Here is a 57,671-nt window from a genome sequence, read left to right as displayed (position 1 = left end):
CTGCTTCACCGTCATCTCGGCCATGACCTATGGCGTACGGTCTCTCTACCTGCGCGAACTCGACAACGAGGACCACGGCTTCATTACCTTCACCTGCCGGTTGCGGCCGGCGGCGCTGCCCTCGGAACTGTTGCGGGACATCGTGTCCGCAATCGACGAGATCTGTGTCGCCGAACGCGCCCGGCGTTATGACCCGACCGAATAGAATGTGTTCCGCCGCACTGCCAGCTATCGGTTAGCAGCCGGGCGGGGCGGCGGTATCGGCACTGTCGGCGGGGTGTCGGTGCATGGTTCATGCTCAATCCTCAGATGAAGGTTGCCTGTCCCATGATCGAATTCCGTGCTGCCCGCCGTCCCCGCACCACCGGATCCCTTGCGGGGGAACGCCCCCTCGAGGGCAAACGAATCGTCGTCACCGACGCCTGCTCCGAGATCGGCCGCGAGACCGCGCGACTACTGGGTTTTCACGGTGCCGAGGTAATCCTGGTGGCGCGCAACGGCTCTCAGCTGGTCGAGGAGTGCGCCACCATCATCGAGGCCGGGGGCCGCGCCCACTGGTTCCGCTGCGACATCTCCGCCCTCGGCGATGTGGATCAGCTGGTCGAGTGGCTGCTCACCGAGTTCGACACCGTCGACGTCCTGGTCAACAACACCGGCCGCCCCACCCGCCGCCCGGTGCTGCAATCCCTGGACCGCTTCCGCGACTACCAGCGCATGATGGCCGCCTACTACTTCGGCCCCCTGCGCCTGACCCTCGGCCTGCTGCCGGCCATGCTGGCCGGCGGCTCCGGGCACGTGGTGAATGTCGGCCCCTGGAGCGCCGACACCGGCGCCGCCCCCAATTTCGCCTCCTATGCCAGCGCCCAGGCCGCCTGGACCACCTTCGGTCAATGCGCCGACGCCGAACTCTCCCCCCGCGGCATCCACGTCACCACGGTCCGGTACCCCGCCTTCACACTCGACTCCGGCTCCCCCGCCTACCGCCCCGAGAACCCCTCCCTGGACCCCGCCGAGGCCGCCCGCTGGATCGAATCCGCCATCCGCACCCGCCCGCCGCAAATCCAGCCTCGTTTCCCCCGAGCCCTCCTGGGCCTGACCTCCATGTCCCCGCGGACCACCCGTCTCAAGCACGCCCTGGGTATCTGAGCTCGACCGAAGCTCTCCCGGACCCGCACTCCCTGAGCCCGAAACCCGTTCTCCCCCGGTCACATTCCCAACCCACACGCGAACAGCAAAGCGCCCCACCCGGATTCCGGGTGGGGCGCTTCGTGATCTACGTCAGTGCTTTTCCGGGCCGAGGTGGTACTCGAACACCAGGCCGCCGGCGGCGACCAGGATGCAGATCACACCGAGGCCGATCAGCCAGAACTGGAAGAACGCGAAGCCGAGGGCGGCGATGGAGCCCGCACCGGCCAGCAGGATGGGCCAGAACGACCCGGGCGAGAAGAAGCCCAGGTCGCCGGCGCCGTCGACGATCTCCGCCTCTTCGTAGTCCTCGGGACGCAGGTCCAGACGACGGGCGACGAAACGGAAGTAGGTGGCCACGATCAGGGCCAGGCCCGCCGACAGCACGATGGCGGTGGTACCGGCCCACTCGACGCCGGTGCGCGAGCGGCCGGTGAAGTAGCCGTACACGACGGCCACGATCACGAAGAACACCGTGATCAGTTCGAAGATGCGAGCTTCGACCTTCATGTCAGTTCATCCTCACTTGGCGTCGGCGAGTTCGTTACCGCGCGCCTTGCGGTCGGTGTTGAACGGCTTGGTGGAGGTCGCCACCGGCGACTGACCGATGCTGGCCAGCGCCTCGGCGTTGGTCTTGTGGTCCTTGGTCCGCGCGTCCATGTACTTCTGGAAGTCCGCCGGGGACACGACGCGGATCTCGAAGTTCATCATCGAGTGGAAGGTGCCGCACATCTCGGCGCACCGGCCGACGAACGCGCCTTCCTTCTCGATCTTGGTGATCTGGAAGACGTTGTCCGAGTTGTTCTGCTTCGGGTTCGGCATCACGTCGCGCTTGAACAGGAACTCCGGCACCCAGAACGAGTGGATGACGTCCGCGGCGGCCAGCTGGAACTCGATGTTCTTGCCGGACGGCAGGACCAGCACCGGAACCTCGTTGGAGGTGCCGACGGTCTCGACCTTGTCGTAGTGCAGGTACGAGATGTCGTTCGCGGGCAGGCCGTTGTTCGGGCCCGGCTGCGGGTGGCCATCCTTGGTCGCTTCCTTGTAGCGCTCCTTGATGTCCTGGTTCATGTCCTGGCGCTCGGTGTCGACGCCGTCGTAGACCGGGCTGCCGTCCTTGAGGTCGACCTTCTGGTAACCGAACTTCCAGTTCCACTGGAAGGCGGTCACGTCGACCACGACGTCCGGGTTGCCGACCTTCTCGTGGACGTAGTTCTGCACCACCACGGTGAAGTAGAACAGCACGGCGATGATCACGAACGGGATCGCCGTGTAGCTCAGCTCCAGCGGCACGTTGTAACCGGTCTGCCGCGGGAACTCCGGGGAGTTCGGCTTTTTGCGGTGGAACGCGATGGTCCAGAAGGTCAGGCCCCACACCAGCACGCCCATCGCGAGGGCGGCGAGCACGGACCAGGTCCACAGCTCGCGCATGCGGGTGGCCTGCGGCGTGATGCCCGAAGGCCAGCCGAATCGAAGCCAAACGTTGTCGATCGAGCAGCCGGAGACGAGCATCGCGGTCATCCCCAAGGACACCGCCAGCCCGGCCCGCCGAAGGATGCGGCCCCGCCGACCCTGGGCGGGTCGTGCCCCTATCGCCTCGCTCGCCTTGTGCGCCACGCTCAACGCCTTCCTGGTCGTCATTCCGACACCGCGTCGCCCGGACTCCCTTCCGCCGGGCGACACATTTTCAGCACAGTTCTGGACCTCGGGGAGGATACGCGCGAACGCGCAACCGACCCTGAGAGTTTCCCAAGTACTACGCAGCGTAGACCAAAGAACCGCCCCCGTTGTGACTGGGTCCCTTTCGACACGCTCCGTCCAACTCATCTCCGCTTCGCTCCGGCTGTACGCAGCCTTGTCACCTCGGTCTTCCCTCCTCCGCTCGTCCGCTTCGCTCCGGCTTCCGCTACCAGCGCGGGGAGGCGGAGCGCAGTCCAGACCGAGGCGGGCTGCGAACTTTTCGGTGTTGGATACGGGCTGAGCATGATCCGCCCCGGTACGGCATACTCGGGCAGTAGGTTTCGCGTGCAGCGTGCCCGTGCGGGTACGCCCCAATCCCTAGACCCCGGAAAGAGGTTCTCGGCGCAGTGTGTGGTCTGCTCGGATTTCTGACAGCTACAACGGCTACTACTCCGGATGGGCGGACGGTCGAAACCACCGCGGCACAGGTGTACGAGGCCCTGCACTGCCAGCGCCATCGTGGCCCCGACGAGCGCGGCACCTGGAACGACGACCGCATGATCTTCGGCTTCAACCGCCTGTCGATCATCGATATCGAGCACTCGCACCAGCCGCTGCGCTGGGGTCCGCCGGAGAACCCCGAGCGGTACGCCATGACCTTCAACGGCGAGATCTACAACTATCTCGAGCTGCGCGCCGAGCTGAAGGAGGCGCACGAGGCGGAGTTCGGCGATGAGCCGATGTTCCGCACCGAGGGCGACGGTGAGGCCATCATGGCGGCCTTCCACTACTGGGGCGCCAAGGCCCCGAGCCGGCTGCGCGGCATGTTCGCCTTCGCCATCTGGGATACCCAGCTGAACAAGCTGTTCCTGGCGCGCGACCCGTTCGGCATCAAGCCGCTGTTCATCGCCACCGGCGCCGGCGGCACCGCCTTCTCCAGCGAGAAGAAGAGCCTGCTGGGCCTGCTTCCGGCGCTGGAGCTTTCCGACGACCTGGACCCGCGTGCGCTCGAGCACTACACGGTGCTGCAGTACGTGCCCGAGTCCGAGACCCTGCACAAGGACGTCCGCCGCCTCGAATCCGGTTGCTACGCCTGGGTCGAGCCGGGCGAGACCCCGCGGGTGACCCGCTACTTCAACCCGCAGTTCCGGGTGCAGAAGTTCGCGGCGGGCTCGGAGGCCAAGCGGTACCGGGAGATCGCGGAGGCGCTCGAGGACTCCGTCGCCAAGCACATGCGCGCGGACGTCACCGTCGGCGCGTTCCTGTCCGGCGGCATCGACTCCACCGCCATTGCGGCGCTGGCCATTCGGCACAATCCGAACCTGCTGACCTTCACCTCGGCGTTCGAGCGGCAGGGCTACTCCGAGGCCGACGTGGCGGCCGAGACCGCCGAGGCCATCGGCGCCAAGCACTACATCCGCATGGTCTCCCCCGAGGAGTACGCGGCCGCCATTCCCGAGATCGTCTGGTACCTGGACGAACCCGTGGCCGACCCGGCGCTGGTGCCGCTGTACTTCGTGGCCAAGGAGGCCCGCAAGCACGTCAAGGTGGTGCTGTCGGGCGAGGGCTCCGACGAGCTGTTCGGCGGCTACACCATCTACCGGGAACCGTTGTCGCTCAAGCCCTTCGAATTCCTGCCCAAGCCGCTGCGCAAGCTGGCGGGCAAGCTGTCGGACCGGATTCCGGAGGGCACCCGCGGCAAGAGCCTGCTGCACCGCGGCTCGCTCACCCTGGAGGAGCGCTACTACGGCAACGCCCGCAGCTTCAACGACGCCCAATTGCGTTCGGTGCTGCGGGAATTCCGCCCCGAGTGGACCCACCAGGACGTGACCGCCCCCATCTACGCCATGCAGGGCTACCACTGGGATCCGGTGGCGCGCATGCAGCACCTGGACCTGTTCACCTGGCTGCGCGGCGACATCCTGGTCAAGGCCGACAAGATGACCATGGCCAACTCCCTGGAACTGCGCGTCCCCTTCCTGGACCCCGAGGTCTTCAAGGTCGCCGAGAAGATCCCGGTCGACCAGAAGATCACCAAGGAAACCACCAAATACGCCCTGCGCCAAGCGCTCACGGACATCGTGCCCCCGCACGTCCTCAACCGCGCCAAGCTCGGCTTCCCGGTCCCCCTGCGCCACTGGCTGCGCGGCCCTGAGCTCTACGACTGGGCCCGCGCCCAGATCACCGAGTCCGGCACCGACCACCTGCTCAACAAGCAGGCCATCCTGGCCATGCTGGAGGCGCACCGCACCGGCCCGGTCGACCACAGCCGCCGCCTCTGGACCCTGATCGTCTTCATGATCTGGCACGGCATCTTCGTCGAAAACCGCATCAAGCCCGAGATCCAGGAACCGACCTACCCGGTCAACCTGTAGTCCGGCTTCACGTAATGGCCGCACACCCATCCGGGTATGCGGCCATTATGTTTCCGGCGCAACGCCTGCCAGGCGGATTCTTCCGCTGTTCACTGCCAGGCACGCAGTAGATCCTCCGGCCCCCAGTGGGCCGCAACCGGCAGGTCGCCGTCTACCCCGGAGCGCGAGACCGCCACCAAAGGAGTGTCGAACTGCGCGCCGGGCACAGCGAGCACACAGCGTGCCAGGGCATCGTAGTCGTGGCGATCGAAGGGTCGATCCTCCAGCCATTTGATCGATCCGATGAAATGCACTGCACCCGCGATGGGTTCGCGATCGGCACCGATCAAATCGAGCTCGGGATTGTTCTGCCGATTCCACCAGCCGCCCACTGCTTCGGTTTCCGGCCATCGGGCATTGGGCAGCAAGCGCAGCAGTGATTCCCGGATCACCGGTTCTACCGCGCGGCCACGCCATGTCGTCCACGAACGCTCGACCCGGTCCAACGCCAGATCGCCCCGGCCACGCTCGATGAGCGGAATTCCCCGCTCCAGAAAAGCCAGCCAGAAACGCAGATAGGAGTCAGCGATTCGATAGCGCTTGTTCTTCGTGTCCGGCTTCGTGGACAGCGGCAGATCCGCGGCCACTATTCGCTTGGCCTGCAAGGTATTCAGCAACGGCGTCAACGTCCCGGCCGGCAGCACACCCGAACTGCCCGCCGCGGAAGCGATGGAACTGAAGGTGCGTTCACCGCTGCCGATCGCCTCCAGCACGGCACGCGAACGCGACGCCTCGGGAAACTCACCCAGCAGCGACAACTCGCCAGCCACCAGCAGCGGCGACAATGGATTCCTCGCTACCTCACGCAGGAAATCCGTGCGACTCATGCCCGACTGCCAGGACTGAACGATTTCCGGGAATCCGCCGGTGATCAACAACGCATCCAGCGCCTCGGCCGCCGGGAGTTCAGTCATGGCCTGCACATCCGCCAGATGCAGTGGCGCAACAGTCATTTTCGCTGCCCGCCCGAAGAATGGGCGGCCGTGCGTCTGCAGCGCTTCCATCACCGCGATGTCGCTGCCAACCAGTACCAGCAGCACCGGCTTGGCCGAGAGGTGCCGATCCCATACCGTCTGCAGCGCTCCCTCGAACTCGGAGTCCTGCTCCACCAACCAGGGCACTTCGTCGAGCACGACAATGCTCGCAGCGTCATCCGGCAATGCGATGGACAGGGTCCGCAACGCCTGGTTCCAATCGCCTGCCGATATCCCCGCGACCAATTCCGCCCCCGGGAGGGGCGACTGCGCCACGGTAGCCGCGAAGTCGCCTCGTTCGGCAGCTGGGTTTCGCCCCCGCGTTGCCTGGAAGACGAGATATGGCAGACCGGAACGGTCGCAGAACTCCTGCACCAGGCGTGACTTCCCAACCCGACGTCGCCCGGTCACGACCACAGCACGTCCTCGAGTCGCCCCGGTCCGACCGGTCACAAGTTCCAGCTGCCGCCTCAGCAGATCGAGGTCCGCCGCCCGCCCTCTGAACTCCACCCAAGCCTCCAACTCATAGGAGACTTCATCTTACATAGATTCAATCTAAGTTAGATTTAATCTATGTAACTTGCATCACTTGAATGTCGGCTGGTCGATGCCGGACGACTCGTGGGCCGATAGGCCAGGAAGCTGTACCCGTTCCGACGCTCGCCCGATGGGTGGGCGGCTTCGTCGAACACGGTTCGTCGGCACTGGAGAATTCCGGTAGACAGCGCCCGGCGGCCTGTCCAGCGCGGTGTCGCCGCACGGGTCACGCCTGGTAGGTGGGGTTACCCGCGAGGTAGGTGGTGTGAACGGCGATGTCGTGCCAGGTGTCCGGGTCGGTCGTGCGCGGGTCGCGGTCCAGGACAACGAGATCGGAGCACTTGCCCGGGGTGATGGATCCGGCGATGTTCTCGGCGAAGAGCTGCCAGGCGGGGTTGATGGTCTGGGCAGCGAGGGCGTCGTCGACGGTGATCCGTTCCTCCGGGGCGAGGACTCGGCCGGTGCGGGATTTGCGGGTCACGGCGGCTGCCATGTTGCGGAGGGGTTCTTCACGGTGCGCAGCACGTCTTCGGCGGTGGGGCAGGTGGTGACCGGGCGGATGTCGACGACCACGTCGGTGAACATCATCTGATCCTGGGTCGGATGGGCGTGGGCCTCAACGAATCCCGGCAGCAGCGCCCGCCCGCCCAGATCGACGATCTCGGTGCCGCCGCCGCGCCGGTCCAGCACCTCGTCCCCGCCGACGGCGACGATCCGGCCGTCGGTCACGGCGATATAGGTGGGATTCGGTGGTTCGCGTCGACGGTGACGATCGGTCCGCCGGTGACGATCAGATCGGCCGAGCTCATTTTGTGCGCTCCTTCGCTGCCGCAGCAGTACGGTAACCACTGGTTAGCCATTATACTTGCAGTGCTACTGCAATAGGGTGTTCGTATCACCGGAAGTCCTCCTCGCCACCACACCTTCTCGGAAAGGACTCGGTATCAATGGATCTCCCGTCCACTGGCGACGCCCCGCGCGTCAACCGCCGTACGGCCCTCGGACTCGGCGCCGCCGCGCTGGCGACTCTCGGCCTGACCGCCTGCGGCACGTCGGGCAGCAGCTCGACCGCGACCAGCATCACCCCGGCCGCCAACGACCCCAGGGCCGTCGCCGCCGATGCCTACATCTTCGGGTTTCCGCTGGTGCTCATGGACGTCACCCGCGAAACCGGCGGCCCGGCCAATCAATTCGTGCACCAGAACCCGCCCACACCGGAGGAGAAGCAGGTGGTCCGGCTCAACCTGGACACCCTCTACTCGCAGGCCTGGCTGGACCTGAGCGCCGAGCCGATGGTGGTGCAGGTGCCCGCCATCGAATCCGGCCGATATTGGCTCATGCAGCTCCTGGACGCGTGGACCAACACGGTGCACGATCCGGCCAGCACGAACCCCCGGCTCGACGACGGGGTTCCCAGCCCGCCGTACACCTACCTGGTCACCGGGCCGGGCTGGAAGGGCACGGTGCCCGACGGCATGACCCAGCTGGCCATGCCCACCGACACCAGCTGGTTGCTCGGCCGCATCGAGTACAAGGGCGACAACGACATCAAGCACGTGCGGGCTCTGCAGCAGAAGCTGAAGCTGGCCCCGCTCAGCGTCTGGAGCGACGACCCGAGCGCGGTGCACGGCGGCCCCGGCGCCCAGCTCGCGGGCGCCGGCGTCCCGGCCCAGATGATGATGAAGATGGACGGCCCCACCTTCTTCACCCGCATGTGCGCGGTGATGGCCCGCAACCCGCCCGCGCCCGATGACGCCGACGCCATGAAGCGGTTCGCCGCCATCGGCATCACCGCCGACGCCACCGCGAGCACCGCGCCCCCGGACGTCCTCACCGCGGCCGTCGCCGATGCCCGCAAACAGCTCACCGCCTACCGGGACCCCAAGGCCCAGCATCAGAATGACTGGACCTTCGATCTCAATATCGGCACGTACGGCACGAACTACATGCTGCGCGCGCAGGTCGCTGCGGTCGGCCTGGGCGCGAATCTGCCCCGGGACGCGGTGTACCCGAGCATCGACACGAAGGCCGAGAGCGGCAACCGATTCCGGGTGACCTTCGCCAAGGATCAGCTGCCGCCGGTCGGCGCGTTCTGGTCGCTCACGGCCTATGACGAGCAGAGCTACCTGATCCAGAATCCGGCGGGCATCTACTCGGTGGGCCACCTGGTGCCGCTCAAACCCGCCGCCGACGGCACGGTCGAGATCGCCGTGCAGAGCGCCGATCCCGGCGCGGACGTGCCCGACGGGCACTGGCTGCCCATTCCGGAGACCGGCCCGTTCTCCCTCACCCTGCGGCTATACGCGCCGAAAGACGAGGTGCTGAACGGGCAGTGGCAGGTCCCGAAGCTGGAGAAGCTGAGCTGACCGAGGTCCCGCCGGGTCGCACGCGTCCTCACCGGCGCAGCACCCGGCGGGCCAGCCAGTTGCCGAGGAACTGAATCCCCTGCACCCCGGCAATAATGATCAGAGTCGCCACCAGCGTGACCTGCCAGTCGAATCGCTGATAGCCGTACACCAGCGCGAAGTCGCCCAGCCCGCCCCCGCCGACCGTCCCGGCCATCGCGGACATATCGACAATGGCGATGACGACGAAGGTGTACCCGAGCACCAAGGGCCCCAACGCTTCCGGAATCAGCAGGGTGAGAATGATCCGCAGCGGCCCCGCCCCCATCGACCGCGCCGCCTCGATCACCCCCGGATCCACGGTCACCAGATTCTGCTCGACAATCCGCGCGATCCCGAACGAAGCCGCCACGATCATCACGAACGCCGCCGCATCCGTCCCGATCGTCGTCCCGATCACCTTCAGCGTCACCGGCCCCAGCGCAGCCAGCAAGATGATGAACGGAATCGGCCGCACCACATTCACCAGCACGTTCAACACCAGATTGATCGGCGCATTCGCCAGCAACCCGCCCTTCCGCGTCGTATAGAGCGCGGTCCCCAACGCCAGCCCAATGGTGCCGCCGGCAAGAAAGGTGAGCAGCACCAGGTAAATCGTGGTCCCAACAGCCTCACTGAGCACAGGCCGCAGCCGATCCCAATCCGTATGCACGGCAGCCAGACTGCTCACACCGCCGCTCATGCGCTCCTCCGATCACTCTCGGCCTCCACCGCCACCCTGCGAACGGATTCCCCCAACTCGAGGCGTTCGGCCACTTGGCGCACGACGTCCTCGGGGCCGTCCAGGGCGAGGGTCAGGCTGCCGAAGGTTTTGTCCTGCAAGGTGCTCACGCCGCCGAAGACGATCTCGAAGCTGACGCCCTGGGCCGCGGCGGCGGACAGGGACGGACCGATCCCGTGCTCGTCGTCGACGGCAACGGTCACCAGGCGGCCGGCGCGCCGTTCTCCCAGCCGCTGTAGTTCGTCGGCGGTGGGACGGTTGTGCAGGACCGTCTCGACGAACGATCGGGTGGGTGGGGCGGCGGGTGCCGAAAACACCTCGAACGTGCTGGCCAACTCCACGATTCGGCCCTCGGCCAGCACTGCCACGCGGTCTGCCACCGCGCGGATGACGTCCATCTCGTGGGTGATGACCACGATGGTGACGCCGAGCTCGCGGTTGATCTTCTTCAGCAGTCGCAGCACCTCGCCGGTGGTCTCGGGGTCCAGCGCCGAGGTCGCCTCGTCGGCGAGCAGCAGTGACGGCGAGGTGGCCAGTGCCCGGGCGATGCCGACGCGCTGTTTCTGGCCGCCGGACAACTGGTCCGGGTAGCTGCGCGCTTTGTCCGAAAGCCCCACGAACTCCAGCAGTTCCGACACGCGCGCCTTCCGCCGCGCGCGTGGCCAGCCCGCCACTTTCAACGGGTATTCGATATTGCCGGCGGCGGTGCGCGAGCGGAACAGGTTGAACTGCTGGAACACCATGCCGATATCGCGGCGCAACTGCCGCACCCGCGATTCCGGGACGCCGGTGACGGGGTCTCCGGAGACGAGCACGGTGCCGCCGGTGGGCTGCTCGAGGGCATTGATCAGCCGGACCAGCGTGGACTTGCCCGCGCCGGAATAGCCGATCACACCGAAGATCTCACCCCGCTCGATGCGCAGGTCGATGCCGTCGAGCGCCGTGTGGCGCTGCTTGCCGGTCCGGAAAACCTTGGTGACCGACCGGAATTCGACGGCCGCGACGGAGCTGGTCGCGGCCGAAGTCTCGCCGGTCACGGCACCGCCGTCGCTCACTTGGTGTCGCGGATGGTCTGCTGCACCCGCGCCAGGATCTGCTCCAGCTCGGGCCCGCTCTTCGTCACTTCGAGCGCGGTGCCCTTGGAATCCTCCTGCACCGACTTCTGCACCTCGGGGCTGTGGAAGATGTCCACCAGCTTCAGGTAGGTGGCATTGCCCTTGTCCGCGGCCCGGGTCACGAAGGCGTTGATGTACGGCTCGGCGCCGGGATTGCCCGGATCATCCTTGTACAGCGCGGATTTCGGATCGATGCCCGACTTGAGCAGGTAGGTGTTGTTGACGACGGACCCGTCCACCGACTCCAGCGACAGCGCCGTCTGCGCCGCGTCGACCGCGGTCACCTTCACCTTCGACGCGCCCTTGTCCACATCGGCGGGCGTCGGCTGGCGAACGGACCCGTTGATCTTCAGCAATCCGGCCGCCTGCAGGACGAACAGCGCCCGCGCCTGATTGGTCGGATCGTTCGGAATGGCGATCTCTCCGCCCTGCGGGATCTCGGCCACCGACTTGTGCTTCTTCGAGTACAGCCCCAGCGGGACGATCTGCGTGGCCCCGATCGGCGTCAGATCCTGATTGTTGGCCACGTTGTACTGCCCCAGGAACTGCAGGTGCTGGAACAGATTCACATCGATCTGCTTCTGTGCCAGCGCCGTATTCGGCTGCGAGTAGTCCGAGTAGTGGACGATATTCAGGTTGATGCCCTGTTCCTTGGCCTTGTCCTTGAAGACGTCCCAGTGCGGATCGGACTCGGTGGTGCCGATGCGCACCGTGGTGCCGCCGGAGTCGCCGCTGCTGCCGCAGGCCGTGAGGGTGAGGCTCGCGACGGCTGCTACCAGGACCGGGATCGCCAGTACCCGATGGAATTTCACTCGTGCTCCCGCATGCTTGTACTGCTTCGTGACTGGTGGAAATCGAACCCGGCCATGCAACCGTGCAGGCAATCGCCGGGCAATGATTGCGATCCCGGGGAGCCAAACGCTTCCGGCCGCGCCGACCGCTCGCCTACGGTGCCTGAAATGCGAAAATTCCGCCGTTTCCTGGTGATTCCGGTCCTGTTCACGCTGGCCCTGACCGCCGCCTGTGGCACGGAACACCACGGCGACGTGGTCCGCATCGGCGTGAACGATCTCTCACAACCGCACTGGGACGTGTTCAAGAAGAAGGCCTCCGACGCGGGCATCACGGTCGAGTTCACCAATTTCACCGACTACAACCAGCCGAATCCGGCACTGTCCCAGAGCCGCATCGACCTCAACAAGTTCCAGCACATCCGGTATCTGGCCAACTACAACGCCCGCAACAACGACACGCTCGTACCGATCGGGGCCACGGAGATCTATCCGCTGGGCTTGTATTCGAAGAAGCACAGGTCGGTGTCGGAGATCCCTCAGGGCGGGGAGATCACCCTGAGCAACAATCCCGCCAATCAGGTGCGGCCGCTGCTCAACCTGGCCGCGGCCGGGCTGATCGTGCTGAAGAACGGCGGCTCGTGGGATTCGAAGCTCGAGGACGTCGACAAGTCCGCCTCCAAGATCCGGCTCACCACCATCGACCCGACGCTGACCGCCGCGTCACTGGACAGCGTGGATGCCGCCTACGTCGACGACACCTGGGCGCGGCAGGCGGGACTGACCAATGATCAGATCATCTACACCGATGACCCGAACCGCCCGGACCTGAAGCAGTACATCAATATCTTCGCCGCACGGGCCGCCGACAAGGACAACCCGAAGTACCTGCAGCTGACGCAGATCTACCACGACCCGGAGGTGGAGGCGGCGATCAAGGCCGAGGCGGGATTCCAGGGAATTTTCAAGACCAACACCGCGGCCGATCTCCAGGCCACCGCCACCGATCTGGAAGCCAAGTTCCGGCAATGACTTTCGGCTCGTCGACGCCGTCCCGCTAGTCGACCGCTCCACGGTGGGCTCGGGCGAGGCGGGCACGGGCCCCGGCGATGATGGTGATGATCATGACGGTCATGACCTGGAGAGCGGTCAGGGGCAGCCGCTGCTCGGGTGGGATGGGGGCGGCGTATTCGACGGGCGGCGGTGGGGGCGGCAGCGGCGGAACCGGCACCGGGGCAGGGGGAATCGCCGCAGGCGCCGGTACGGGTATCGGTGCGGCTGCAGGCACAATGGCCGGCGCGGGCGGGATCTGCAGCGGGATACCGGGTCCCGGCGCCATGGGCACCGGCAGCATGAGCATGCAGGTCAGCAGCGCGCTTCCGGTGGCCGCGCTGCCCACCGCCACGCTGCCCGCTCCGGCCGAGCCCGGCCCGACCAGCCCGCTGGATCCGGGCACGAAGCCGGGGCCGATCAACCCCGAGCCCATGCTGCTGCCGGTCAGAATGCCCAAACCCAGTGCCGCACTGCCCAGCACGGCACTGCCCGCACAGGCGGTGAGCACGCTGCCCGAGTTCAGGCCGAGCAGGCCGCCGAGGGTGTTCGGGGCGGCGGCCGGACTCTCCGTGGCCGGTCCGGGTATTGCGAGATCCGCTGTGCGCGGCGCGGTTCCGTCCGCTGGTTCACCGCTGCCGGACGCGCCGGTACCAAGCGGAACTCCTGCCACCGGACTCTGCGCCACTCCCGCCGAGCTGCCGGTGGTGGCCCCGCCCTTGCCCGCGCCGCCCTGGCTACCGGTGTAGCTGCTGCCGGTGCCCAGCCCGAGCGCGCTCCCCGTGGACGCGTCGATCGGTGCGGCCCCGGTGTCCGGAGCCGCGCTGCCGCTGATGATCTCACCGATCGGCGGGAGCTCCAGTAGTCCGGGATCGGCGGCCGCGACCTTCGGATGAATGGCGAGCAGCGCCGCGGTCAGTGGTACCGCCGTCGCCGCCGCGAATCCTCGTGCTGTTCTTCGAGTTCCGTTCACGTTGCCTCCGAACGCCAAGTGCGGGTTGCTCGGTCGAGCAGATCAGCGCGGATTGCCGCCGCTCGCCACCGGCGTGCCCGAGGCGATGTGCTGGAAGCGGGCCAGGGCCAGCTCGTAGGCGTCCTTGGAGACGTGGTTGCCGCCCGAGAACGGCTGATCCAGCTGGTAGATGGCCACGATGACCGCGCCGATCACCACACCGAAGAGTCCGGTCATGAGGATGCTGCGCTTGGTGACCACCACCCCGGAGAAGACCGTGCCGAACAGCAGCATGACGGTCGCGAACCACAGTGCCACATAAAGGAATCCAGGCAGTCGGTATGCCGCATCCAGGCCGCGGTCGTAGCGAGCCTCGGCGATCGCGTCCACCGCGGTGAGCGCCTTGTCCTGGGTCGACTTGGCATCGGCGTCGGCGGCGGGCGCGGAGGCCACCGCCTGGCGCAGATCGTCCAGCGTCGCCTGCGCGGCCGGGCTCAGCCGCCGCTGCTCGTCCATGACCTTCCACTCGTCGCCGATTACCTGCTTGGTGTAGTCGGTCACCAGCGACTGGATCTGCTTACGATCCTGCGCCGGCATGTCATTGGCGGTCTCGTACACGCTGACCAGCGCCTTGCCCTCGCTCACCGTGTGCTCATGGGAGGTGTCGTACTGCTCCCACAGAATCACCACCACGAACGCCACAATGGCCGCGAAGAACATATTGACCATGTCCAGCATCATGTGCCCCGCCCCCGCATCGTCGCTGTGCCGCCACGACTTCGGCCGCACCCGATCTCCGGCCACGAAGACCCCCACCGCCACCACCGCGAACAAAACCAGCACACCCAGCGGCATCAGGATTCCGAGCATTGCACGACTCCATTCCCACCCATGGCAGTTGCGATCATGAGGTATTCGCGGCCACCGGGCGGTCGGATCGCGAAGGGCAACGAACTGTCACACGGATGCGGGGATTGCGGCGAATCCACTGCGCGCCTCGACATTTCCCGCGTTCGGGCGTGTCGCGCTACTCATCGACTGGGCCCGGCGGGTGCTGCCCGCCGACACCTTCGTCCCGCACCCCGCAAGCCTGGCGCCGGCGTCCGAATTCCGGCCGAGGGCACAGACCTTCAGCCTGAGCAGTTGGCCGGCGGTGAGGTATGCCGCAGCCGCACCTGGGTTCGGTGTCGAAGTGGTTGAGGGGCGGGCTTGGTAATTCAGCACGGTCGCATGGTGTGCGGCGAGCAGTGCTTGCAGTAGGAGATACGAAATCGTATAGTACGAAATCGTGGAATCTAGGTTGACGTCCTCCGAATGGTCGGCTGTGCTGGCGCTGCAGCGGGCGACCCATGCCACCTTGCAGGTGCTCGCGGCCCAGCTGGTTGACCTGGATTTGACCGCGTCCGAGATCAACGCGTTGGCGAACCTTGCCGACGGCCGCGGGCGTACCGTGTCCGAACTGGGCGCCGCCGTAGGTACGCGACCCACGACGCTCACCAGCGTGCTGGATCGTCTCGAGCGGCGTGGCCACATCATTCGGGGGAGCCGCCCTGGAGACCGCCGGGCGGTACTGATCGAACTCACCCCGTCCGGACGGACGACCGCCGCCACCATCAGGCAAGCCATCGCCGACCTGGAGCGCCGCGCCCTCGCCGGCCTGCCCGCGGAAGTTGTCGCAGGCCTGCGCGACGGTCTGCAAGCCCTCACGGAGGTGTCCTCATGACCTCACCACAATCCGGGACCCACACCGACTTCGAGGAGTTGATGGCTGAAGTGATGGCGAGCGCCGAACGGTTCGGTCACCGCGAGCACGTTCACCTGACCTGGCTCGCCGTCCGCCGCTGCGGCGTGCACGCGGCAATCGACTTGGTCGGCAACGGTATTCAGCGAACCGCACGCTACGCGGGTGCACCGCAGAAATACCACGTGACCGTCAGCCGCGCCTGGGTGGAACTGGTCGGGCACCACGCGACCGAGTCCGGCGAGGACGATTTCACCGCGTTCGCCGATCATCATCGCGCCCTGCTCGACAAGCGCCTGCTGACCCGCTTCTACCGACCGGGGACGCTGGCCCTCCCACAGGCGAAGAACGACTGGGTCGAGCCGGACCTCATTCCCTTCCCCTGGCGCGAATAGCACCACTCGCCCTTGGGCATTCGCTCCAGCAGGTGTCCGCCGCCCTACAGGGGGTCGTGGTTACCGGCGCTGACGGCTACAGCGCCACTGCGATTGTCACGAAGTCTCCGGTAGGACTCCGGTTTTTCTTGGTCGCTGAACCACCACCTACCTGAGACCTCACCCATCTGCCAACGTGGACAACAGCTTCCCTCAACTCACTTCGACACAGGACCTATCGGGCGAACGACAGCACTGCGGCAGCGACCGTGACGCTCACTTCCAGTGCAGCACCGAGCACGTCACCGTTGAGGCCGCCGAACCGCCGCACACAGTGCCGCACCAGCAGCATCGCCCCCGCCAGCGCCAGCACCACGGCCAGTGGCCCCTGCCACGGATTCCCGGTGGCGAACACCGCTGCGAGACACGCGATCCCACCCCAGACCCAACCCAGAACGGGATGCTGCGTCCCCGCCACCAACGCCCCGAATCCTGCACCCGGAGCCGCCTCGATCCCCCGCCGGCAGGCCAGCACCACCGCGACCCGCCCGACAGCGACCGCGACCACCACTGCCAGCCACCGCCCGCCCCCGGCCAGCGCCCCCAGCGAAACCGCCTGAATCCCAATGACGAACACCAGCGCGGCGACCCCGAACGGCCCCGCCCCACCGCTCTTCATAATCTCGCGGGCCCGCTCCGGCGACCCGTAACTCCCGAGCCCATCCATGGTGTCGGCCAGCCCGTCGATATGCATCCCCCGCGTGATCAACGCCAGCCCGGCCACCGCCACAAACCCGGCCAGCAGCCACGCAGCCCCCAATTCACCCAGCCCCCACAACAATCCGGCAGCGCCACCCCCGAGCAGCACTCCAACCAACGGCGCCCAGGCGATCGCCCGCCCTGCCACGGCTCGATCCACCTCGTCCGGCCCCCGCACCGGCAACACGGTCAACCACGACACCGCCAGCCGAACCCCGTTCATGCGATCACCCGGAACCGTTCCCACGCTGCCCATTGCGCAGCTCCGACCACTCCGGTGCCCGGCACATCGGCGGAGCTGCCGTGGGCGCGCTGGTCGCGGGCGGCGGCATTCGGCCGGGACGTTACGACCGCATGGCGTCGTACCGGGTTGTGCGGCACCGCGTCTCGCGAGGCGGGACTCGGTGCCGCGAGCGGTGGGGAGCTAGGCACCGGCGGCTTCGGCGCCCGTGTCGGCGGTGCTGACTCCTGCGGAGTCGAAGGTCGCCATTTCGCCGAGGGTGGCGACGGCGGCGCGGAGCAGCGGGAGGGCCGCGACCGCGCCGGAGCCTTCGCCCAGGCGCATGCTCATGTCGACCAGGGGCTCGAGGTCCAGGCGCTGGAGGGCGATGGTGTGGGAGGGCTCGCTGGAGCGGTGGCCCGCCACCCACCAGGCGCGCGCGCCCGGGGCCAGTTGGTCGGCGACCACCGCGGCGGCGGTGACAACGACGCCGTCCAGGATGACCGGGGTGCGGCGGGCCGCGGCACGGGCGAGGAAGCCGGCCATGGCGGCGAAGTCCGCGCCGGATGCGGTGCGCAGCAGGGCAACCGGGTCCTTGACCACCGGGCGGGCCCGCCACATGGCGTCGCGGACAGCGGCGGTCTTTCGGATCCATCCGGCATCGTCGACGCCGGTGCCGCGGCCGACCGCGATCACCGGCTCGGTGTCGGTGACGGCCGCGATCAGCACGGTGGCGGGCGTGGTGTTGCCGATGCCCATGTCACCGGCGATGAGAAGGTCGGCGCCGGAATCGATTTCCTCGTCGGCGATGGTCGCGCCCGCGGTCAGCGCCGCCTGCACCTCGGCCTCGGTCAGCGCGTCCTCACGATCGATGGAGCCGCTGGACCGCCGCACCTTGTGCCGCGAGATCTCCGGCGCGGTATCGGAATCCACCGCGATGTCCTCGACCCGGACGGTGGCGTCGGCCAGGCGCGCCAGCACATTCACCGCCGCCCCGCCGTTCAGGAAGTTGGCGACCATCTGCCCGGTCACCTCGCTCGGGTAGGCCGACACCCCGTGCTGCGCCACCCCGTGATCGCCCGCGAAGACCACTACCCGAGCCCGCTCGAACTGCTTGGGCGGACACACCCCCTGGCATGCCGCGACCCAGTTGGCCAGCTTCTCCAGCCGCCCCAGCGCCCCGGCGGGCTTGGTCAGCTGCAACTGCCGCTCCTCCGCGGCCTTCCGCACCCCGGCATCGGGACCCTGCACCGGCCCGAACGAAATCCGCACGGACTTGGTCAGAACCGGGGCACCCGAGACGTCCCCGGCCGCACTCGCCGCAGTCGCGGAGCCCGCACCGGCTAGGTCCGCACCGCCGGTCGCGGTATCTGCACCGACCGCCGTCGCATCGTCCTGCGCGGTCGAAGTGCCAACTGCCGCCGCGGCATCCAGCGCAGCCGCAGTTGTCGCCCCGGCGGCCGTCATTCCCAGTTCCGCACTGCGCGGCGCGCTTCCAGCCGCAGCCGCCGCGTCGCCCGCATCAACCCCCACATCGCTCACCAGAGCCGCCGGGGTAGCGGCGGACACTGCACCGCTGCCGACCGATCCAGCCTCCGCGGTAGCAGCCGAAACCGGCTGCACCGCAGCCCCATCCGCGTCGGCTCCGTAAGCCTGGGCCGAAGTCGCCACTGCGGCGGCAGAATTCGCTGCGGCCGCATCCGCGAGCGCGGCGGCGAAATCCGGCTTGATCCGCATCGGCTGCCCGGCCACCACCAGGAAGACCTCGTCGCAAACCTCCGCGAGCCGCTGGTTCAGCGTGCCGATCTCATCGCGGAACAGACGACCGGAGGCGGTCGGCGGAATGACGCCGAGCCCCACCTCGGGGCTGACGAGGATCAGCCGCTGCCCGTATCCGGCCACCGCGCTGACGAGCGCATCGATATCCGGCGCGACGATGCCGCGCGGCGACTCCCAGGCGGCGCGCGCATCGAGCCGCGCGGTCAGCCAGGTGCCCAGGTCGTCGACCAGGGTGACGGGGGTGGCCTCGGCCAGTGCGGCGACGGCGTCGCCCTCCACGATCGTCCAGTTCCCGGGCCGCCGAGCCCGGTGCGCCGCAATACGTTCGGCGAAGTCGGCGTCGGCCGGATCGGCCACCGCGGTGGCTACGTACCGCACCGCCTCCGACGCGACCAACTGTTCCGCGTAAGCCGACTTCCCGGACCGGGCGCCACCGAGCACCAGGGTCCGCAACGGCCGATCGGTTGTCTGAGCAGTGTGCGACACGTCAGCACGGTATCAACTGTGCCTGTGCTCCGGCCGAGTAGGCACGACGATCACTCGCATGCGGACGGCAGTCTCACCGCCCGCGTCCGGGTGCGGCTCAGGAGCTCTGCTCGTTGTGTACGCACATGACCTTCAGGTCCTTGGCGGTATACGACCAGTCCGTGCCCTGCGGGCAGTCCGATCGATGGTTCACACTCGCGATGATCTTGCCGTCGTGCCGCCCCGAGCAGGGCGCCGGCTTCACATGTGAATCGGGCGAAGTCCCCACCACACAGTCCCCCGCCGCATTCCGCGGATCCTTGCACCCGGCGGTCCCACTGGCCACCAGCACCGCCAAGGGCACGGCCGCGATCATCACTCCCCAACGCACGGTTGCGCATCGTAGCCGGAGGCACTGCTTCGGACAGCGCCTGTTTCAGGCAGCGCCCAGTCAAGACACGCGGGCGCCGAACCGCCGCCGATACTCGACGGGCGCGATCCCCACCACCCGCTGGAAGTGATGCCGCAGCAGCGCCCCGGACCCGAATCCACAACGGTGAGCGAGGGATTCGAGATCCAGATCGGTGTCCTCCAGCAACTGCTTGGCCAGCAGCACCCGCTGCCCGGTCAGCCATTTCACCGGCGTCGTCCCGGTCTCGGCGGCGAAGCGGCGCGCGAACGTGCGCGTCGACATGGCGCTCCGCGCGGCCAGCGCTTCGACCGTGTGCGGCAGTTCCAGATGCTCACCCATCCAGTGCAGGGTCTCGCTGAGGCTGTCGGAATCGCAGTCCACCACCGGCCGCTCGATGAACTGCCGCTGCCCGCCGTCGCGTTGCGGCGGCACCACCATGCGGCGGGCGATGGCATTGGCGACGCTGCTGCCCAGTTCCCGACGCACCAGATGCAGGCAGGCGTCGATGCCGGCCGCGGTGCCCGCGCTGGTGATGAGATTGCCCTCGTCCACGTACAGGACATCGGGATCGATGGTGGCCTGTGGAAACCGTTCCGCCAGCAGATCGACATACCGCCAGTGCGTGGTGCACTTGCGCCCGTCGAGCAGTCCGGCCGCGCCCGCGAGGAAGGCCCCCGAGCACACCGTGAGCACCGTGGCCCCGGCCTGCGCGGCGTCCCGCACGGCATCCACCACGCGCTGGTCGAAGGGATTGTCCGCGAAGATCGGAAAGGCCGGAATGGCAACCAGATCCGCGTCGCGCAGCTCCTCCAGCCCGTACTCGGGGGTCACGTGAATGCCCGGTGAGCTGGACTTCAGCGGTTTCCCGGGCTCCGCACCGCAGACCCGATAGTCGAAGGCGGGCAGTCCGTCCGCGGTCCGGTCGAGGCCGAAAACCTCACAGACGACGCCGAATTCGAACATGGCGAGGTGGTCGTTGAGTACGACGGCGACCTTCGAGAGCATGGTCCGATCCCCTCTGGCCGGATATTTGCGAACAATGTCAGAACAGCCACTGTTGGCAGGAACTTCCCTAGAGAAAACTTACTGCCATGCAAGCACTGTCCGCAATCGTCGCAGCCGGAACCGCCATGGCAGCGCTCGGCACCCTGACCTTCGGCTTCATGGCCGGAGACACCACCGAACCCCTCGATGAGAGCGAGATCCGCGCATGACCACCATCACCTCCGGCCAGTTCCGCACCACGACCAACTCCCCCGAGGCAGTCACCGTGTTCCGCCGCATCGTCGCTCTGCTGGCCGCGGCCGGCCGGGCCGTCCCCTTCCACCGCGAAAACGCCTGGGAGATGGCCGGTTCCAGCCAGGTCGTCGACCGCGACCGTGACCGCATGGCGCTCGAGATCCGCGCCCTGTCGACCTACCGCGAACACAACTGACGGGCGGTGAGACACCGCCCGTCAGGGAATTCATCCAGCGCCGTCAGCGCCGACGGCAGCAGCGGCAATCAGACCGCGTCGCCAGGGCTCACCTGCGGCTTCGGGGCACGCATGCGGCGCACCTGCGAGGCGCGCACGAAGGCGTACCAGCCCAGCGAGAACGAGGAATCCGCGGTGTCCGGGTAGCGCTCCCGGACCCGCTTGTTCACGATCCGGCCGAGGACGACGCCCTCGATGATCATGAACAGCATCATCACCAGCATGGCCAGTGTGACGATCGCCTGCAGCGCCGGCGACAGGATCATGCTGAGGATCAGCACCAGCGCCAGCGGCATGAACAGGCCGAGCAGATTGCGGCGCGCGTCCACGATGTCGCGGACGTACTTCTTGACCGGACCCTTGTCGCGCGGGAGCAGGAACTGCTCCTCGCCGGCGAGCATGCGGGAACGACGATCGTTCGCATCGGCCTTGCGCTCGGCCGAGGACGCCTTGCGGTCCTCGCGGGTCCCACGCAGCGCCTTGCGGCGGGCGCGGGCCTCCTTGGCGGTCTTGGGCGCGGGCGCCACCGGCCCGCGGCGGCGGCCCTCGGCTTCCCGCCGGGACGGCGTCGGCCGCCCTTTACCCAGGGTGACGGTCTTGTCCTCCACCGCGGCGACGGCATCGGTGCTGGAGCTGTCGGAGGTGGGGGTGGACTCGCCACGGCGCAGGAACTTCACGCCGACCAGGCTATTCGATGACATGTCTGCCGGAAAATCCTGGTCTCCCTGATTGTTGTGTCGCACACCTCACCAGCTATCTGTCAGCGACTGCACAACCTGGGCCGTCCGGGGAATACCCGCCGCGTAGGATGGGGAATAGTCGCCTGCCAGCAGGTGTTGGTAGCCATCGAGCCGTGCGCCTTCACGGGTTGAAAACAGGTCCCTTAGGAGAGTTCATGACTGTGCAGAACGAGACCACCACTCACGGTGTGACTCTGACCGACGCCGCCGCCTCGAAGGCGAAGGCGCTGCTGGATCAGGAAGGCCGCGACGATCTCGCCCTTCGCATCGCAGTCCAGCCCGGTGGTTGTGCGGGCCTCCGCTACCAGCTCTTCTTCGACGACCGCAGCCTCGACGGCGACCTGGTCGTGGAGTTCGGCGGCGTGAAGCTCGCGGTCGACCGCATGAGCGCCCCCTACGTGCAGGGTGCCTCGATCGACTTCGTCGACACCATCGAGAAGCAGGGTTTCACCATCGACAACCCGAACGCCACCGGCTCCTGCGCCTGCGGCGACAGCTTCAACTGACATAACGTCCGCCAGCGCGGAACGTCCGACACCGGATGTTCCGCGCTGTTGTGTGCGCTGACTCATACGAGATCTGGAATACCCTGTCTCGGACAGAGTAGTTTCGAACTGCGGCCCTGTCGGCCGCGTCATCCACCGCCGGCCCCCGCGTCTGTCATCTCCGTATCCCGGTGCGCAGCCGCACGTCACCGAAGGATCTACCCCGTGACCATCGCCGTGTCCGCTTCCATCGCGACCGATCACCTCATGCGTTTCCCGGGCAAGTTCTCCGATGTGCTGCTGGCCGACCAGCTGCAGCACGTGTCGCTCAGCTTCCTCGTCGATGATCTGGTCATCCGCAGGGGCGGTGTGGCCGGCAACATCAGCTATGCCATGGGCGTGCTGGGCCGCACCCCGCTGCTGGTCGGCGCCGTCGGCCAGGACTGGGGCGAGTACCGGAAGTGGTTGGAGGACAACGGCGTCGACTGTTCGGCCGTGCGCGTCTCCACCGAGGCCCACACCGCGCGCTTCGTCTGCACCACCGACGAGACCATGGCCCAGATCGCCTCCTTCTACCCGGGCGCCATGACCGAGTCCCGCGAGATCGACATCACCCAGCTGGGCCGCGACCTGGAGCTGGTGCTCGTCGGCGCCGACGACCCGGAAGCCATGCTGCGTCACACCGATCAGTGCCGCGCCGCCGGAATCCGCTTCGCCGCCGACCCCTCCCAGCAGCTGGCGCTGGTGGACGGCGAGACCATCCTGCGTCTCATCGACGGCGCGGACTACCTGTTCACCAATGAGTACGAATGGGGCATCATGCTCCAGAAGACCGGCCTGAGCGAGGCGGAAATCGGTGAGCGCGTGGGCATTCGCGTCACCACCCTGGGCTCCAAGGGCGCCAAGGTCGTCGACCGCGACGGCACCGAACTGCACGTCGACGTGGTCCCCGACATCGCCAAGGTCGACCCGACCGGCGTCGGCGACGGCTTCCGCGCGGGTTTCCTCACCGGCCAGTCCGCGGGCCTGTCCCTGGAGCGCTCGGCCCAGCTCGGCTCGCTGGTGGCGGTCCTGGTCCTGGAAACCGTTGGCCCCCAGGACTGGATCCTCGACCACGACGCCGCCATGAAGCGCCTGCGCGAGGCCTACGGCCCGGAGGCCACCGACGAGATCGAAGCCATTCTGCGCTGACCAACCACGACAATTACCGAATCTGCACGCCGATCACATAATCGGCGTGCAGATTCGTGTCGCGGCAAGCGTGTCCGGCCTCTTCACCGACCTCGGAGGGCGAAGGTCGACCTCGGAGCCTCGAGTGCGACCGGACGTCAGTCCCCGAACACCTCGTCTGCAAAGCGTGCTGTAGCCGCTCTGTCGAGCCATACGTCGAGCTGCTCGATATCGGTGCACGCCCCGACGCGAGCGACAGTCGACTCATCCACGGTGATCCCCCTGCTCCGCAAGACTGCCAGCAACGCCTTGGCCTCCCCCTTGGCCTCCCCTCTGGCCTGGCCCTCAGCTTCGCCCCGACTGAAGTAACGCCGGGCGAACTCGCTCTTGTACTCGTATGTTCCGGCGGTCATAAGGCTCTCCAGGAAGTGCCGGGCCGCCCGTGGCAGGACAGCCATTACCAGGTCAATGTACATTTCACCGTTCGGCACGTCGACAACGTTGGCGGCCACCGACCGACAACAAATCCCCTGGTCAAACGGCAATTTCGGACATATTGCCCGGATCCGGATGCCTGGTTCCAGCGGGCGGGCAATACGCTGTCAGGCATGGCCTCCGACCGTTTGTACTTTCGCCAGTTGCTCTCCGGGCGCGACTGGGCCGTGGGCGATCCGATCGCCACGCAGATGCGCAACTTCGCCTACCTGATCGGGGATCGGGACAGCGGTGAATGCGTGGTCGTCGATCCCGCGTACGAGGCGGGGCAGCTGGCCGACATCGCCGAGGCCGACGGCATGCGGCTGACCGGAGTTCTGGCCACCCACCACCACCCCGACCACGTCGGCGGCACCATGATGGGCTTCACCCTGCGCGGGGTGAAGGAGTTGCTGGAGAAGACCGATGTGGCGGTCCACGTCAATGCCGAGGAACTGCCCTGGGTCGCCAATGTCACCGGCATCGCGCCCAGCGAGCTGACCGGTCACGCACACGGCGACAAGGTCGCGGTCGGCGACTTCGAGATCGAACTCCTGCACACCCCCGGCCACACGCCGGGCAGCCAGTGCTTCCTGTTCGAGGACCGGCTGATCGCGGGCGACACCCTGTTCGTCGACGGCTGCGGCCGCACCGACTTCCCCGGCGGCGACTCCGACGCCATGTTCCGCAGCCTGCGCTACCTGGCCGACCTGAAGTCGAACCCGACGGTCTACCCGGGCCACTGGTACTCGGACGAGCCCAGCGCGTCGCTCACCCACATCAAGGAACACAACTACGTCATGCGCCCCCAGACCCTGGAGCAGTGGCACATGTTCATGCCCAGCTGACCGACACCCACGAGCGGCACCGCTCTCTGGCGGCATTGCATTCAGCGACAGGCGCTGCCTCCCGCGCCCTGAAACACCAAGCGCCCGCCCCGAATTCGTTCGGGCGGGCGCTTTTCGCTTCTTGGGCCGGTCAGGCCATGGTGCGCAGCCAGCCATGGCTATCGGCGAAGGTGCCGCGCTGGATGCCGGTGAGGCTCTCGCGCAGCGCCATGGTCACCTCGCCGGGTTCGCCGCTGCCGATGGTGAATTCGCCCTCGGCGGACCGGACCGAGCCGACCGGAATGACCACGGCGGCGGTGCCGCAACCGAAAACCTCGGTGATCTCACCGGATTCGACGCCGCTCTTCCATTCCGCGACGGAGATCTTCCGCTCCTCGACCTTGTAGCCGGAGTCGGCGGCCAGGGTGATGAGCGAGTCGCGGGTGATGCCGGGCAGCAGCGAGCCGGACAGCTCCGGGGTCACCAGGCGGGCGTCGGAGCCGCTGCCGAAGACGAAGAAGAGGTTGTTGGTGCCCATCTCCTCGACGTAGCTGTGCTCGCAGGCGTCCAGCCACACCACCTGGTCGCAGCCCTTCTCGGCGGCCTGCTGCTGGGCCAGCAGCGAGGCGGCGTAGTTGCCCGCCACCTTGGCCTCACCGGTGCCGCCGGGAGCCGCGCGCACGTACTCGGTGGACAGCCACACCTTGACCGGCTTCAGGCCGCGCGGGAAGTACGCGCCAGCGGGACCGCCGAGCAGCAGGTACTTGTAGGAGGAGGCGGGCTTCACGCCCAGCCCGACCTCGGTGGAGAACATGAACGGCCGCAGGTAGAGCGACTCCTCGCCGCCGGCGGCGGGCACCCAGTCCGCGTCCACCTCGAGCAGCTGGCGGATCGATTCGATGAACAGCTCCTCGGGCAGCTGCGCCATCGCCATGCGCGCGGCGGAGCGGCGGAAACGCGCCGCATTGGCATCCACCCGGAAGGTGGCGATGCTGCCGTCGGCCTGACGGTAGGCCTTCAGACCCTCGAAGATGGCCTGGCCGTAGTGGAACACCATGGTGGCCGGGTCCATGGCCAGCGAGCCGTAGGGCTCGACGCGGCCGTTGGTCCACTGCCCGTCCACGTAATCCATCGACACCATGTGATCGGTGAAGTAGCGCCCGAACCCCGGCTCCGCGAGAATCTCCTGCCGCCGCTCCGCCGGTAGTGGCGCGGGATGCGGTACACGGGTGAACTGTGCGGCAAGAGTCATGACCGGGAGTCTAATTCGCCGCCCTCGACCGGCTGGTGCGGGCTACCCCCTGCCGACCGGCTGGACGGTTCGGTGACCGGCCGTCGTCCCTGCCCCTGGATAGGGTGGACGGCGTGTATCCGGAGCATCCGCTGTCGAAACCGTCCAGTTCGCACCGGCCCCTGGTGATCGCGCTGATCGCAGTGAGCGTGCTGGGCCTGGTCGCCATCCTCGTCGTAGCAGCGCTGACGCCCGCACACACCGTGACCGGAACCGCGCTGCCCGCAGACCAATACGGGCCGCAGGACACCGCGACCCGCACCAAACCGCTGCCCACCACGACGGCGAGCGCACCACGATCCACCATCGCCTCACTCACGCCGGGATGGCAGACGTCCTACTCCATCTCGCGCAATGCCGTCTACGACGTGCCGCAGGGCTGGACGGTCCCGACACCGACCACGGTCGTCGGCTTCGAGGGCGGCGGCGGGCGCGTGGTGATGAGCGGTGCGGCGGAACTCTCCCCGAAGGCCTGCGACGGCCACCACTCGAAAGCCATCGCGGGCGTGACAGGCTCGAAACTGGGCGACGTGTCCGCCGCGGCCAAGGACGTGGCCGGCAGCTGGGCCACCGTGGCCGGAGCCAACGACGACCGCCCCAACTCCACGTACACGCTGAGCAATGTCGAAACCCTCACGGTGCAGGGCAAACCCGCCGCACACGTGACAGCGACCCTCGCCAACCCGGGCCCGGACGACTGCTCGCACCCGGCCACCTCGATCGTCCACGCCGTCGCGGTGCCCGGTAACAACGGCCAGTCCGTGGTCATGCTCATCTACGCCGACCAGGGCACGGACGGCACGGCCACCGACGACACCATCCGCACGATGTTCAACTCCCTCCGCCCCGCCGGACTCGACGCCGCAGCCTGCAAACAGGACAACGACGTCGTCGGCACCTGGTGCGGCTGAGACCCAGAGCGGCATGAGCCCCGGTGCAACAGCCCGGACTCCGATGCAGTCGCGACTCTGGGGGCGGGCCGTGGGCTCTGAAAGGGGTGAGGTCTCGTGCGGCCGGCGAATTGGTGTGGCCGAGACCAAATACGGCTGGGGATCTGGGTTCAGCTGAGGCGATGGCGCGGCCGGACGCTTGTTCGGCGACCAGGCTGGTCGCGGCGAAGTGATCCAGGAAAAGCCTGGGAACCGCCGCCACGACCGACCGGCCCCCACCAGTCGTCCACAACGCGCGCGATGGCGTCGTAGTCGCCAGAGGCGGCTGGTCGGATCCGTGGCTCAGGAAACCTGCTCAGGCAGTGCGGGTTTCGACGAACGGGGGGCGGATGACCTCGCAGCGCAGGCGGCGGCCGCGGACATCGACCTCGACCTCGTCGCCGGGCTCGAGGCCCGCGGCGGTGTCGAGCAGGGCCAGGGCGATGCCGACCTTGAGGGAGGGCGAGAAGGTGCCGGAGGTGGTTTCGCCGACCTGGGCGTCACCGCGCATCACGGTCTGGCCCTGCCGGAGCACGCCCCGGTCGATCGCCTTGAGCCCCATCAGGATTCGACGGGGACCGGCGGCCTTCTCGGCCTCCAGCGCCGACTTGCCCCAGAACTCCGGCTTCTTCCAGCCGACGGCCCAGCCGGTGCGGGCCTGGAGCGGCGAAATGTCCAGCGACAGTTCGTGTCCGTGCAGCGGGTAGCCCATCTCGGTGCGCAGGGTGTCGCGCGCGCCGAGTCCGGCGGGCTGGCCGCCGGCGGCCTGCACCTCGCTCACCAGCGCGCGGAAGACGGCCTCTGCGTCGGCCCAGCGGGGCAGCAGCTCGTAGCCGTGCTCACCGGTGTAGCCGGTGCGGCACACCCGGATCGGGCGGCCGTCCCACTCGGCGTCGGCGTAGGCCATGTACTCCATGTCCGTCGGCAGGCCGAGCTTGGCGAGGACCTCCGCCGACCGCGGGCCCTGCACGGCGAAGACCGCGTACCCGCGATGCTCGTCGGTGATGGTGATGCCCTCGGGCGCGACCTTCTGCAGCTCCGCCACCACGGTCGCGGTATTGGCCGCATTGGGCACCAGGAAGATCTCGTCATCGCTCACGTAGTAGGCGATGAGGTCGTCGATGACCCCGCCCTCCGGCGTGCAGCACAGCGTGTACTGCGCCTTTCCCGGGCGAATCCGATTCAGGTCGTTGGTGAGTGCCGAGTTCACGAAGGCCGCGGCACCCGCGCCCTTGACCGTCGCCTTGCCGAGATGGCTGACGTCGAAAAGCCCGACAGTGGTGCGCACCGCCGTGTGCTCCCCCACGGTGCCCGCGTACGAAACCGGCATCTCCCACCCCCCGAACGGAGCGAAGGTAGCGCCCAGCTCGACATGGACGGCGTGGATGGGTCCCTGCAGCAGCTTCTCGTCGGTCACCCGGAGCAGCTTATCGGCCCGCCCGCACCGGAGTCACAGCGGAACCGAACGGGTGGTCGTCCGGCGTGGTGCCTCGATCCACAGGCCCAGGCTGCGAGTCACACGCCGAGACTGCGGGCGATTCCGGGCCAGGCGTTGTGAAAGTCGGCCTGCCACGAGGTCCAGTTGTGGCCGCCGCCGGGGAGGTAATCGAACGTGGCCGGGAGGTTCAGGTCTTCGATGCTGGATTGCAGGGCGCGGGTGCAGGTTTCGACGGTGGATTCGAGTGCCGTGCTGGACGCGCCGACTTGGCCACCGCCTGCCGCAGCCGGGTTCGCACCGGTTCCAGCGGCCACATAGAGGTCGGTGCCACGGAGTTTCTCGAGGTTGGCGGGGGTGGACGGGTCATTCGCGGTCCAGGCCGGGGAGCCATCGACACCCCAGATGTTCCAAGGGTTCCCGCCGCCGGAGAGAACCGTGGCCTGCAGGTAGCGGCGGCCGGGGTCGGTGCCGGTCTGCGCGCAGCCGCTGAAAGACCCGACGCTCTGATAGAGACCAGGGGCGGATTCGGCGAGGGCGAGGGCGGAGGTGGCCGACATCGATACTCCCGCAAGGGCATTGCGGCCGGAGGCACCGAGGGCCGAGTCCATGACGGGCGGGAGTTCCTGGGTGAGGAAGGTGGTCCACTTGTTGCGGCCGAGCATCGGGTCGTCGGACTGCCAGTCCGTGTAGTAGGTGTAGCGGCCGTCGAGGACGTTCACCACATTGACGTTCTGGTCGGCCAGGAAGTCGACGACATCGGTGCGGGTCTCCCAGGAGACCTCGTTGCCGTTCCCATCGATGCCGTCCTCTGCGCCATTGAGCAGATACACCGTCGAACGCGGCATGGAATTGTCGGCGGCGCGAATGACCGAGAGTTCGATGACGCGGTTCATCGCAGCCGAATACACGAATACGGTGGATTTGCGATCGTCCCGCTGGACGAGATGGTCGATATGCGAGCCGTCGGCCGCGAATGCCGCACCGGAATTCAGCGGTTCCGCGGCGGACGCGAGCCCCGGCATCACAGCAAAGCCCGCCGCTACCAGGGCGATTCCCGCCGACACCCACCGACGCCGACCACCTGCATTCGTCATTTCCGCCTCTAACTCATTCGACCGATTCCCCTCACCTTCTTTACCTAGCCCGTCAAACCCACGCAACAACGCACTTCTCACACCCCGCCCCGACCTCCGGACAACCCGGTCCCAGCACCCACACAGGCCACGAACGCGGCCTCGTCCATGATCTCGATCCGCTGCCCCCGCGTCCGCAACTCGGCGACCCGGCGCGCCTTCGTCGTGGTGAACGCATCGGGATCGACACCACGAAAGCCGTCACCAATGACCAGCCGGGTCGTGCGCCGAGTGACGTTCCGCGCGGGAGTCGCGCCACATGCCGCGATGGCATCCCACGCTTCCTGGCGGGTCATAGCGGCGAGATCACCTGTGAATACGACGATTTCGCCGTACAGCGGGTGCGATGGATCGGTGCCGGTGACCGCCGGCAGCACCAATTCCTCACGGCCGAACCAGGATCGGCGCGGTGGGCGTTCGGCCGCGGTCGGCACAGCCCACCCCGCAGGCCCCGACGCCCGTCCCGCAGACCCCGGCGTCGCCATCATCCGGCCCGCTGTCATTGGCGTCTCCATTGTCCAGCCCTCGGACACCGAGGTTTGTCTCGCTCGCTGCCCGGCCACCGGTATCAGCGTGTTGGCCGCGGACTTTCGCGATGTCCGATCTGTTCGCAAGGGACGGTCGACCACCATGCGCTCGAGCGCAGACAGCGAATCGACTCCGGCCCGGGCAGCCAGGGCGATCACGATGTCGGCCGCTGCGGCGGCATCGGCGGCCGCGTCGTGGTGGTTGGTGAAGTCGATGCCCAGAGCGGCCGCGACGTGCGGCAGGCGGTAGCTGTCCAGGCTCAGATGGCGGCGGGCCAGGGCGAGGCTGCAGCTGTAGGACCAGGCCGGTATCCGAATTCCGCTGCGGCCGCAGGCTTCCCGTATCGCACTGCTGTCGAATCCGACATTGTGGGCGATGACGGGAAGCTCGCCGACCAGGCTCTCCACCTCCGCCCAGCGCTGCGCGAACTCCGGCTTGTCGGCGACCATGGCCGCCGAGATCCCGTGCACGCGAATGTTGTGCCAGTTGAAGAAGTCCAGCCCCGCAGGCGGACGGCACAGCCACGACGAGGTCTCCTCGTGCCGCCCATCCCGCACGACGGTGACGCCGACCGCGCAGATACTGCCCCGCGCGGAATTAGCGGTCTCGACATCGATGGCGGCGAACGACAGTCCCGCCATACTCACCGCACCGCGAGCGGCAACGGCCGTGCGGCCGCGCCACCGAGGTCCTCCAGAAAAGGCCGGGCAAGCCGTAGCGACTCGAACGCCGCCCACGCATCCGCCAGATCCGCGAGCCCCCGCGCCAGCGTGAGCACCGGCCGAATGTGATCAGCTGCCACATCCACCTGAAACTGCGGCAGCGCAACCTCATCCGGCGCCACGATCACCGGCCACTGCGGCCTGGTGAGCTTCCCGCCGCTCGCATCCTGATGCTCGACGAACCGCTGGTCGGCCGATTCGATTGCGGCACGGACGGTTTCGACAGTCGCATCGACATCGACAATCCTGGCAGCCCCGATGTTCGGACCGTCCGCGACCGCCGCAGCGGCCCCAACGCCCACCACGTCCGCCAACTGGTCGCCGTCGCCCGCCGTCCCGGCCTGCTGAGCGCGAATACCCACCGTGCCGGCCGTCTGGGCGTCGTTACCCACTGCTTCGGGGGCAGGAGCGTCATTGCCTGCCTCAACGATCGGATATCCGGCTGTGAGGCTCTCGATCTCCGCCGCGCGCGACCGTTCCAGCACCCAAGCGCCCGATAGCCGCGACTCCCCCAGCGCCGCACCCACATTCACATGCCAGATGACCAGCCGCTCCCCGGCCGCACCGAGCACCGCCAGGGTATGAAGGTCGAACGAGGCAGCCATAACGCTCCACGGTCGTGACGGACAGATACCGCGCTACGTTAGAGCATCCCTCCGACAAACATCCGCGAACCCCACGCGAATCATCAACGGACCCAAACAGTTCCGACCGACCTGGTTTCCGCCACGCACTCGACCCGCAGTACCGAAGCCCACAGCTCGACCCGCGCCGAGCCCTCGTCGACCCTGGCCACCGCCGGCTGCACCACCTGGTCTTGCAAAAAACCCTGCCCTGCACCAAGAAAACGCCCCGAGCCCAATGCATGGACGGCATGCGATCCAGCCCAGAGACGGCGGCGGCGCAATAGCCACCTCTCAGTGGTCATGGGAGAGTGCGGGAATCGAGGAAGTTCCAGAGCTGATCGCGTAGATCCTGGCCGATGGCCCCGGTAGGCCACTGGTGTGTCGTGTTGTATTCGACTCGCCACGAGACGTTCGTTCCGGCGGCGCAGGGCTGATAGTTCGTATGGGTGCCGTAACGGTCGGAGGTGGGGTCTGCTGTCGCTGGGCAGCGGTCACGGCGGATCCAGTCACGGACGTTTGCAAGGCCGACCGCGAGGTTGGAGATGGGGTCGAACGCCCCTTGGAATATTCCGACCGCAATAGGGCGGCTCGGTGTGCACGGGGTGCCGACGGCACTGGGTTCGAGCGGGTTGGGATCCGTCGGGTCGGTGCCTTCCCACGAGGTGACAGCGGCGAACAGGTCCGCGGCGTCGCAGGCCATCCGCTGAGACATGATCGCTCCATCGGACCAGCCGTCGGCGTAGACGCGGTGGGTGTCGACACACCAGGTCGATTCGATGTCGGTGACGACTTGCTCGAGGAAGGTGACGTCGACAGACCCCTGCTCGAAGTGCCAGGTTTTGTCGAACTCGGTGCCTTGCGGGTAGGCGACGATGAAATTGTGAGCCGCTGCGTAGGAACTCCATCCGGTTTCGCGTTCGATGCCGGCCGAGGTGTCACCGGTGCCGTGCAGGCTGATCAGCAACCCAACCGCCGGGCCTGCCAATCCCTGCGGCACGTTGAGCGTGTAACTGCGAGTGCCGATCATTCGTGTGACAGTGCCGCCGGTCGGTGCGAGCGTGCAGCCGGCCGCCGAAGCCTCCCCAGCGATCGGCCCGGTCGGCACAAGGACGGCAACAATCACCCCAACGGCTGTCAGGAAAGTGCTCAAAACACTGCCGACGCGTAGGGAACTCATCGCCGAACTCCTCCTCGTCAGGGCTGGCCGCCCAGCGTTGATCCAATAGGCAATCCCGCGGGTGATGATGATGACGAAAATATGGGTACGGGCGCGAGCATCCCCGCCGATCACATGTCCTAGTGATCGGCGATGTGGGTTCCCGTCGAGCTGGGATGATCGCCGTGCTCAGGCAGGTCTAGAAGGGCACTGCGGGGGCAAGTTTCGCATATGTTCGCCCGGAGTCAGCGGTGCTCGATGATCTAGAAACGCGTGTCGCGGGCCGGTCCGGTGCCGGTGATGCGGCTGGCCGAGCAGCCCAGACCGGGTGAGATGCAAGCGAGGAAGCTTGCGACACTGATCGCCCGGATGTGGGTGCGCACGGAAAGCATCGATGATGTCGACGTGCCGCACGGCGGCGGCATAGGCAGGGTGTTCGACCGGGTGTATGCGCCGTCAAAGATCGGAACCTTGTTGCGGGAGTTCGGTTTCGGGCATGACCGTCAATCAACTGGAATCCAGTGCTGATCAAGATTGCGGGCAAACATGTCCTGCGCAAAGAGCTTTCGCCACCGGCGATCGCGATCAGTCACCGGCCTCGCCGCGCCGCGCCGGCGATCGTGGAAATACGGCTGCGCGCCGGGAAACTGCCCCGACCGACCGAGCACGGCCGCGCGCTGCGGCCGTGCTGCGGTGACCACCTGCTCAAGGACGGACCCGACGTGTCGAACCTCCGGTCTCGGCCTGCCGTTTCGCTGACCCGCTCGAGGTCAGACCAGTTCGGGGACACGCAAATGCGCCAATGCCAAGTCGAATTCGCGGACGTCGATGGCCTCGACGCGTGCCTGCCGGGCGGCGTCCACGCGCAACGCGGCCGACGCGATCCGGTTGCGTTCCATCGCCTCGGCATTCTCGTAGACGCTGGACGAGACGGCACGACCCGACGACCTGTTCACCATCAGGCTCGCGCTGCAGAACCCCTCGAGCTGCTGCTCCATACCGGGCAAGGTGTGGTCCCGGTAGACCTCGATGGCGTTGTCGATCCTGCTGGGATCGGTCTTCACCCAGGTGACACGCGCACACGCACCCTGCGGCGTCAGATGCGCGCGATGCATGGCCACGATCTCCCATTCCTCGACCATCGGACTGCCGCCGAATATCTCTGCCGCGCGATTGCGAAGCGGGATCGCCTGCTCAGCGCTGGCCCGCATGGCATCCTCGGATTCCCATGAGGTCGTCACGATGCACCGGCCGGTGTGCCGATCGACGAGCAACGAAAGCCCTATACAACCGGGAATGCCCTCCAGCCCCGGCATAACCTCGTCCCGCACATGTGCGATCCCGGATTCGAGAGCGGAAAGTTGCGCCTGAAGCGTGGTAGACCGTGCGAACACGATCCACCTCCTTTCTGCACAGAGGCAGCGCCCGGTGGCGCCACCGGTGCCTCTCACAGTGCCCCCTACCGATCACCAGGGCAATAGCGGCCGACCCCGACGGCCTCGGGCAGTCCCCGCTACACGATTTTTCTCGTCCGAGCGCCTCATCGATCGGCCGGGGAATCCCTAGAATCAAGTGATGACGTTCCTCCGGCAATCCGAGGAACTTCCCGATCTCAGCAAGATCGAGGACCGGGCATCATCGGTTGCCCAGATACTGGTCGACCGCATCGCCGAGACTCCAGAGGCGGAGGCGTTCCGATTCCTCGAGGGCGAGCGCTGGACCAGTGTGTCTTGGAAGCAGTTCGGTGACCGCGTCGACATACTCGCCGCCGGGCTGATTGCACTGGGAATCCAGGCCGAAGAACGGGTCGCGCTTGCGTCGTCCACGCGTTACGAATGGGTGCTCGCCGACTTCGCCGTCATGTGCGCCGGCGCGGCCACTACCACCGTGTACCCCACCACCAACGCCCCCGGCGTCGCGTTCATTGTCGCCAATTCGGGCAGCCGGATCGTGGTTGCCGAGGATCAGGCACAGGTCGACAAGCTGATCGAGCATCGCGCCGAGTTGCCCGACGTGCAAAAGGTGGTGATCTTCGATGGCGAAGGCGACGGAGACTGGGTAATCACGCTCGACAACCTCGAAGAACTCGGATACCGACTGCTCGCCGAATCCCCCGACGCGATCGCCGACCGCGTCCGCGGCATCCGGCCCGAGCACCTGAGCAGCATCATGTACACCTCTGGGACGACCGGCACCCCGAAGGGTGTTCGGCTGCCGCATTCCGCATGGACGTACAGCGCCGGAGCAATCGACGTGTTGAATGTCCTCCGCCCCGACGACCTGAACTTTCTGTGGTTGCCGCTGTCCCACGCTTTCGGCAAAGTGATGTTGGCGCTGTCACCGCTGATCGGCTTTCCCACGGCGATCGATGGCCGGGTCGACAAAATCGTGGACAACCTCGCGATATTGCACCCCACCATCGTGGCGGCCGCCCCTCGCATCTTCGAAAAGGCGCATGCCCGTATCGAGGGCATGATGGCGGAAGAAGGCGGGATCAAGAAGAAGCTCTTCGACTGGGCGGTCGGGGTTGGCCTGAAGGTCTCGCGTGCCAGGCAGGCAGGCAAGGATCCGTCGTTGCTGGTTTCCTTGCAGCACAAAGTCGCCGACAGGCTGGTGCTTTCCAAAGTCCGCGAACGCTTCGGTGGCCGGCTGAGGTTCTTCGTTTCGGCAGCGGCCCCCTTGGACCGCGATGTCGCGCAGTGGTTCGACGCGATCGGCATCATCGTTCTCGAAGGCTACGGCCTGACCGAGACCGCCGCCGCCTCGTTCATCAACCGGCCGGATGCCTACCGCTTCGGAACCGTAGGCAAACCATTCCCCGGCACCGAGGTCGAGATCGCCGAGGACGGCGAGATCCTGCTCAGAAGTCCCGGTGTGATGAGTGGCTATCACGACCGCCCGGAGGCCACCGCCGAGGCTTTGGACGCGGACGGCTGGTTCCGCACCGGCGACATCGGCGAGATCGACGCAGCAGGATTCCTGCACATCACCGACCGCAAGAAGGACCTGTTCAAAACCTCGCAGGGCAAGTACGTCGCACCCTCCGCGATTGCCGCCACGTTCAAGGGAATATGTCCGTACGCAGCGGAATTCATCGTCTACGGAGAGACACGACCCTATTGCGTCGCGTTGGTCGGCCTCGACACCCAGAGCATCACCGAATGGGCCGGCAAGCACGGTCTGGCAGACAAACCGCTCGCCGAAATCGCGCGGGACCAGAAGACCCACGACGTGATCGAGGCCTACGTCGCCCACCTCAACACCCAACTCAATCGCTGGGAACAGATCAAGAAGTTCGACATCATCGATCACGAATTGTCCGTCGAGACCGGTGATCTCACTCCGAGTATGAAACTGCGCCGCAAGATAGTCATCGAGAACCTCGCCGACAGCATCGACGCCCTCTATGTCTGAAGTCGACCGATGACTTTCGCTTCGAGGCGTGAGTTCGGCTCAGCCCCAGCGAATCTCGAGCAGGTCGTCGGCTCCGCGGTCGATACGGGTGTGGAATCGGCGGCTGATGTGAGTGAGCGTCTTACCCAGCCAATCGGCCTCGGCCCGGGAAGCATGTTCGAGCCGCATGCGGCGTACCCGCATGGGCAGCATCCGGATTCCGGTCGGCTGCCCGCCGGGCTCGACCGAAACCAGGTAGAGCAGCCGCAGTTCGGGACGATAGGACTCATATCCGGGGATGCCTTCGTAGTCGTCGATGACGTCACCACAGCCGTAGAAAATCGGTCTGCCGTGGTAGATCTCGACGGGGCGAGGATGGTGCGATGAATGCCCATGCACGATGTCGACGCCGGCGTCGATGAGCCATTGCGCGAATTGGATTTCGCTCCGTCCGATCCCGTAGCCCCAATTCGGGCCCCAATGCATGGACACGATCAGAGTATCGCCGGGACGCTTGTGCGCCAACGCTTCCGCCGCGACATGGTCGGCGGCACTACGCCCCAACGGATCACCGGGCAGCCACACTCCCGGCCGATCATGCTGCGCGGCCCACGCCAGCGGCACGCCGCTGCTGGTGCTGGCAACCGAGACGATGACCACCCGTAACCCGGTGCCCGGCTGCACAACCACCGGGCGGCAGGCCGCGTCGATGCTCGTTCCCGCCCCGGCTGTGCCGATGCTCGCCGCGTCGAGCGCGGCGAGAGTATCGCGCAGGCCGCTGTTTCCGAAGTCGAGGACGTGGTTGTTCGCCAACGCGCAGGCGTCGGGCCGAAACGCTTTCAGCGTCGCGATATTGGCTGGGTTCATCCGATAATGGATGCCCTTGGCGGGCGCAAATACGCCGTCGATGGTGATCGACGTTTCGAGGTTTATCAGCCGGACCTCGGGTGCCAATTGGTCGAGCATCGGCCCGACGTCGCCCCACGGCCAGTCGAAGTCGACCGGGTACGGTATCGGCCCGTTCGTTTTCTCGGCCAGCTCGACGTAGCGGCGGGCGTCATCGACCCACGGTTCGTACAACAGCGGATCACCCGGATGCGGCTGGATCTGGTCGACGCCGCGACCGAGCATCACATCACCGCCCAGCAGCACGGTGACCGGACTCTGTTGCGGTGGACTACTCGTCTGCGTCATCGCTTATCGATCGATTCACCACCTCAGGCAGGGCACCGGGTTTCCCCGGCTTCAATGATTCACGGCCCCAACAGGATTCGCTCGAGCCGAAGGTCCCTCGACCCAGCGACCGAATGTCATCTGACCGTTCACGACCGACTCGAAAGCGGCTGGCCGCGGTGATTCTCTTCCGCTGAGTTGGCGGGCGTGTGCAGTCCGTAATGGCCATTGTACCGGTGGGAATACCGTTCCGATGACCTTCGCTTCTGGGCGGGGTCGGGGCAGAAGCGCAGAATCTATGTATCGCACGAATCGATTCGCCCAGGCAGAGGTTCGGACGACAGTGTGGTCGACCGACAAGATGAGATTCCCCCAATGGCGCGGGAACGCCGCAGAATGATCCCACCGACGAGCTGTGTTGATTGCGTCCTCATCGCCATCGCCACCTGAATAGCGGAGGCTTTGCGGGCCGCATGAGTGGAAGGCATCGTTATGAAGGTCCGAAGTGATTCATTCGACGCTGATGCGCGCATTCCGGCCGCGTTCGCCTACGGCGTGCCGGATGCCGTGCACCATGTCCGGGCGGGCGCCAATCGCAACCCGCATCTGGCGTGGGACGAGGTGCCGGCGGGAACACGATCGTTCGCGGTCGTGTGCTGCGACCCCGACGTACCCCGCACCGGCTCGGACGTGAACATCGAGGGGCGAACGGTGCCGGAGGAGTTGCCGCGCAACGACTTCTACCATTTGGTGCTGTTCGATATCCCAGCCGACGTGCGACAGATCGCCGCAGGCAGCCTCCAGACCGCGCACGGCGGGGCGGGTCCGGCTGCACCCCATCATGCGCGGTACGGCCTCAACGACTTCAGCAGTGCGAAAATGGATCATTACGGCTACGACGGCCCCTGCCCACCCTGGAACGACCAGCGCATCCATCACTACGTGTTCACCGTCTGCGCCCTGGATGTCGAACAACTGCCGCTAAAGCAGGCAGTGACCGGAAAACAGCTGCGCCAAGCGATGATCGGCCACGTCCTAGGGCAAGCCGACCTCGTCGGCACTTACACGCTCAACTCCGCCCTGAGCTCGAACTGAGCCACCCGAGCGCATGGCACGCCGGAGCGACCGCCTGTTCAAGGGCGGGCGGGAGGGTCGCGGGGAGGAGTGCGCTGTGGACGGCTACCGACTGAGCTTTCGCGGGCAGACCGGCGCCGCTGGTGACGCACGGCTACGGCGTTGTGATCGCTGATCAGGGCAGCAGAATCTTGTGCTCGTGGTTCGCGACGGCTTCCTGGAGCCGGAACCGCGACAGTGTGTGCGGCCCGCACTCGCAGGAAGCGGGCAACGCGTCATCGACAAAGCCATCACCGGCAAGCAGATCCGTGAACCGGGTGCCATGCCCGCGAGCGCTGTGCGCAGCATCGACGAAATCACGCGACCCGTGCGCGTGCGGCCCGGTCGCCGACTGATACACCGCACCGGCCGGCGTATCGAACACCGCCGCCACGCGGTGACCACAACCGCACCGCACCTGCGTCAACGTATGCCCCGCCCGGTCCGTCAGCGAGTCCAGCGTGTGCTGGGCCAGCTGGCGTCGTTCCGGCGCGGTCAGATTCGAGACATTTGTCATCAATCCACGATCACTCCTCTAGGTCTCAGCAGCAAGGCCCAAATGCCCGAGAAAAAGGACGACCGGCCCGCTTTTTCCATGTGACGTCGCTTGCTCCGAACCACGTCTGCTCGAGAGCCCCTTCGTCGAAGAGATCAACTGGGCCCTGGCCCGCCAGTTCGGCTACGGCAAAGACTCGAAGTAGGCCATCCACGCCGATGTCTTTCGGTCGCGGCTGATCAGCCCGCCGCCTCCCACTGCTCACCGTCCCCGATGAACCGGGCCTTCATCACCGAGGGTGAGGAGCGCGCAACGTACATCAAGGTCGGCGTTAGCTACGTTTAACACCTATAAAGTCAGCCAAGCGCAGAGTTGGTCGACTGACTCGAACGAGACCGCGTCAACTGGCCACCACACCGCAGCGAAGAGCGCGTCTGGAACCCGGGTCAGCGTCACGGCTCGCGGGCGGATCGGACCTTGATGGGATCACGGTCGCCATTCAGCCCAGAATAGGCGAGCTCGAATACGATCCGACCGGGCCCGTTGCTCATGCCCAAGAAGCGGCGTTGATTGCGATAGCCCGCCTCGAGGCCGGGTTTGGCGAGCACCTCATGCCACTGGTCAGCTTCCTGCTATGCAGTGAGTCTGTCGCGTCCTCGAAGATCGAACATATCGATGCGGGCTGGCGAGCCTTCGGCAACGCTGTCGCCGGAGGTAAGGCCAGCGACGATGCGAAGTCGCAATTGGCGGCGGCCAAGGCCCTGATCGCGATGGTCGATGCGGCCGGTACGGGCAGCATCAGGCCGGACGATCTGCTCGACGCACATCAATTACTGATGGCCATCGACCACTACACCGCCCGCGACGCGGGACAGATCCGGATGTGCAGAACTGGATAGGCGGCAGCGGCTACACGCCAATCAATGCCGCGCACGTCCCGCCACACCTACGACAGCGCGACCGCGTCCTCGACGATCCGGCGCGCGACCTCGAAACGAACCCGCACGCGTTTGGGGTCGGCGGTAGAGGCGCTGATCGCGGCGATGTATTCGTTGTTCTTCGCCATGGCCGCGCGAGCCTCGGCGACAATTCGGGGCCGAGCGCGCTCGAGCTGGTCGGGGTGGTAGGCGGACAGAACGACACCCCAGCTTTCCAGCAGCGCCCGGTTGATCGGTGAGCGCCGATCGTTGCCGGCGGGCCAGCGCCGGAAGGCATAGTCGCCGAAAATGATTCGCGCGTTGATCATGCCGCGTTCGAAGGCGGCGAACCAGGATTCGAGGTGAGCGTCGGAGATCTGACCAACGTCGTCGATGAGTTCGGTGGTGGCGTCGAGCAGGTTCTCCAATGACCCGTAGGAGTCGTACTCCTGCAGATCCGGAAGGGTATAGAAGGCCAGGAAACGCAGGACGGCCTCACGGTCGTTCATGCGGACGTGATTGCGCAGCACGCCGCCGGTCGCCGCGTGGAAGACCTCGGCGGAGGCACACCGTTTGAGCAGGTTCCGGCTGCGCGCGCTGCTCATGCAGTGCCGGATCTCCATGGCATTCAACGGCTCTCCACCGGTGTTGATGCGCTTGAAGATGTCGTATTTGACGCGGTTGGGCGTGGACGGCTCGATCACGTGCACCACGATCTGGGCGTTGTGAAGGCGGCGGCGCAGTGGCGGATCCAGTTCGGCGAAGGTCTTCTCGCGCTCGCCATCGAGGTATTCGAGCTCGTCGAGAGCGAAACCGCTCTTCACGAACTCGTGCACGGTGGACAGCCGTTGCAGGCCGTCCACCACGCGGAACATCCCTCCGCGGTCCTCGGCGAAATAGAAGGCCGGCAAAGGAATCTGCAGCAGCAGGCTTTCGATCAGCCGAGACTTCTGGCGGCCCTTCCACACTCGGTTGCGTTGAAAATCGGGCGCCAATTCGAGATCACCGTCGTCGATCATGTCGAGGACATTGCGCAGGGAGAACGTGCGGGTGGAGATCCGGATCTGTTCGGGATCCCAGGGCGCCGCCGGGCGGCCGTCGAACGGGTGGTCGTCCCGCTCGATTTCGACACCGGTCGGCTCACCGTAGAAGACTTCCTCCACCACGGCTGGGGCCTGATCACGCAGGGTCACGGTGGTGTCGGCTGGTGATGTCGCGATTGCCGGTGCGCTGGAACGGAAGTAGTGGTCGAAGACGCTGGTGGTGCGGGCGTCCAGCTCGGCCGCAGCGAGCCCGGCGAATGCGGCGACGTCACTCATGGCGGGCAACCACCGGTTCTCCACCACCGCCCCCAGACGGTGCGCGAATTGCTGGCGCCGCTCGGCCTCGTCGAGGAACGGCGGCAGGAAGCAGCCGAAGATCAGCCGCAGCGAGGGGCCACCCAGACCAAGGAAATACAACCAGTAGGGAAACTCATCGTCGAGCCGTAGCACGAACTGACGGACCGGTTCCATCTCGAACAGCTCGGTCGGGATGTGCTCGTAGCCTTCGATGACCAGTTCGACTGCACCCATGAAGATTCGCGCGCGTTCAGGCGAAACGAAGCACGAGTTGAGGGCCTCGAGGGCGGGCCCCAGGTCCCCCCTTTCGATATCCTCGCGCGGTATCACGACAACCAGCTGATCGGGAGAGAACACCAAGCTTCCTTATGGTTCGAGTAGTCCGCCGAACCACCCTACCGAGGCGGCCGCGCACACGGATCCTTCCGCCGACCGCTGACCGGAAAACACCAGCTCGAACGCCTTCTCGCTGAATCGGTCACTGTATCGGTCGATTTCACCGACGCTCGGGTTCGCGTAGTTGTCCGGCCATGGAGAAGGTGAACATGGTCGCGGAGATCACGGTTGGCACGCCGCCGAACTGATCAACTGCGGCACCGAAGATTTCGACCCAACTCTGCTGATGACTCGACGAACTGTCGCAGGCAGGGCAGCGCCAACGATGGGCCCGGCGAGATGTGAGATCCAGCGCCGGCACGACAAACGACTGGCACAACAAATCCAGACGTGTTGTGCCGATCAGCAGACATCCTGCGCCTTTGGTGCCCGGACGTGGCTCGAGCCACCCCACCGCCGTGGAGGTCGTGCGATCCTGGCAGGTCCGCCGCGAGTCGGCGGGCTGTGCGTACTGATACGTCCGCTAGCCGTAGCTCGAGGGGGATCTCGACATGACCACGACCATCGACACAGCGAAGCGAGAGCTGATCGCGGCCAAAGCCGCTGAATGGCGGGATCGGCTGGTCGATCTCAGCTTCCGCAACACCCTGCTGTATTTCCACAACACTAAGAACGGCAGCCTCGACCTGTCCGAAGCCGATCCGGACGTTCTCGCCGATCTGGAGACCGGCAAATCAGTGACATTGAGGATGCTGTTCGCCGACACCGACCGCCATCGAGACGCCTGCACTCGCGCACGCAGCTTGAGTCGGCGCATCACTCTGCTCGGCGAAGAGCAGGGTATCGATGCCGGACGCGCAGCATTCGGATTCATCCGCACCGGCGCGTCCCAACGCGGTGGCTCGGGATCGGCGGCTCCCCTGAGGGCGCCGCTGCTGCTGCGCCCGATGACGATCAAGGCTCGCACCGCCACCGAAAGCGATTACAGCCTCGAATTGGGCGAGGACCTCGAACTGAATCCGGTTCTGCTGTATGCACTCGATACCCAGTACGGCGTCGATACCCATCGCCTGCGCGGTGAACTCACCAAGATCGTGCGCCCCGACAGGGATCGAAACACTGTGGAACAGAACGCTTTTGATTTGTTGGCTGGTGCGGCACGTAAGCAAGGCATAGAGCTTCATCATGAACCCGCGGTAGCGCTGGGTGTGTTCAGCTACGAGAAACTCGCGATGGTCGGAGACCTCGCGACCTCCACGGATCTGCTGACCTCCCACGATGTCGTTGCGGCACTGGCCGGATACACACCTGCGCGCGAAGCGCTCGCCACCGATGCCGCCCGCTACCGCTCACGCGAGATCGACGAGCTGCATCCCGGTGAGGAATTCCTGGTGCATGACGCCGATTCTTCCCAGCATCGAGCGGTCATGGCGGCGTTGGCTGGACAGAACGTGCTCATCGAAGGTCCTCCGGGCACCGGCAAAAGTCAGACCATCGCCAACATCATCGCCGGTGCTGCTGCGCGCGGGCAAACCGTGTTGTTCGTCGCCGAGAAGCGCGCCGCAATCGATGCAGTTAAGAACCGCCTGATTAAGATCGGGCTCGGCCGATTGATGCTCGATCTGCACCAGGACCACGCCTCCAAACGGGACCTTGCGCGCCAACTGGCCGAGAGCCTCGATCACGCCGGCAAGGAACCTCGGGTCGAAGTCGGCTCGCTGCACGACAACCTCGCCGGTGCACGACGACGATTGGTTGAGCACTCCCGGGCCCTGCACGCCCAGCGCGATCCCTGGGGTGTCAGTGCATACGACGTTCGCGCTCGCCTGCTCGACCTACCAAAGTTAGAAATCGGCTGCTCGTTCCACGGCGAGCACCTGAGACTGCTCGACAAGGACACCGCCGCGGCTCTCGAGCAAGCTCTACAGGAGTTCGTGTTTCTGGGTGGGATGAAGATCCTGCGCCAGGAAACACCATGGTGCCGCACCGGTGTGCGCGACCAGAACCAGGTTGAGCGCATCCTCATCGAGTTGAACGACCTTGCCGGCAGCACGCTGCACCGCAGCCAGCAAGGCATGGACCATGTACTGCGAACGACCGGTCTGGCCCGGCCGGACTCCGTCACCGGCTGGCAGGATGTTCTCGAACTGCTCGATGAGGTCTCCACTTCGGTGCAGATGTTCGGTCCCGCCATCTTCGGTGACGACCTCGACACCGTTTACCTCGCCACCGCAGATCGTAAGCAGCGCAAGCAGATCGCCCCCAATCGCACGATCGGCTGGTTCGAGCGCCGTCGGCTGCTGAAACAGCTACGTGAACTCACCGGCGGCAGGATCTATGCCCGCGTGGTACTGCACACAGAGCTGGGAAAGGTTCGCGCCCAACGGCATCGGTGGAAACAATTGGGCGGATTACACTCCGAACCCACCCAGGTCGCCGGTCTGGCCGGCATCATCGGCGACTATCAGCGGCTGCGCCGTCAACTCGCTTCCGTGGCGCTGTCGGCACAACGACCAGAACTCGAAACCGGTCCCGAGCCGCAGATCGGTCAGTGGCTCCAAGAACTCCGCGCCGACAAAGACATGCTGTTCAGAATGCCGAGACTGAACCAGCATCTCGACTACTTCCGAACCCTTGGGCTCGACGCTTTCCTCAGCCACGCCGCCCGGCTCGAGCTCAACGCCCCAGATACCTGGCTGGCCTTCCAACGGGCCTGGCTCGCCTCGCTCGACGACGAATTCAAACTCCGCATCCCCGAGATCGGCCAGTTCGTCGCCGAGCAAATGACCGCGGCCGCTGAGGACTTCCGCGGCGCCGACATCAGTCACCGGAACCTGAGCGCAAATCGTGTTCGCTACGAGGCGGATACGCGTTCGCGCACCCGCAGGGACGCCTACCCCGAGCAGACCCGAATCCTGCGCGCGCAAGCCGCGCGCAAGTCCCGGCATATGGCACCGCGCAAATTGGTCGAACAGACCTCCGACGTGCTGCTTGCCCTGCGGCCGTGCTGGGCGATGTCACCGCTGGTTGTCAGTCGCATGTTGCCCGCCCAGAAATTGTTCGATCTGGTGATCTTCGACGAAGCCAGTCAGATCCGACCGCACGATGCGATCACCTCGATCATGCGCGGCGCGAAGATCGTCGTCGCCGGGGATGAAAAACAGCTTCCTCCGACCGATTTCTTCCAGCGAGTGCTCGACAGCGACGACGAACCCGACGACGACCAGGACAGCCTGTTCGACTACGAGTCCATCCTGACTGCGCTACGCCCACTACTTCCCATCAACCAGACACTGACCTGGCACTACCGCAGCACCGACGAGCGGCTGATCGCCTTCTCCAACCACACCGTGTATCAGGACAAGCTGGTGACCTTTCCCGGCTCGCACACAATCAGCCCCGTTTCGCTGGTGCGCGTCGACGGGCGCAGCTCACCGGGCCAGGACGGCTCAGCGCCCGAAGAGGTCGCCAAGGTCGTCGAGTTGATTATCGACCACGCCCGGACCCGACCCGACCGAAGCTTGGGCGTGATCGCACTCAACGTCAAACACCAGGCCAGGATCGAACGCGCCTTCACCCAAACCCGTCAACAACATCCAGACCTCGACGAGTTCTTCTCTACCGACGTCGACCCCACCCGGCGGTTCTTCATCAAGAACCTCGAAAGCGTGCAAGGCGATGAACGCGACGCGATCATCCTCTCCGTTGGCATCGCCCGCGACAGCGCCGGCCGCATCTCCGGAACCAGCTTCGGCCCGCTCAATCGCGAAGGCACCGAACGGCGGATCAACGTCGCGGTCACCCGCGCTACCTCCCGCATGACCGTCGTCGCCTCCTTCTCCGCAGCCGATCTATCCCCCGCGGTGAAGAACGGCACCGCACTGCTGCGCGCCTACCTCGAATTCGCCGAGCACCATGGACGAATCGACGAAATCGGAATCCAGAAAGACGTCGAACTCAACGGCTTCGAACGCGCCATCGCAGACGCACTCGCAGACCAAGGCATCACGGCCTTTCCGCAGTGGGGTGTATCCGACTACCTCATCGATTTCGCCCTGGTGCACCCGCAACAACCCGGTCGCATGATCCTCGCCGTCGAAGCCGACGGCCACCGCTACCACAGCTCGGCTTCCGCACGGGACCGTGACCGGCTTCGCCAAGCACACCTCGAGAAGCTGGGCTGGCGATTCCACCGAGTCTGGTCATCGGCCTGGTTCGCCGACCCCGCCTGCGAAACTAACAAGATCGTCACCGCCTGGCGCGCCGCCGTAGCCGACGCCGACACAGAACCAGCCGTCGCTGCGGTGCCGATCATCGACGCGGTATCGACCCCACAGCCACCGCCGCGCGGCCCCCGCCCGAACATATTGGCCGGCAAGAAGATCGCCGATTACTCCAATCAGGAACTGATCAGTATCTGCCGCTGGCTGATGACCGACGGTCTGCAACTGGACAGAGAAGAACGCCTGACCCAGGTTATGGCTGAACTCTGCTTCCACCGCCACGGAAGCAGAATCGTCGAACGCCTGCTTACCTCTATCGATACCGCCCAACGCCTCACCGATCAGGAGCAGTGATGAAGCCGCTCGATCCACGCACCCTCGACCGTCTCAGCGGAATCATCGTCGATGTCCAAGGCCCTTACGAACGCAAAGGATTTCAACTCGAAGCCCTACTCCGGCACGCAGGCTGGTCCGATGCACCGATCTACGACGGATCTCCGCGCATCCCGTGGCTGCGCGATCAACTTGACGCACGCCGTGATGACCCCGCCGACCTGGAGCGCCTGCTCTGCCGCGTCTGCGACCCCATCGAATACGACGACGGGCCCTCCACCGCTGAGGAATTCCGGAGGGCCCTCAACACCGCTTTGGCACCCGAACAGATGATCATCACAACCGTCAGCGGCCGCCCCGTCCTGGGCACACTCGGATCCGACGGGCACGAGGCAACCTTCACCGAACCTCCGGACATGCGCCACCGTGTCGAATCCCTGGTCACCGATTCCCAAACCGTTGATGTGCTGATGGGACGTGCCGAAGAAGCCCGCATCTGCGTCGCCGGCGGCGCCTACCGCATGGCCACCATCGGTATCGGCACTTTCATCGAAGGACTGCTGCTCGCCGTCTTGCTCGAACACGACGAAGATCTGCGCGCCAATGGATTTCCCGACATCCGCCGCCGGACTCCCGCGGACCGGCGGAACAACAAACGCATCTCACCCGACTTTGCATCGATGGAACTGCTGATCGAAACCGCCTTCAACAAGCAGTGGGTCCAACTCGACGTCACCGCCTTCGTGCACACCATTCGCGACTTCCGCAACTTCATCCACCCGAGAAAGGAAATCGACGAACAGCCCCGATTCGACGCCGACACCGTCATGCTCTGCTGGGGACCGGTCCACGCACTCCTCAACGACCTCGAACAGAACGTCCCACGCCCGACCGCCGACCTGAATTGAACGCCTGCGCAGGTGCAAACCTGACCGAACCGCGGATCCTCGACGAGGGCGATGAACCTCCGAGATTGACGGCGGGAAACCATGCTACGGCGTACACGAGGCGGGACGCCGAGCAACTCGAACGCAAGGCTCGAAGTGCGATCGCATTACTAAGGGCGACAGGCAGATTGGTTTCCACAGCGAGCCTCGACAATCGCCAGTCACGATGTGGCCTCGCACCTGCACAAGATGGGCTACGAGCCGGACAAGTTTGCGACGTTCCTACGGCGGTGGGAGGCTGACCTGACCCCGTGATTTCGGTCTGGGTGGACCGGACCACGGGGTCCCGTCAAGGCCACCGAGCCTGAGGCATCGACGGGGAGCTGGAACACCAACCTGCAGACATACCTGAACCATGAGCGGATCAAGTCCGTCATCATCGATTCGGTCCGGTACGCCAAAGGGCTGGCGGAGGGCAGCCGGTCGTTGGTGCAAGAAGCTGCATTGGCCACGAGCCCGGTCGCGAAACTCCGCTTGGCTCACGATGTTCGGAGGACGGAGCGCCGTTCCGATCCGGAATTCGTGGACACGGCGCTTCGAGCGAGCACCTAGGGTTGATCGAAGGTGCCCGCCTTCACTGCGCTCGTAAAGCAGTCCCATTCCGATCCATCGAAGACCAGGACTGGGCTGGCATCTCCGAGCTTCGAATCACGTACGCCAACACCGCCTCCACTCAAGTGGGCGGCTTCCACGCACGTTTCACCTCCCTGACTCCTGCTGCTCTTGAACCAGTGCGCACCGGATAGATCGTTCACGCCTCGCACTCCGTCGCTGCGCACCTCAGAAGGTTTTTGGTCTCAGCGTCATTCAACGCTATCCAGCCGAGCTTCGTATACGCGTCGCGGTAGCGAGACACATCGATATCGCTGTCGTAGTACATCCTGGAACCGTAGGACTCCACATAAACGGTTGAGGGCTCCACGGGCTCATACGTCCCGGGGTCCGTGGGAAAGTCCAAGATCACAAACGGGCCAACGTGACCGCCCAGAGGGAATCCGCCACTGAATGGGATCACCCGCACCCTGACGTTCGGGGGCGCGTCGGCCAGAAGGCGGAGTTGGGCAGCCATGATTTTGCGCGAACCAGCAACACGCCTCACGGCCGCCTCATCAATGAGCAGATCGACTTCAAGGGGAGACAGTCGCCGCGTGATCGCGGTCTGCCGCTGCATTCGAACCTGCACTCGCTGTTCCAATTCCATGGCCGTGTCCAAGGTGAAGAACACTCGATTCAACGCCCTGGCGTAGTCGGCAGTCTGGACGATCCCAGGCACGGTGTCAGGCTGGTAGGTGATCATCCGATCGGCCGCCATCTCCAACGACATGTAGGTCTCGAACTCGGCCGGAATCAGATCCTCATACCTTGCCCACCAGTGGGACTCATCAGCTGGCCGAGTGCGCCGATCCGCCTGCAGCGTAAGAGCCTTCATCTGTTGTGTGCGCTCCTCCGACACGCTGTAGAGCTTGCACAGCGCCTCGATATCAAGCTGCCTGATCCGCGGATTCTCGCCCTTCTCCAACCGCTGTAGCGTCCCAGCTCCTCGCTCGATCAGCCTGGCCGCATCGGCAAGCGAAAGCCCAACCGCTTGCCGCAACTCCCGGAGCTGCCTCCCCAACTGCCGTCGAGGAATCGTCGTCGGGTTCTTGCTCATCAGCATCGCTCCCGAATCTGGATGGCGCGCACGCCCGATCGTGGATGACTGCTTGGCGAACTGCGGATCTCATTGTCCGCGCATCGTGGAACCCACGCAGGGGAAACGGATGGATTCCCTTGGCTCGTCCAATCTCGCCACACGTACGAGGCCCCAAATCCTCTACTTACCCGACATCGGACGTCACCGTTCGCCACTGCTCGACACGAGTCAAAGGAGGTCGGAATGCCTTGGGACGCATGGGGCTACTGTCGATCCTCGCCCTCTGCACCGCCGTTATCCTCTGGTCTTGCTGGGGCTTCTACTCGGACAGCCACTCGGGAAGCCCCAGCTCCCTTCGACTTCCACTCACCGGAGGCGGACATCTCGACGTCCCCAATCGAACCGGCCACCCCGCCGGAAGACACCGATCCCGAAAACCGAAGGTGTGATCAACAATGACCCCTGCCGAGGTAGCCGTTCTGACCACACTCCACCCCGACAACACCCTGACCGCCGCACAGATCCAACAGACCTCAACCCTGACCAGCTGGCGAACCCGAAACGCCCTCGCCCAACTCGAATCCCGCGGGTTGATCATCCCCAGCCGCCCTCGCAGCCGATGGCGTCTCAGTAGCCGCGGCCGAATCGCACTCGCGATGAACGGAAACCGGTTCAGGTAACGATGCTCCGGTCAGCGGGATGAGGCCAGCTCAGGGGAACACAGCTATCCGACCAGGATGTCCGGCCTGCCGCGACCGCTCGCTGACCGCAACCCATCCGCGATCGGACCGCTGATCTGTTCCACGGCCACGTGCGGCGACGAGCAGGCCATTTCGCGCCAGTGCGGTCGCTAACCGTTCGTCGCGATCGATAGTCGAGATCCTTCCGACGCCGCGACGCCTGCGAATTCGGCCATGGCGACAGCGGCGCCGTTCCACCGCATGGTTACACGGCTCATCTCCGGCGGGGTTTGCTGGTCAACGTCGGGGGCCGGTACCGCCAGGATTCTTAACCTCGCCCTTGCATGATGAGATGTCTGTCGAGCGCAGATAGGTAGGGTTCACCGTGTGGTCTACGTTGTAACCCTTTCTGCTGCACAGCTTTCCAACTCGACCCTTGTAGGCGATCTCCGACTGAAGCAGCGACACACTCAGGCGTACAGGAAGGACACGGCCGAAGCTCAGGAGAACCGGCTGACGCTGTTCGTCAGGTATGAGGGAGACAACACCAACCGGTCCTTGGCATGCACCGCGGCGTCGGACTCGCCGACCTGCGCACCGAGCGCACCCGCGCGGTCAACGCCGTCACCGACCTGCGCGCCGAACACAGCCGCCTCGAACTGGAACGAGCCGGGCACGGCGGCAACCGGTTGAGCGAAATCGAAAGGGACATCAAACGACTCGCCGACGACCGGGTGGCGCGCGACAGCAAAGCCAGACGTTTCGGCGAACTACTCGACATAGCCGGACTGCGGCCGGTCCAAGACGCGGCGCAATTCGGCACGCGGCGGCGGGAAATCGGAGAGAACACCGCCACCGTGGACGACGCCGTCGCCACCCACCAGAACGAGCTGCAGCAACTGGCCTTTCAGCACCGCGACGCCACCCTCGACGCCGAGAGTGTCAACGGCGAACTGCGCAGCCTGCGCGATCGGCCCAGCAATATCCCTGCCCAGCAGCTGACCCAGCGCCAGCGGCTGTGCGCGGCGATCGGGCTGTCCGAAACCGCACTGCCCGACGCGGGCGAGCTGATCCAGGTCCAGCTGCAGGAGGGCGCCGCCGAGCGGGTACGGCACGGATTCGGGCTCGCCCTGCTCGTCGCCTCCGAACACTATGCGGCCGTATCGGATTGGATCGACGGCAATCATCTCGGCGGGCGCCTCGTGTACTTCCGGGTGGCCACCGCCCCCGCGCCGGAACGTCCCGCGCCGGTTCCCGACCGCGCCCTCTACACCAAACTGGAGATCAAGCAGTCGCCATTCACCGACTGGCTCGATCGGGAACTGCGCCACCGCGCCGACTACGAGTGCATCGACTCCATGACCGAATTCCGCCGCGCAAGAACGGCTCTCACCCGCAGCGGTCAGGTGAAGGGCGGCCGCGGCCGACACGAGAAGGATGATCGGCACCGCATCGACGACCGCCGCCACGATGTGCTGGGCTGGAGCAACCAGGGCAAGATCGACGCGCTGCTGGCCGACGCGCAGCGGCTGACCGGCGTACTCGCCAGGCTCGAGCGCGCGCAGCAGACCGCCCGGCAGCGGCTCGGCGAGTTGAACTCGCAGGCCAAGGCACTGACCCGGCTCGCCGAATTCGACAGTTTCGACGAACTGGACTGGGCGGCAGCCGTCCGCGCCATCGACGACCTGGAACGGGAGAAACAACAGCTCGAGAGCTCCTCTGGGGAACTGCGGACGATCACCGACCAGCTGCGGCGGGTGTCGGACAAGCTGGACCTGGCCGACAAGCGGACCGAAAAACTCAATGGCGACATCGCCGTGGCGGAACAGCGGATCGCCGACGCGCGAACCAGCCTGACAGCGGTGCAAGAGCTGCTCTCACAACCGGATTGCGCTCCGGCCCACGACCTGTTCACTGCACTGTCCGACACCGCACACCGCTACCCCGCCGACACCGTCGAAGCCTGCGACGCCGCCCAGACCCGGATCACCCGCGACCTGACCGGCCGCGCCGACACCGTCGCCAAGGAACAACGCGCCGCCGCCACCCGGGCCATCACGAAAATGACCGGCTTCCGGCGCAGCTACCCGCTCGAGACCGCCGAGCTCGATGACAACCCCGAATCTGCCGACGGCTACGCGGAACTGCACCGCAAACTCGCCGCCGACGACCTCCCCCGCTTCGAAGCCCGATTCAAGGAATACCTGAACACCAACACCATTCGCGATATCGCCGACCTGCACGCGCAACTCGAGAAGCAGGTGTCGCTGATCCGCGACCGGGTGGAGGTCATCAACCGCTCGCTGGTCGGCATCGACTACAACCCCGGACGCTACGTGCGCCTGGAACTGACCCCGACACTCAACGTCGACATCCGCCCTGAAGTGATGGGCCGCGCATGGTCGTGAGCGGTCGCCCCTGGCTAATCCCCAAGCTGGTTGTATTCGGCTGAGAGGAAGCCGTATTTGTCGCAATGGGATCTGGTAGCCCGACACCGTCCGCGTGGGGGGCACAGCACCGAGCCGGTGCTCGTCACCAAGGCCGTCAGCTCGGGCCTTCGGCCTTCGAGGATCTCACGATCCGTCGTTCGATCGACGTGCCGAGTGCCAGGCTTGGCACTGGGCCGGCAAACCGGACAGCGGACCCCGTGAGCGTCCACGGGCGGGCGACGCCGGGGGCCGAGTAGCGTGCTCGCTATGCCTCAGCGCGATATGGATCCCGACATCGAGCAAATGCTGGCTCAGCTGCATCCCGATGATCTGAAAGCGCTGATCGGGCAGTTGATGGAGAGCCCCCGCGAGGCGGAAGAGGTGCCGGTGCCCTCTCGACGCCGACCACGGCGGGAGCAGGCGATGACCTATCGCGTTCGCATCGATCTGGTGGATACCGAACCGCCCGTGTGGCGGCGGCTCGAGCTCTCGTCCGGACTGTTTCTCGACGAACTGCATGCGGCCATTCAGGCCGCGTTCGGCTGGACCGACAGTCACTTGCATCAGTTCGGCAGCGGGCCAGCGTATTACGACCGACGCACGGAGTACTACCTGTGCCCGTTCCAGGCCGACGAGGGTGAGCCGGGGATCCCGGAAGAGCAAGTCCGCTTGGATGAGGTGCTGGTCGATGTCGGCGACATCTTGCACTACCTCTACGACTTCGGCGACGACTGGCAGCACGTCATCGAGTTGGAGGCCGTGTCACCGCGCGAGCCCGCCGCGGCTCGGGCTGTGTGCACGGACGGCCGACGGCCAGGTCCGCCGGAGGACTGCGGCGGTGTCGGAGGATACGAATTGATCATTGCGGCAACTGATTCCGCACATCCTGAGCATCGTCGGGCAGTGGCCGAGTTCCGGAGTGTGTACGGCGAGGACGTCGATCAGAACTACTACTCGCCGGTCCCCTTCGACCTCGACACGATCAACGAGCGCCTCACCGCCATCGACCTGGAGATTCCCGCCGACCGGGAGCCCGGGCCGATCGACAGCACCGACGCCGACCTGCCTGAGCTGATGCGCGACGTCGTCATGCTCCAGCGGACAGCACCGCCGCCGGCTCGAAATCAATTGCGACAGCTGATCGATCGTGTAGAGCTCGGCATCCCGGTACATATCGACGAGGAGATCGCTTCCGCCGCGGTACACCCCTATCGCTGCCTCATCGAGCATCTCGGAACCAGCGGCATCACCCTGACCGGAGCTGGATATCTTCCACCGGCCGTCGTGTCGTCCATCTTCCGCGAGCTGAGCATGGACGAGGACTGGATCGGGAAGGGCAATCGCGAAGACCTGACGCCACCCGTCGCACAGCTGCGAGCGTCTGCACAGCAGATGGGCCTGGTGCGCAAATACCGCGGCAAGCTGTCGGCCACAACGAAAGGCCGTGCACTCCGCGAGGACCCGATTGCGTTGTGGTGGCACCTGGCAACGAAGACCGGTGAAAAGATCGGCAAGTACGGGGACGAGCCAGCCCTGCTGTATCTCATGGCAATCGCTGCCGGTGTGACCGATGGTGTCGACCGAATGGTCGCCGACCTCCTGACCGCCACAGGTTGGCGGCTCGCCGACGGGACCCCGCTCGAATCGGTGGACATCACATCCGCGGTCGGGCACCTGAGCGACGTGTTCGAACGGATGAACCTCTTACGGCGGGACCGCGCCACATTCGGACGCCAGTTCAGCTCACACGCAGCCGAGTTCGCACGGTCGATACTGTTGCGGTAGGTGTCTGACGAATGGTCACCCCGCCGTTGTGCGAGATGAATGAGACGGCAACTACGCGGACCTGGCCCCGGCTTAATGGAACAGCGAGGCGGAGAACAGATTCGGGCGAGCGTCGACCTCTATGTGCGCGGGCGCGGGATCACGCGCCGCGCCTGTTCCCGATCGGCAAGGATTTGCCGGCGACGCGCGGCCATCGCGTCCGCGGGCGAGTTCGCGCTGCGGACAGCTTGATAGACGGCGAGGGCGTCCTCCAGAGCGTCGCGAGCACCAACTCCGGCTGCGGGAGTGATTGCGTGGTCGGAGTCCCCGACGAGCAGAATCGGCAGGCTCGGCGCGGCTGCGCCTTCGAGGGAGACGTCGCGGGCATTGCTGACATGCACCGAATCCGTCAGTGCGAGCAACGTTTCGAGGTTCTCGCGGTTAGACGGGGCAGCCTCGAGTACGGTGTCGGCCCATTCGCCGACCGGGCGGAAGCCGAGATCGTCGGCGTCGAGCGGCGGACGTGCGATGCGCAGGAACCACAGGGCGGTGGTGTCCTCAGCGCGGCTCCAGACGTGCCCGAACGTGCTGCCGAGGCCGCCGAGCTCGGGAATCTCGGCGTAGAAGTGCAGGACATCGGGAGCCGTGGGCAATTCCAAGCCGGCCGTGGTCATGCCGTACAACACGACATCTCCGGCGTAGGTGGGGCGACGCTGCGGTTCCAGGCCGGCGCGCACGACCGAATCGATGCCATCCGCGCCAATGAGCAATGAATCGATGGCGGTGGTCTCACCGGCGCAATGGACAACCGCCGCTCCGCCATCCAGGGCCACGTTGGTGACTGCGGCCCCGGCGAGCACCTCGGCGCCGGACCCGTCCAAGAATTCGGTCAGGACGCCGATCAGGTTGCGGCGCAGCCAGAACCGGTGACCCTGACCCATTCGACTGGAATGCACGCCGGCGCTGTTTGTGTAGTCCAGGCCGTGCACCGGATGCGAGGCAGCGTGCAGGGCATCCCGGTCCAGTCCGAGCCCGGTCAGTGCGTCATGTCCGCGCTGGTCCAGAAACAGGAACGCACCGCCGCCAGAGGAGCCTGCCGATTGCTGTTCGTAGAGCGTCACTTTGTCTTGGGCGCGAGCCAGCGCACCTGCGAGCGCGATGCCAGCGATGCCGCCGCCGATGATGGTCGTCATTCGGATCTCCTGTGCGGTAATCAATCTGGGATACTCCCGGCGGAGGTGATCAGCCATCTCGACCACATCGCACCGGCCATTCGCAAGCCTATCCACGATGCGCCCTTGACCAGCAGGCGATCTCGACGGTCTCCGGGGTTCGCTTGGGTGTGGGCGCGCTCGTAAGCTGGTCGACGCACCGTGGCATGTTCGGTCAGCGGATGGCCTCCGCTCACCGCGCCAGCTGGAGCTGGAGCTGGAGCTGGAGCTGGAGCTGGAGCTGGAGCTGGAGACCAGCCATACCATCACACGGTCGTTCATCGCGCCGAGTAGCAGGCGTATCGTGAATCCTCTTTTGCGCCAAGTCATGTGACGGTCCGTGACAATCGATGCTGTCACCAGGATGACGAGGTGACCGTACCGGCTACGGGTGCCGAAGGTGACCGTGCGGATCTGGCCGCGAGACAACGCATGGTCGCGCTGACCCGAGCCCGCGACTACCTCTGGATCGGATTCATGCAAGACTGACCCGCCGCAATCCTGAGCCGCGAGACACCACGCTGCCCAGCCCCGGTCAGTATGCTTCCCCGAGTGGTGACGAAAGCCGAAACCACCGTCACCGTAAGAGGGGAAGAATGCCCGCTGAACCGACCGACGACGGCCAGCGCGACGCACTGCGGCGGAAGAAGGAGCGGCTGGAAGCCGAGAATGCCCGACTGACTGCGGAATTGGCGGCGGTCACGGCGGAATTTGCGGGCTTTCAGCAGCCTCCCGAGGAGATCGCCCAGGACTACGAGCGGGAGGCCGCGGCGGGCGACCCTTTGGACCGAGCACAGAACCTCACCGAGGCCGCCTCGTATTGGGCGATGGCCGGCGACTACGACAAAGCACGGCGGCGGTATCTGGACGCCATCGCCGACGGCGGTCCGGTCGCCGCCGACGCGCGCGTCTGGTATGCGACATTCCTGCTCGAGCACGGCGACGAGGAGGAGGCCTACGACCTGCTCGAGGTGGTATTCGCCGAGGGATCCGACGATTACCAGGCGTACGAGATTGCTGGCGAGGCCTTCGAGGAGCACGGGGATCTCGAGGAGGCACTGCGCTGGTTCGAATCGGGACTCGAGCGCGTGCGGATGTCCGCGGCAGACGATGACCTCCGGGAATCCTTGACACGATTCCGGCTGGCCTCGGGTCGCGCCCGCGTCCGCGAACTGCTCGGGCTGCCGGAGGATGAGACCGACTTGGGCGTCGACCAGCACCGCGCGCGCGTGATCGCCGATCTGACCCAACGCGACCTCCCCGTGAAACCCGTGCGAGCCGCTGTCCTGTTCTTCCCGGAACACGAATTCGCACAAGCCATTCGGCGATGGCCGGCCATGCACGCCTACGACACCTTCGATGAGCACCGTGCGGCGGTGGAACACTCCCTGCGTGAGCTCGAGCCGGGACGGTCGCCACGGGTGATCACCACGACTGTCGATGGGCTCGCCGAATACGCGGCCCGAACTGACGCCAACCCCGAACTACCCTCCACGCGAGCCGCTTTCGCGACGCAACTCGTCGACACCATCCACCACGCTGCACCCTGGCCACCCGGCCGAAATGACCCCTGCTGGTGCGGTTCCGGCCGCAAGTACAAGAAGTGCTGCGGGCGACCGGACTGAGATCCCGCCGATGAGGCGCTCGACGCGTGGAACGAGCGCGAGGAACCTTCCCGGTTGCACCCGGTCGCCAACCCGCCGAGTCCCGTGCAAATCGGGAGGGTCCGGACGACATCACAACAATCGCACACACATTCGATCCGACGCGATAGCTTCATCGCATGGTCGGCTCCAAACACGAAGCGATGCACCGGCTTTTCCAACGCCACCCGGACGTATTCGGCCGCGCGTTCGAGGCGCTGAACTCGGGTTGGGCAAAAGCCCGGCCGGACGACTCTGGAGGCAGTTGATGACCGTGGACCTCTCCTTTTTCCGCTCCGAAACCTCCCAGCGCCTGCGGGCGCAGGCCCGCACTGAGGGACGTGCCGAAGGACTCGCTAAAGGACGTGCGGAGGGGCTTGCCGTGGCCGTCATTCACACACTGGAGCGAAACGGAATCACCATCACCGCCGCGGCCCATGGGCGCATCACGTCCTGCACGGAACCCGAACGTCTCCTCGACTGGCTGGATAAATCCATTATGGCCAGCACCGTCGACAGCCTCTTCGACGACCCCGCATAACCTGCCGGATTACGGTGTCAGGCGCAGATGACCTTGCGCTAGGAGACAGAACTCGACCGTGGTGACGGGCCGACCGCACCCGTCACCACGACTGATCGACACCGATCGAGCCGCACACCTGCCCCTCGGCCGTCACGCTCGCTCCTCTGGAAGGTCTCTGATGTCGTATGCCTAGCGGCACAGTGAGATCCGAGACATTGGCATAGGCGGTTGTCATCTGATCTGAGGTTGTGCCGGCACTTAGGAGGCTCGGGTTTGCCGGGCTGGGGAGATCGGCCGGCCGCGGTGGTACGTGAGGATCTGGTCGGGGGTGCGGTGGCGACGGAGGATGAGATCGAGGGCCTGGGGGAAGGTGGGGCCCAGGAGGTGGAGGGCCAGGATGCCGTCGGAGACGACGTTGCCGTTGTCGAGCATCAGGAGGAAGGTTGTGCCGGTGGCGTTGGCGGCTAGGGGGGTCATGCGGTGGCCGAGGGCTGATTCGAAATCGGCGTAGCGGTCGTACATGCCGGTCGCTACGTCGATGGGGTCGAAGAAGATTGGGTCGGGAGGCCACAGGGCGCCGGCGAGGTCAGGGGGGCGGAGGGCGAGTTTGCCGAAGGATTCGAGGGTTGATGCCGCGGGGCGGGAGACGTGGAAGCCTTCGGCTTTCAGGCGGTCGATCCATTCGGTGATGTCTACTCGGCGACGTGGAGTCCAGCCCGCGGCTTTGAGAGCCTGCAGCGTGATTGGATTCGGCCAATAGAAGCGCATAGAGACTATTCGGTGCTGGATCGTGTTGGGCACGTATCGATTTGGTTGACATGCCCGGATACGCAGAAGGCCCCGACCACATTGGTCGGGGCCTTCGCGAAGGATGTTCCGGCGGTGTCCTACTCTCCCACACCCTGTCGAGTGCAGTACCATCGGCGCAGGTGGCCTTAGCTTCCGGGTTC

52 protein-coding genes, 1 rRNA gene and 2 pseudogenes (1 of these 55 running past the window's edge) are annotated in these 57,671 nt (G+C 65.9%); 23 read left to right on the top strand and 32 right to left on the bottom strand.

Annotated elements, in window-relative coordinates; genetic code table 11:
- Both ACWEKS_RS38190 and ACWEKS_RS38185 read left to right on the top strand, forming a co-directional pair.
- Window positions 1–205, top strand: the end of a protein-coding gene (locus tag ACWEKS_RS38190; RefSeq protein ID WP_452344598.1) for an FAD-binding oxidoreductase. It extends 1,055 nt beyond the left edge of the window; only the last 205 of its 1,260 coding nucleotides appear in the window; the start codon falls outside the window, past its left edge; its stop codon occupies window positions 203–205.
- A gap of 122 nt (window positions 206–327) precedes the next feature.
- Window positions 328–1,146: an SDR family NAD(P)-dependent oxidoreductase gene (locus tag ACWEKS_RS38185; protein ID WP_452344597.1), complete on the top strand. Its 819-nt coding sequence runs from the start codon at window positions 328–330 to the stop codon at window positions 1,144–1,146.
- A 132-nt stretch (window positions 1,147–1,278) separates the two neighbouring features.
- Here ACWEKS_RS38185 and ACWEKS_RS38180 read toward each other — a convergent pair whose 3' ends face one another.
- Both ACWEKS_RS38180 and ctaC read right to left on the bottom strand, forming a co-directional pair.
- Window positions 1,279–1,695, bottom strand: a complete 417-nt coding sequence (locus ACWEKS_RS38180) for a cytochrome c oxidase subunit 4 (RefSeq protein WP_354847810.1) — start codon at window positions 1,693–1,695, stop codon at window positions 1,279–1,281.
- 12 nt (window positions 1,696–1,707) lie between these two features.
- Window positions 1,708–2,826: an aa3-type cytochrome oxidase subunit II gene (gene ctaC / locus ACWEKS_RS38175; RefSeq protein WP_452344596.1), complete on the bottom strand. Its 1,119-nt coding sequence runs from the start codon at window positions 2,824–2,826 to the stop codon at window positions 1,708–1,710.
- A gap of 446 nt (window positions 2,827–3,272) precedes the next feature.
- Between ctaC and asnB the strand changes: the two genes are divergently transcribed.
- A complete protein-coding gene (asnB, locus tag ACWEKS_RS38170) occupies window positions 3,273–5,240 on the top strand; it encodes an asparagine synthase (glutamine-hydrolyzing) (RefSeq protein WP_452344595.1) in 1,968 nt (655 codons plus the stop codon).
- A gap of 89 nt (window positions 5,241–5,329) precedes the next feature.
- On the opposite strand, the gene ACWEKS_RS38165 is transcribed toward asnB, so the two are convergent.
- The 3 genes from ACWEKS_RS38165 to ACWEKS_RS38155 form a co-directional block, all read right to left on the bottom strand.
- Complete coding sequence (locus ACWEKS_RS38165) at window positions 5,330–6,460, bottom strand: ATP-binding protein (protein WP_452344594.1); 1,131 nt, start codon at window positions 6,458–6,460, stop codon at window positions 5,330–5,332.
- A gap of 556 nt (window positions 6,461–7,016) precedes the next feature.
- Window positions 7,017–7,283: an amidohydrolase family protein gene (locus ACWEKS_RS38160; protein WP_452344593.1), complete on the bottom strand. Its 267-nt coding sequence runs from the start codon at window positions 7,281–7,283 to the stop codon at window positions 7,017–7,019.
- The gene (locus ACWEKS_RS38155; protein WP_452344592.1) at window positions 7,268–7,519 is read right to left on the bottom strand and encodes a hypothetical protein; all 252 of its coding nucleotides are present in this window, start codon (window positions 7,517–7,519) and stop codon (window positions 7,268–7,270) included. Before ACWEKS_RS38155 ends, ACWEKS_RS38160 begins: the two co-directional genes overlap by 16 nt.
- 218 nt (window positions 7,520–7,737) lie before the next feature.
- Between ACWEKS_RS38155 and ACWEKS_RS38150 the strand changes: the two genes are divergently transcribed.
- On the top strand, window positions 7,738–9,156 hold the full coding sequence (locus tag ACWEKS_RS38150; protein WP_452344591.1) for a DUF1254 domain-containing protein: 1,419 nt from the start codon (window positions 7,738–7,740) through the stop codon (window positions 9,154–9,156).
- A gap of 28 nt (window positions 9,157–9,184) precedes the next feature.
- On the opposite strand, the gene ACWEKS_RS38145 is transcribed toward ACWEKS_RS38150, so the two are convergent.
- The 3 genes from ACWEKS_RS38145 to ACWEKS_RS38135 are packed head-to-tail and all read right to left on the bottom strand — an operon-like array spanning window position 9,185 to window position 11,843.
- Window positions 9,185–9,847: a methionine ABC transporter permease gene (locus ACWEKS_RS38145; RefSeq protein ID WP_452344608.1), complete on the bottom strand. Its 663-nt coding sequence runs from the start codon at window positions 9,845–9,847 to the stop codon at window positions 9,185–9,187.
- A gap of 26 nt (window positions 9,848–9,873) precedes the next feature.
- Window positions 9,874–10,953: a methionine ABC transporter ATP-binding protein gene (locus ACWEKS_RS38140; protein ID WP_452344590.1), complete on the bottom strand. Its 1,080-nt coding sequence runs from the start codon at window positions 10,951–10,953 to the stop codon at window positions 9,874–9,876.
- A 14-nt stretch (window positions 10,954–10,967) separates the two neighbouring features.
- The gene (locus ACWEKS_RS38135; RefSeq protein ID WP_452344589.1) at window positions 10,968–11,843 is read right to left on the bottom strand and encodes a MetQ/NlpA family ABC transporter substrate-binding protein; all 876 of its coding nucleotides are present in this window, start codon (window positions 11,841–11,843) and stop codon (window positions 10,968–10,970) included.
- A 147-nt stretch (window positions 11,844–11,990) separates the two neighbouring features.
- Between ACWEKS_RS38135 and ACWEKS_RS38130 the strand changes: the two genes are divergently transcribed.
- Window positions 11,991–12,854: a MetQ/NlpA family ABC transporter substrate-binding protein gene (locus ACWEKS_RS38130; protein WP_452344588.1), complete on the top strand. Its 864-nt coding sequence runs from the start codon at window positions 11,991–11,993 to the stop codon at window positions 12,852–12,854.
- Window positions 12,855–12,879: 25 nt separating this feature from the next.
- Here the strand turns inward: ACWEKS_RS38130 and ACWEKS_RS38125 are convergent, their stop codons facing one another.
- Both ACWEKS_RS38125 and ACWEKS_RS38120 read right to left on the bottom strand, forming a co-directional pair.
- Window positions 12,880–13,845, bottom strand: coding sequence for a hypothetical protein (locus tag ACWEKS_RS38125; protein ID WP_452344587.1), 966 nt, complete (start codon window positions 13,843–13,845; stop codon window positions 12,880–12,882).
- 42 nt (window positions 13,846–13,887) lie between these two features.
- Window positions 13,888–14,694: a bestrophin-like domain gene (locus ACWEKS_RS38120; protein WP_452344586.1), complete on the bottom strand. Its 807-nt coding sequence runs from the start codon at window positions 14,692–14,694 to the stop codon at window positions 13,888–13,890.
- Between the two features lie 418 nt (window positions 14,695–15,112).
- On the opposite strand from ACWEKS_RS38120, the gene ACWEKS_RS38115 reads away from it, so the two are divergent.
- Window positions 15,113–15,547: a MarR family winged helix-turn-helix transcriptional regulator gene (locus ACWEKS_RS38115; protein WP_452344585.1), complete on the top strand. Its 435-nt coding sequence runs from the start codon at window positions 15,113–15,115 to the stop codon at window positions 15,545–15,547.
- Window positions 15,544–15,960 (top strand): hypothetical protein, encoded by a 417-nt coding sequence (locus tag ACWEKS_RS38110; RefSeq protein WP_452344584.1) that lies wholly within the window; start codon window positions 15,544–15,546, stop codon window positions 15,958–15,960. The genes ACWEKS_RS38115 and ACWEKS_RS38110 overlap by 4 nt, the downstream gene beginning before the upstream one ends.
- 214 nt (window positions 15,961–16,174) lie before the next feature.
- On the opposite strand, the gene ACWEKS_RS38105 is transcribed toward ACWEKS_RS38110, so the two are convergent.
- The 5 genes and pseudogenes from ACWEKS_RS38105 to ACWEKS_RS38085 form a co-directional block, all read right to left on the bottom strand.
- On the bottom strand, window positions 16,175–16,921 hold the full coding sequence (locus ACWEKS_RS38105) for an adenosylcobinamide-GDP ribazoletransferase (RefSeq protein WP_452344583.1): 747 nt from the start codon (window positions 16,919–16,921) through the stop codon (window positions 16,175–16,177).
- 201 nt (window positions 16,922–17,122) lie between these two features.
- Window positions 17,123–18,190: a nicotinate-nucleotide--dimethylbenzimidazole phosphoribosyltransferase gene (cobT, locus tag ACWEKS_RS38100; RefSeq protein WP_452344607.1), complete on the bottom strand. Its 1,068-nt coding sequence runs from the start codon at window positions 18,188–18,190 to the stop codon at window positions 17,123–17,125.
- A gap of 516 nt (window positions 18,191–18,706) precedes the next feature.
- Window positions 18,707–19,138 (bottom strand): annotated as a pseudogene (locus tag ACWEKS_RS38095) (bifunctional adenosylcobinamide kinase/adenosylcobinamide-phosphate guanylyltransferase); the annotation flags it as partial.
- 142 nt (window positions 19,139–19,280) lie between these two features.
- Window positions 19,281–19,553, bottom strand: coding sequence for a hypothetical protein (locus ACWEKS_RS38090; protein WP_452344582.1), 273 nt, complete (start codon window positions 19,551–19,553; stop codon window positions 19,281–19,283).
- Window positions 19,554–19,613: 60 nt separating this feature from the next.
- A complete protein-coding gene (locus ACWEKS_RS38085; RefSeq protein ID WP_452344581.1) occupies window positions 19,614–20,579 on the bottom strand; it encodes a helix-turn-helix domain-containing protein in 966 nt (321 codons plus the stop codon).
- Window positions 20,580–20,665: 86 nt separating this feature from the next.
- Between ACWEKS_RS38085 and ACWEKS_RS38080 the strand changes: the two genes are divergently transcribed.
- Together ACWEKS_RS38080 and ACWEKS_RS38075 are read left to right on the top strand one after the other, a co-directional pair.
- Window positions 20,666–20,788 carry a hypothetical protein gene (locus ACWEKS_RS38080; protein ID WP_364616437.1) on the top strand — a complete coding sequence of 41 codons (123 nt, stop codon included), beginning with the start codon at window positions 20,666–20,668 and terminating at the stop codon, window positions 20,786–20,788.
- On the top strand, window positions 20,785–21,009 hold the full coding sequence (locus ACWEKS_RS38075) for a hypothetical protein (RefSeq protein WP_452344580.1): 225 nt from the start codon (window positions 20,785–20,787) through the stop codon (window positions 21,007–21,009). Before ACWEKS_RS38080 ends, ACWEKS_RS38075 begins: the two co-directional genes overlap by 4 nt.
- 68 nt (window positions 21,010–21,077) lie before the next feature.
- Here the strand turns inward: ACWEKS_RS38075 and ACWEKS_RS38070 are convergent, their stop codons facing one another.
- Window positions 21,078–21,749: a DUF3043 domain-containing protein gene (locus tag ACWEKS_RS38070; RefSeq protein WP_379443590.1), complete on the bottom strand. Its 672-nt coding sequence runs from the start codon at window positions 21,747–21,749 to the stop codon at window positions 21,078–21,080.
- A 194-nt stretch (window positions 21,750–21,943) separates the two neighbouring features.
- Here ACWEKS_RS38070 and ACWEKS_RS38065 point away from each other — a divergent pair, with 194 nt between their 5' ends.
- Entirely contained in the window at window positions 21,944–22,294 is a 351-nt protein-coding gene (locus ACWEKS_RS38065; protein ID WP_033089671.1) for a HesB/IscA family protein, read from the top strand.
- Window positions 22,295–22,498: 204 nt separating this feature from the next.
- A complete protein-coding gene (locus ACWEKS_RS38060) occupies window positions 22,499–23,464 on the top strand; it encodes a carbohydrate kinase family protein (RefSeq protein WP_452344579.1) in 966 nt (321 codons plus the stop codon).
- A 137-nt stretch (window positions 23,465–23,601) separates the two neighbouring features.
- On the opposite strand, the gene ACWEKS_RS38055 is transcribed toward ACWEKS_RS38060, so the two are convergent.
- Entirely contained in the window at window positions 23,602–23,955 is a 354-nt protein-coding gene (locus ACWEKS_RS38055; protein ID WP_452344578.1) for a hypothetical protein, read from the bottom strand.
- Window positions 23,956–24,051: 96 nt separating this feature from the next.
- Between ACWEKS_RS38055 and ACWEKS_RS38050 the strand changes: the two genes are divergently transcribed.
- Window positions 24,052–24,765: an MBL fold metallo-hydrolase gene (locus tag ACWEKS_RS38050; protein WP_354847762.1), complete on the top strand. Its 714-nt coding sequence runs from the start codon at window positions 24,052–24,054 to the stop codon at window positions 24,763–24,765.
- A 130-nt stretch (window positions 24,766–24,895) separates the two neighbouring features.
- Here the strand turns inward: ACWEKS_RS38050 and ACWEKS_RS38045 are convergent, their stop codons facing one another.
- The gene (locus ACWEKS_RS38045) at window positions 24,896–25,996 is read right to left on the bottom strand and encodes a branched-chain amino acid aminotransferase (protein ID WP_452344577.1); all 1,101 of its coding nucleotides are present in this window, start codon (window positions 25,994–25,996) and stop codon (window positions 24,896–24,898) included.
- 113 nt (window positions 25,997–26,109) lie between these two features.
- Between ACWEKS_RS38045 and ACWEKS_RS38040 the strand changes: the two genes are divergently transcribed.
- On the top strand, window positions 26,110–26,946 hold the full coding sequence (locus ACWEKS_RS38040) for a hypothetical protein (protein WP_452344576.1): 837 nt from the start codon (window positions 26,110–26,112) through the stop codon (window positions 26,944–26,946).
- A 334-nt stretch (window positions 26,947–27,280) separates the two neighbouring features.
- On the opposite strand, the gene gcvT is transcribed toward ACWEKS_RS38040, so the two are convergent.
- From gcvT to ACWEKS_RS38015, 5 genes are all read right to left on the bottom strand, one after another.
- Entirely contained in the window at window positions 27,281–28,381 is a 1,101-nt protein-coding gene (gene gcvT / locus ACWEKS_RS38035) for a glycine cleavage system aminomethyltransferase GcvT (RefSeq protein ID WP_452344575.1), read from the bottom strand.
- 98 nt (window positions 28,382–28,479) lie between these two features.
- The gene (locus tag ACWEKS_RS38030) at window positions 28,480–29,496 is read right to left on the bottom strand and encodes an alpha/beta hydrolase (RefSeq protein ID WP_452344574.1); all 1,017 of its coding nucleotides are present in this window, start codon (window positions 29,494–29,496) and stop codon (window positions 28,480–28,482) included.
- A 77-nt stretch (window positions 29,497–29,573) separates the two neighbouring features.
- The gene (locus ACWEKS_RS38025; RefSeq protein WP_452344573.1) at window positions 29,574–30,704 is read right to left on the bottom strand and encodes an exonuclease domain-containing protein; all 1,131 of its coding nucleotides are present in this window, start codon (window positions 30,702–30,704) and stop codon (window positions 29,574–29,576) included.
- Between the two features lie 2 nt (window positions 30,705–30,706).
- Window positions 30,707–31,390 (bottom strand): hypothetical protein, encoded by a 684-nt coding sequence (locus ACWEKS_RS38020; RefSeq protein ID WP_452344572.1) that lies wholly within the window; start codon window positions 31,388–31,390, stop codon window positions 30,707–30,709.
- A 319-nt stretch (window positions 31,391–31,709) separates the two neighbouring features.
- Complete coding sequence (locus ACWEKS_RS38015; protein ID WP_364616471.1) at window positions 31,710–32,438, bottom strand: alpha/beta hydrolase family esterase; 729 nt, start codon at window positions 32,436–32,438, stop codon at window positions 31,710–31,712.
- A 402-nt stretch (window positions 32,439–32,840) separates the two neighbouring features.
- Between ACWEKS_RS38015 and ACWEKS_RS38010 the strand changes: the two are divergent.
- Window positions 32,841–33,214 (top strand): annotated as a pseudogene (locus ACWEKS_RS38010) (IS1380 family transposase); the annotation flags it as partial.
- Window positions 33,215–33,337: 123 nt separating this feature from the next.
- Here ACWEKS_RS38010 and ACWEKS_RS38005 read toward each other — a convergent pair.
- A complete protein-coding gene (locus ACWEKS_RS38005) occupies window positions 33,338–33,961 on the bottom strand; it encodes an antibiotic biosynthesis monooxygenase family protein (RefSeq protein WP_452344571.1) in 624 nt (207 codons plus the stop codon).
- Between the two features lie 181 nt (window positions 33,962–34,142).
- Here ACWEKS_RS38005 and ACWEKS_RS38000 point away from each other — a divergent pair, with 181 nt between their 5' ends.
- Complete coding sequence (locus tag ACWEKS_RS38000; RefSeq protein WP_452344570.1) at window positions 34,143–35,981, top strand: AMP-dependent synthetase/ligase; 1,839 nt, start codon at window positions 34,143–34,145, stop codon at window positions 35,979–35,981.
- Between the two features lie 39 nt (window positions 35,982–36,020).
- On the opposite strand, the gene ACWEKS_RS37995 is transcribed toward ACWEKS_RS38000, so the two are convergent.
- Window positions 36,021–37,154, bottom strand: a complete 1,134-nt coding sequence (locus tag ACWEKS_RS37995; RefSeq protein WP_452344569.1) for a CapA family protein — start codon at window positions 37,152–37,154, stop codon at window positions 36,021–36,023.
- Between the two features lie 456 nt (window positions 37,155–37,610).
- On the opposite strand from ACWEKS_RS37995, the gene ACWEKS_RS37990 reads away from it, so the two are divergent.
- Entirely contained in the window at window positions 37,611–38,228 is a 618-nt protein-coding gene (locus ACWEKS_RS37990) for a YbhB/YbcL family Raf kinase inhibitor-like protein (RefSeq protein WP_452344568.1), read from the top strand.
- Between the two features lie 154 nt (window positions 38,229–38,382).
- Here ACWEKS_RS37990 and ACWEKS_RS37985 read toward each other — a convergent pair whose 3' ends face one another.
- The gene (locus tag ACWEKS_RS37985) at window positions 38,383–38,640 is read right to left on the bottom strand and encodes a hypothetical protein (RefSeq protein ID WP_452344567.1); all 258 of its coding nucleotides are present in this window, start codon (window positions 38,638–38,640) and stop codon (window positions 38,383–38,385) included.
- A 668-nt stretch (window positions 38,641–39,308) separates the two neighbouring features.
- Between ACWEKS_RS37985 and ACWEKS_RS37980 the strand changes: the two genes are divergently transcribed.
- Window positions 39,309–39,641, top strand: coding sequence for a hypothetical protein (locus ACWEKS_RS37980; protein ID WP_452344566.1), 333 nt, complete (start codon window positions 39,309–39,311; stop codon window positions 39,639–39,641).
- A 47-nt stretch (window positions 39,642–39,688) separates the two neighbouring features.
- Here ACWEKS_RS37980 and ACWEKS_RS37975 read toward each other — a convergent pair whose 3' ends face one another.
- Window positions 39,689–41,356 carry a DUF262 domain-containing protein gene (locus tag ACWEKS_RS37975; protein WP_452344565.1) on the bottom strand — a complete coding sequence of 556 codons (1,668 nt, stop codon included), beginning with the start codon at window positions 41,354–41,356 and terminating at the stop codon, window positions 39,689–39,691.
- Between the two features lie 530 nt (window positions 41,357–41,886).
- Here ACWEKS_RS37975 and ACWEKS_RS37970 point away from each other — a divergent pair.
- On the top strand, window positions 41,887–45,912 hold the full coding sequence (locus tag ACWEKS_RS37970; protein ID WP_452344564.1) for an AAA domain-containing protein: 4,026 nt from the start codon (window positions 41,887–41,889) through the stop codon (window positions 45,910–45,912).
- Window positions 45,912–46,799: a hypothetical protein gene (locus tag ACWEKS_RS37965; protein WP_452344563.1), complete on the top strand. Its 888-nt coding sequence runs from the start codon at window positions 45,912–45,914 to the stop codon at window positions 46,797–46,799. Before ACWEKS_RS37970 ends, ACWEKS_RS37965 begins: the two co-directional genes overlap by 1 nt.
- A gap of 587 nt (window positions 46,800–47,386) precedes the next feature.
- On the opposite strand, the gene ACWEKS_RS37960 is transcribed toward ACWEKS_RS37965, so the two are convergent.
- A complete protein-coding gene (locus tag ACWEKS_RS37960; protein WP_452344562.1) occupies window positions 47,387–47,593 on the bottom strand; it encodes a DUF397 domain-containing protein in 207 nt (68 codons plus the stop codon).
- Window positions 47,590–48,489, bottom strand: coding sequence for a helix-turn-helix domain-containing protein (locus tag ACWEKS_RS37955; RefSeq protein ID WP_452344561.1), 900 nt, complete (start codon window positions 48,487–48,489; stop codon window positions 47,590–47,592). The genes ACWEKS_RS37960 and ACWEKS_RS37955 overlap by 4 nt, the downstream gene beginning before the upstream one ends.
- Before the next feature lie 1,225 nt (window positions 48,490–49,714).
- Here ACWEKS_RS37955 and ACWEKS_RS37950 point away from each other — a divergent pair.
- The gene (locus ACWEKS_RS37950; protein WP_452344560.1) at window positions 49,715–51,559 is read left to right on the top strand and encodes an ATP-binding protein; all 1,845 of its coding nucleotides are present in this window, start codon (window positions 49,715–49,717) and stop codon (window positions 51,557–51,559) included.
- A gap of 288 nt (window positions 51,560–51,847) precedes the next feature.
- Window positions 51,848–53,365, top strand: coding sequence for a plasmid pRiA4b ORF-3 family protein (locus tag ACWEKS_RS37945; protein ID WP_452344559.1), 1,518 nt, complete (start codon window positions 51,848–51,850; stop codon window positions 53,363–53,365).
- A gap of 119 nt (window positions 53,366–53,484) precedes the next feature.
- On the opposite strand, the gene ACWEKS_RS37940 is transcribed toward ACWEKS_RS37945, so the two are convergent.
- Window positions 53,485–54,537: an FAD-dependent monooxygenase gene (locus ACWEKS_RS37940; protein WP_452344558.1), complete on the bottom strand. Its 1,053-nt coding sequence runs from the start codon at window positions 54,535–54,537 to the stop codon at window positions 53,485–53,487.
- A gap of 614 nt (window positions 54,538–55,151) precedes the next feature.
- Here ACWEKS_RS37940 and ACWEKS_RS37935 point away from each other — a divergent pair.
- The gene (locus ACWEKS_RS37935; protein ID WP_452344557.1) at window positions 55,152–56,180 is read left to right on the top strand and encodes an SEC-C metal-binding domain-containing protein; all 1,029 of its coding nucleotides are present in this window, start codon (window positions 55,152–55,154) and stop codon (window positions 56,178–56,180) included.
- A 286-nt stretch (window positions 56,181–56,466) separates the two neighbouring features.
- The gene (locus ACWEKS_RS37930) at window positions 56,467–56,739 is read left to right on the top strand and encodes a hypothetical protein (RefSeq protein ID WP_452344556.1); all 273 of its coding nucleotides are present in this window, start codon (window positions 56,467–56,469) and stop codon (window positions 56,737–56,739) included.
- Between the two features lie 240 nt (window positions 56,740–56,979).
- On the opposite strand, the gene ACWEKS_RS37925 is transcribed toward ACWEKS_RS37930, so the two are convergent.
- Together ACWEKS_RS37925 and rrf are read right to left on the bottom strand one after the other, a co-directional pair.
- Window positions 56,980–57,489 carry an SUKH-3 domain-containing protein gene (locus tag ACWEKS_RS37925; protein WP_452344555.1) on the bottom strand — a complete coding sequence of 170 codons (510 nt, stop codon included), beginning with the start codon at window positions 57,487–57,489 and terminating at the stop codon, window positions 56,980–56,982.
- Window positions 57,490–57,595: 106 nt separating this feature from the next.
- A 5S ribosomal RNA gene (gene rrf, locus ACWEKS_RS37920) occupies window positions 57,596–57,671 on the bottom strand; the annotation flags it as partial.

The organism is Nocardia sp. NPDC004711, from assembly GCF_053601595.1.
Note: the sequence above shows the minus strand (reverse complement) of the source record. Positions and strands in the feature narration are given on the sequence as shown.

Coding starts and splice junctions, on each gene's coding strand:
- ACWEKS_RS38185 (WP_452344597.1), top strand. CDS start 328: ATGATCGAATTCCGTGCTGCCCGCCGTCCCCGCACCACCGGATCCCTT.
- ACWEKS_RS38180 (WP_354847810.1), bottom strand. CDS start 1,695: ATGAAGGTCGAAGCTCGCATCTTCGAACTGATCACGGTGTTCTTCGTG.
- ctaC (WP_452344596.1), bottom strand. CDS start 2,826: ATGACGACCAGGAAGGCGTTGAGCGTGGCGCACAAGGCGAGCGAGGCG.
- ACWEKS_RS38160 (WP_452344593.1), bottom strand. CDS start 7,283: ATGGCAGCCGCCGTGACCCGCAAATCCCGCACCGGCCGAGTCCTCGCC.
- ACWEKS_RS38150 (WP_452344591.1), top strand. CDS start 7,738: ATGGATCTCCCGTCCACTGGCGACGCCCCGCGCGTCAACCGCCGTACG.
- ACWEKS_RS38130 (WP_452344588.1), top strand. CDS start 11,991: ATGCGAAAATTCCGCCGTTTCCTGGTGATTCCGGTCCTGTTCACGCTG.
- ACWEKS_RS38120 (WP_452344586.1), bottom strand. CDS start 14,694: ATGCTCGGAATCCTGATGCCGCTGGGTGTGCTGGTTTTGTTCGCGGTG.
- ACWEKS_RS38110 (WP_452344584.1), top strand. CDS start 15,544: ATGACCTCACCACAATCCGGGACCCACACCGACTTCGAGGAGTTGATG.
- ACWEKS_RS38105 (WP_452344583.1), bottom strand. CDS start 16,921: ATGAACGGGGTTCGGCTGGCGGTGTCGTGGTTGACCGTGTTGCCGGTG.
- ACWEKS_RS38085 (WP_452344581.1), bottom strand. CDS start 20,579: ATGCTCTCGAAGGTCGCCGTCGTACTCAACGACCACCTCGCCATGTTC.
- ACWEKS_RS38080 (WP_364616437.1), top strand. CDS start 20,666: ATGCAAGCACTGTCCGCAATCGTCGCAGCCGGAACCGCCATGGCAGCG.
- ACWEKS_RS38075 (WP_452344580.1), top strand. CDS start 20,785: ATGACCACCATCACCTCCGGCCAGTTCCGCACCACGACCAACTCCCCC.
- ACWEKS_RS38070 (WP_379443590.1), bottom strand. CDS start 21,749: ATGTCATCGAATAGCCTGGTCGGCGTGAAGTTCCTGCGCCGTGGCGAG.
- ACWEKS_RS38065 (WP_033089671.1), top strand. CDS start 21,944: ATGACTGTGCAGAACGAGACCACCACTCACGGTGTGACTCTGACCGAC.
- ACWEKS_RS38050 (WP_354847762.1), top strand. CDS start 24,052: ATGGCCTCCGACCGTTTGTACTTTCGCCAGTTGCTCTCCGGGCGCGAC.
- ACWEKS_RS38045 (WP_452344577.1), bottom strand. CDS start 25,996: ATGACTCTTGCCGCACAGTTCACCCGTGTACCGCATCCCGCGCCACTA.
- ACWEKS_RS38030 (WP_452344574.1), bottom strand. CDS start 29,496: ATGACGAATGCAGGTGGTCGGCGTCGGTGGGTGTCGGCGGGAATCGCC.
- ACWEKS_RS38025 (WP_452344573.1), bottom strand. CDS start 30,704: ATGGCGGGACTGTCGTTCGCCGCCATCGATGTCGAGACCGCTAATTCC.
- ACWEKS_RS38020 (WP_452344572.1), bottom strand. CDS start 31,390: ATGGCTGCCTCGTTCGACCTTCATACCCTGGCGGTGCTCGGTGCGGCC.
- ACWEKS_RS38015 (WP_364616471.1), bottom strand. CDS start 32,438: ATGATCGGCACTCGCAGTTACACGCTCAACGTGCCGCAGGGATTGGCA.
- ACWEKS_RS38000 (WP_452344570.1), top strand. CDS start 34,143: ATGACGTTCCTCCGGCAATCCGAGGAACTTCCCGATCTCAGCAAGATC.
- ACWEKS_RS37995 (WP_452344569.1), bottom strand. CDS start 37,154: ATGACGCAGACGAGTAGTCCACCGCAACAGAGTCCGGTCACCGTGCTG.
- ACWEKS_RS37970 (WP_452344564.1), top strand. CDS start 41,887: ATGACCACGACCATCGACACAGCGAAGCGAGAGCTGATCGCGGCCAAA.
- ACWEKS_RS37965 (WP_452344563.1), top strand. CDS start 45,912: ATGAAGCCGCTCGATCCACGCACCCTCGACCGTCTCAGCGGAATCATC.
- ACWEKS_RS37955 (WP_452344561.1), bottom strand. CDS start 48,489: ATGAGCAAGAACCCGACGACGATTCCTCGACGGCAGTTGGGGAGGCAG.
- ACWEKS_RS37950 (WP_452344560.1), top strand. CDS start 49,715: ATGCACCGCGGCGTCGGACTCGCCGACCTGCGCACCGAGCGCACCCGC.
- ACWEKS_RS37945 (WP_452344559.1), top strand. CDS start 51,848: ATGCCTCAGCGCGATATGGATCCCGACATCGAGCAAATGCTGGCTCAG.
- ACWEKS_RS37940 (WP_452344558.1), bottom strand. CDS start 54,537: ATGACGACCATCATCGGCGGCGGCATCGCTGGCATCGCGCTCGCAGGT.
- ACWEKS_RS37935 (WP_452344557.1), top strand. CDS start 55,152: ATGCCCGCTGAACCGACCGACGACGGCCAGCGCGACGCACTGCGGCGG.
- ACWEKS_RS37930 (WP_452344556.1), top strand. CDS start 56,467: ATGACCGTGGACCTCTCCTTTTTCCGCTCCGAAACCTCCCAGCGCCTG.
- ACWEKS_RS37925 (WP_452344555.1), bottom strand. CDS start 57,489: ATGCGCTTCTATTGGCCGAATCCAATCACGCTGCAGGCTCTCAAAGCC.